Origin of the sequence: Blautia sp. 210820-DFI.6.14 (assembly GCF_020558815.1) — a bacterium.
GTDB classification, from domain to species: domain Bacteria; phylum Bacillota; class Clostridia; order Lachnospirales; family Lachnospiraceae; genus Blautia_A; species Blautia_A obeum.
On sequence record NZ_JAJCKS010000002.1, the window covers coordinates 230,686 to 275,678 of the forward strand.

Genomic DNA, 44,993 nt, shown 5'->3' on the forward strand with positions numbered 1-44,993 from the left:
AGAAAATGTATCCATAACAGGGCTGCGTATCCTACGCAGTCCTGTTTAAATTCTAAAAAAAAGGGAAATATAATATAAAGATATTCCCCTAAAGGAGCAGTGAAACAGATGCTGAAGTGGCACAAGAATTACTATAGAGGAACGAGTATAAAAAATATCAGCAAAATTCGGTTGAAACTCATTCAGGGGAAACCTGTACCTGGCATCTATCTGATCACATTATCAGAAAATCCTCATAACCAACTGGAAATCCTGCCGGCTCTAACACTTGTTCAGGAAACAGCAGCACATATCTGTCCTGAGATCGTAGGTATTGCCAAAGGCAAAGAAGAGGCTCTGGAACTTATTACAGATATGGTTCAGACTATCTATGAAGAAACCGGAGAACTTAATATAAAAGAATATTGGAAGAACAGGTGAACGCATGCTACATATTCTATGGATATTACTCAAGTTTATATTGATCCTTCTGGGAATCCTTTTAGGTCTCATACTAGTGGCAGTGCTACTCATTCTGTTCTGTCCGGTCCGTTACAGGGCTTCCGGCACTAAGGAAACAGATTCTTTCCGGGATATTTCTGCACGGGCACGTGTCAGCTGGCTTTTTGACGTTGTTTCTTTCCAGCTGCAATACCAAAACGGTACATCAGCTTTTGATTTTCGTTTATTCGGAATCCCAATCATGAAACTGATCCAGAAATTTCGAAACAGAAGCCATCCTGCCGAAAAAAAGCCTCAGAACGGTCATGCAGATTCTTTGCCAGCTAATACAGAAAAAAGTACAAATTCAACAGATTTTAAAGATGTCTCAACAGCAGATTCCTGTCGTTCCACAAATGAGGCTTCCGATCTCACTGAAGAAACCGTAGCTTCTGAAAGAGATACAGATCTTGAATATGCACGAACAAAGATTGGACATCTCTTTTATAGACTCGGCATATTTTTTCGGAATCTTTGGAACAGACTTAGCAGATTATGGCAGAAAATTTGCCGTATTCCTTCCTCTGTAGAAAATTTTACTTTAACAATCCAGAATATCTGTGCTAAAATAGAATCATATCAGAAATTTCTGGAACATCCCAGAACAAAAGCTGCGTTTTCTCTCATAAAGGACAGGTTTTTCCGGTTGCTTCGGCATGTATTTCCAACCAGAATACAGGGCACACTTACTTTTGGAAGCTCAGATCCATCTGTTACAGGAGCCGTACTTGCAATTCTGGGAATGACGATACCTCTTCACAAAAATTGCATTGCTGTAACACCTTTATTTGAAGACCGGAATGTTATACTGGGAAATATTCAGATAAAAGGCAGAATATACGGAGTCGTTTTATTAAAAACTGCTCTGGAATTATATTTTAACAAAAATATCAAGTACATCATCAGACGATGGAAGCATAAATAAGGAGGACTGATTATGTCAGGCGAAAACAATTTCAAAGACACTGTAAACTCTCTTTTCAAAGGGCTGGATGCCTTCATTTCCGCCAAAACAGTTGTAGGAGAAGCAATCCATGTAGGAGATACGATCATTCTTCCTCTAGTAGATGTATCCTTTGGTGTTGGTGCTGGTGCATTTGAAGGTGACAAAAAAAGTAACGGCGGTGGCGGTATGACCGGAAAACTCACCCCTAGCGCTGTCCTTGTTATTCAGAACGGAACTACCAAACTGGTAAATATCAAAAATCAGGATGGACTTACAAAGGTTCTTGATATGGTTCCGGATTTTGTAGATCGTTTTTCATCCGGTTTTGGGAAAAACACTTCTTCAGATGATGGAAACGATGAATAAAAATAGAAAAAGAACACTCACAAAAAGACTTTCGTGATTCTCCCGAAAGTCTTTTTTGCATATAATAATATAACCTCAAAAGACGGAGGTCGGATGTGGGAAGACTTTTGGGATTAATGTTGTTCTGCATTGGCATCGGAATGGTGATCGGCATGCTCGTTACAGAAAATGTGATCATTATTATCTCAGCCGGCCTTTGCCTGCTATGTGGATATCACATGTTCTGCAGATGATATTATTGACAACAAGCAGCAGAAGTGATTATAACACGAACAAAGGCACGGGATACATCCCGTGCCTCTTCTTATTCGTTCATTTTAATGAAATGATTATGCTCTTTCTACTTTTCCGGATCTCAGACAAGAAGTACATACATACATCTTCTGTGCACCGCCAGCAGCGGTTTTAACTCTAACGGATTTCACGTTAGATTTCCACATTTTATTAGATCTTCTATGTGAATGACTTACATTATTTCCGAAATAAGCACCTTTTTCACAAACTGCGCATTTAGCCATGATAGCACCTCCTTGACGCTTTTTTTCAACAGGTCTTATTTTAACAGATGAATTTGCCTTTTGCAAGTAAAAAAACAGAAATTCTAAAAATAATATTCCTTTTTCGTAAAAAAAAGGTTATAATACATGCATACTAAAAAATTGGAGGTACCTATATGAATGGACGTATAGATTCCGGATTAGGACAAATCGTCATTGATACAGACGTAATTGCTACCTATGCAGGAAGTGTTGCTGTAGAATGTTTCGGTATTGTTGGAATGGCAGCTGTCAGTATGAAGGACGGACTGGTAAAACTTCTTCGCAAAGACAGCCTGAAACACGGCATCAGCGTAACAATCACTGAAGACAACAGGATCCGCCTGAATTTTCATGTAATTGTTGCCTATGGAGTTAACATCAGTACAATTGCAGATAACCTTGTCAGCAATGTAAAATATAAAGTTGAAGATTTCACCGGTATGGAAATCGAAAAGATCAACATCTATGTGGAGGGCGTACGCGCCATCGATTAATAATCAGAGGAGGAACTTGTGGTGAACATAAAGACCATAGATGCCAAAGTACTTTCCAGAATGTTTCTGGCCGGCGCCAAGAACCTGGAAGCAAAAAAAGAATGGATCAATGAATTAAATGTATTTCCTGTTCCAGATGGAGATACAGGTACAAATATGACTATGACGATCATGTCTGCAGCTGCAGAAGTAAGTGCGCTGACAGAGCCGGATATGGAAACGCTGGCAAAAGCCATTTCTTCCGGTTCTCTTCGTGGTGCCCGTGGAAACTCTGGTGTAATTCTTTCCCAGTTACTTCGCGGATTCACCAGGGGAGTCAGAAAATCCAACGAACTGGATGCCATTACAATCGCTGCTGCCATGGAACGTGCAGTAGAAACAGCATACAAAGCTGTTATGAAACCAAAAGAAGGAACCATCCTTACTGTAGCAAAAGAAGCCGCTCTCAAAGCTGCAGAAATTGCTCCGGAAGCAGAAGAACTGGAACCTTTTTTCAAAGAAATATTTGAACATGCAGAATATACTCTTTCCCGCACACCGGAAATGCTTCCGGTATTAAAAGAAGCTGGTGTCGTTGATTCAGGTGGACAGGGACTCCTTGAAGTACTGCGTGGTGCAATTGACGGCTTTCTCGGCAAAGAAGTTGATTACTCTGAATTTGAGAAACCTGCAGGTGCTGCAGTAACTAAGATTTCTCCACAGGCAGAAGCAGATATCAAATTCGGATATTGTACAGAATTCATCATTCTTCTGAATAAGCCAATGCCAATTGAAGAAGAGCATTCTTTCAAGGAATTTCTTACTTCTATCGGTGATTCTATCGTTCTTGTTGCAGATGATGAAATTGTCAAAGTCCATGTACACACAAACCATCCGGGACAGGCAATCGAACGTGCTTTAACATATGGTTCTCTTTCTCGTATGAAAATTGATAACATGCGTGAAGAGCATCAGGAAAAACTGATTAAAGATGCAGAGAAACTTGCCAAACAGCAGGCAGAGGAAGAAAAACAGCAGACTCCTCCAAAAGAAACCGGTTTCATCGCTGTATCTGCCGGCGCCGGTCTTACAGATATTTTCAGAGAACTTGGAGTTGATTACCTGATTGAAGGCGGTCAGACAATGAACCCAAGTACAGAGGATATGTTAAATGCAATTGACAAAGTCAATGCAAAAACGATCTATATCCTTCCGAATAATAAAAATATCATTCTCGCTGCTAATCAGGCTCGCGATCTTACCGAAGATAAAGAGATCATCGTCATCCCTACCAAGACAATTCCACAGGGTGTGACCGCGCTGATCAGCTTTGTCCCAGAAAAAACAGCTGAAGAAAACACAGCTGAAATGATGGATGCCATTTCCCGCGTACACACTGGTCAGATCACCTATGCAGTGCGTGATACCCGCATAGAAGATAAGGAAATACACGAAGGTGACATTATGGGTATTGGTGACAAGGGTATTCTTGCAGTAGGCAGCGGCAAAGAAAATGTTGCTGTTGCAACCGTAAATGCCATGATGACTGATGATGCAGAAGTAATCAGTATTTATTATGGTTGTGATGCTTCTGAAGAAAAAGCAGAAGCTCTTGCTGCAGTATTGGAAGAAAAATATCCAGACTGTGAAGTAGAAGTAAATAACGGTGGTCAGCCGATTTACTACTATATTATATCTGTAGAATAAACCAATGGGTGACAGTTTACGAACATTAAAGGGTGTTGGAGATAAAACAGAAAAACTTTTTTTTAAACTTGGCATCTATGATACAGACGATCTCCTTCACTATTATCCAAGAAATTATGACGCATTTGAAGCGCCGGTAGATATCGCAGATTTGGAAGAGGGGACGGTAAAAGCCGTCTCCGCTGCGGTATGTTCCGGCGTTTACGTTACTTCTGCAAAAGGCAGGCAGATCATTACTGCATCCATAAATGATTCCTCTGGCAAACTTTCAGTCATATGGTTCAATATGCCATATCTTCGAACTGTGTTGAAGCGAGGCAGTCAGTTTGTCTTCCGTGGACGAATCGTACGAAAGCAGTCCCACCTTGAAATGGAACACCCGGAGGTTTTTACTCCTGCCGCTTATGGAGAAATACTGCACAGTTTACAACCTGTGTACGGGCTGACCGGTGGTCTGTCTAACAAAACTGTTACTAAAATGATTCACCAGCTCCTGAAAAATCTTCCAATGTACAGTGAATTTCTACCTGAAGAAATACGGGAACATTATCAGCTTGCAGACATCAACTATGCTTTGCGCACCATCCATTTTCCAGGAAATATGGAGGAGCTTCTTTTATCACGAAAACGTCTTGTTTTTGATGAATTTCTGCTGTTCATTCTTTCTGTCCAAATGTTGAAAGAGAAAAGTGAGGAAACACCTAATTATTTTCCAATCAATAAAACATGGACTACCGAACAGATCATAGAAAATCTTCCATATTCTCTGACAGGTGCTCAGCTAAACACCTGGCATGAAATCGAACGTGATATGTCCGGACAGGCTTTAATGTCCCGCCTGGTTCAGGGAGATGTAGGAAGTGGCAAAACAATCATCGCTTTTCTTGCCATGATATTGGCCTGTGAAAATGGTTATCAGGCAGCACTCATGGCACCGACAGAAGTACTTGCCAGACAACATTACGATGGCTTTCTCAGATTACAGGAGGAACAAGGACTGAATTTCCATATTGTATTGCTGACAGGTTCCAATACTGCCAGAGAAAAAAGAGAAATTTACCAGCAGATTGCTTCAGGAGAGGCTCAGATCATTATTGGTACCCATGCACTGATTCAGGAAAAAGTTGAATATCATGATCTTGCTTTGGTTGTAACCGATGAACAGCATCGTTTCGGTGTCAAACAAAGAGAAGCTCTCACAACCCGCGGAAATCCGCCAAACATTCTTGTTATGAGTGCCACACCAATTCCACGTACATTGGCGATCATCCTATACGGCGATCTGGATATTTCCATCATCGATGAATTACCAGCCAAAAGACTTCCTATCAAAAACTGTGTAGTCAATACTTCCTATCGCCCCAAAGCATATGCCTTTATCCAACGTCAGGTACGGGAAGGCAGACAGGCATATATCATTTGCCCAATGGTGGAAGAGAGCGAAGGACTGGATGCTGAAAATGTACTGGATTACACCAGAAAATTAAAAGGAATCTTTCCTTCGGATATCAATGTATCTTTCCTTCATGGAAAAATGAAACCAAAAGAAAAAAATGAGATCATGGAAAAGTTTGCCGCAAATGAAATTCAAGTTCTTGTGTCCACTACGGTAGTTGAAGTTGGTGTCAACGTTCCGAACGCAACTGTCATGATGGTTGAAAATGCCGAACGTTTTGGTCTGGCTCAGCTTCATCAGCTGCGTGGTCGTGTTGGAAGAGGAGAATATCAGTCCTACTGTATTTTTATACAGGGTTCTGATGAAGAAACCACCTCAAAACGACTGGATATTCTAAATAAATCAAATGACGGTTTCTATATCGCAGGAGAAGATCTGAAGCTGCGTGGACCTGGTGATCTCTTTGGCATTCGCCAGAGCGGCGATATGGAATTCAGAATCGGAGATATCTACAACGATTCTGCAATCCTGAAATCGGCAAGTGAAGCTGCTGCTGAGATTTTGTCTCTTGATCCTGATCTTTCACTCGAACAGCATCGGGCACTTAAACATTATCTTTTGAAGCGCCAGGAAAACGCCTCCGATGGTCTGGGACTTTGATTCTGGCTCCATGAGCATACCCAGAAAAGCCATTGCAAATTGTGAAAAAACGTAGTATCCTAGTACCGTATCAATTATATCTACCTTGTGAGGAGGCTATTATGGCTACAAGAACAACTACAAAAAAAGCAGAACTCAAGACATCTACTGCAAAACCGGCTACCGAAAAAGAGGCTCCTGCAAAAAAAACAGTTACAAAAAAAATAACAGAAAAAGCTGCAACAGTTAAAAAGACCGCTGTCAGAAAAACATCTTCCAGAAAAACTGTTTCTTTAAATACAGAAGTATATGTACAGTGGCTTGGAAAAGAAGTCTATGAAAGAGACATCATAGAAAACATCAAAAAAGTCTGGACGGAAGAAATGGGCAAAAAAGAATCCGAACTTGTTGATCTGAAAATATATATCAAACCAGAAGATAATGGTGCACATTATGTGATCAACGGTGACATTACAGGATTTATCGAATTATAATCTTATTTTGCAAACATATAAAAACAGATGATCCGAAACGATCATCTGTTTTTTTTCTTCAAATCAACCGTTTTGTATCATTTTCTGTACATTTTTTCAATTTCATGTTATTATAAGGAGAATCTGTCTGCTTTGGCACGACATTTGTTTTTGCAAAGCACCCAAAATAAATAGAGAGGAACAAAATGAATGTTATCTGTTATTGAAACAATCAACACTACAGTAAACAATTTTATCTGGGGTGTTCCGGCTATGATCTGTATTATCGGAGTCGGCCTTTATCTCAGCATCCGTACAGGATTTCTTCAGATCAGGAAATTCCCTTACGCTATGAAAACAACCCTTGGCCGCATGCTCCGAAAACGTGAGGCATCTGACGGAAGAATGACACCTTTTCAGGCTGTCTGTACTGCACTTGCAGCCACAGTCGGAACCGGAAATATTGCCGGAGTCGCAGGCGCCATTGCCATTGGAGGTCCTGGTGCTGTATTCTGGATGTGGATTTCTGCACTCCTTGGCATGTGTACCAAATTTTCCGAAGTAACTCTGGCCGTACACTTTCGTGAAACTAACGAAAACGGTGAACTTGTCGGTGGACCAATGTATTATATCAAAAATGGTCTGAAGAAACACTGGCACTGGCTTGCATACCTCTTTTCCGCTTTTGGTGTACTGACTGTATTTGGTACCGGAAATGCTACACAGGTTAATACGATCACAGCTGCTATTGATTCTGCACTTATAAATTACAATCTGATTTCCTCCGATAGCATCTCTACTGCCAATCTAATCATGGGAATTATCATTGCTTCACTTGTAGCACTTGTGCTCCTGGGTGGAATCAAAAGAATCGGTCAGGTAGCAGAAAAACTGGTTCCATTTATGGCTGTGTTTTATATCATTCTTGCTCTTGGCGTTGTTTTCCTTAATTTCAGCCGCATTCCATATGTATTTTCTTCTATTTTTAAAGGAGCGTTTACCCCGGCTTCTGTTACAGGCGGAGCAGTAGGAAGCTTCTTTATGAGCATGAAAAAAGGTGTATCCCGAGGTATCTTCTCTAATGAAGCAGGTCTTGGTACCGGTTCGATCGCACATGCTTGTGCAGATACACGTAAACCTGTCAAACAGGGATTTTTTGGGATCTTTGAAGTATTTACAGACACCATCGTCATCTGTACTCTTACCGCACTCGTAATCCTTTGCAGTGGAATTCCTGTTTCATATGGCGCAGCAGCAGGAGCAGAGCTTACTATTCTCGGATTTACTTCTACATACGGAAGCTGGGTTTCTGTCTTCACAGCTGTGGCAATGTGCTGTTTTGCATTTTCTACGATCATCGGATGGGGACTTTATGGTGCAAGATGCTGTGAATTCCTCTTCAGCAGTTCCAGGACAACCAAGCCATTCATGGTCCTGTATTCTCTGGTAGCAATTCTTGGCGCAACTGTAGATCTTGGACTTTTATGGAATATTGCCGAAACCTTCAACGGTCTGATGGCTATTCCAAACCTTATTGCTGTATTCCTTCTGTCCGGTGTAGTTGTAAAACTTGTAAAAGAGTATTTTACAACAGGCGATGGAAAAGATGCCTGACCTTCTATATAAAAATTTATTTTAGTTTCTTCCATTTCGTGCAGAATGTTCCAGTGTATTTCTTGCTTCATTCCATATACTAGCACTGTAACATCCAAATTAAACGAAAACCAAGGAGGAAATTATCATGACAAAAAACAGTTCTTCTAACAGAGCAGTTGTACCTGAAGCCAAAGGAGCCCTGGATCGTTTTAAATTCGAAGTTGCAAATGAACTGGGCGTTCCGCTTACCGATGGCTACAACGGAAACCTGACATCCAAACAGAACGGAAGTGTCGGCGGATATATGGTCAAAAAAATGATTGAACAGCAGGAAAGACAGATGTCCGGCAATTCTCAGAATGAACAGTACTGATTCATTTCCAAGAACTGATCTGAGCGAAATCTGATCCGACTCTGAACAGACAGTGTTGTTTTATAACTGTATGCAGCTATGAAACAACACTGTTTCTTTTTGCGTACAATGGTTTACTTTTTCTAAAAAATAGGGTAAACTTGTATAAAATATTAATTTTCTATGAATTTTGTATAAGTTTACAATAATTAATTGCCAATTTTTTGTTGACTTGTTATAATATATGAGAATAGCTGTATTATAACAAAAAAGCCAGTAATGTATTGGTGAAAATGGAGAGATGAACGATGAATTTAGGAATCATTGCACACAACAGCAAAAAAGTACTTATAGAAGATTTCTGTATCGCCTACAAGAATATACTCGCCAAACATGAGGTCTATGCCACAGGAACTACCGGTCGAAGAATAGAAGAAGCCACGAACCTTCATGTGCATAAATTTCTTGCAGGGAGCATTGGCGGAGACAAACAGTTCATGGAAATGGTAGAGCGTCAGGATCTTGATATGGTTATCCTTTTTTATAATCCGGTTATGATTGATCCGAAAGAACCGGATATCACAGCGATCGTTATGCGTTGTGATCAGTATAACATACCGGTTGCCACCAACATTGCAACAGCCGAACTTCTGATTCTCGGACTGGCACGTGGTGACCTGGATTGGAGATTAAATCTGAAATGAGAGTAATAGCAGGAAAAGCCAGGCGTCTTGCCCTCAAGACTGTACCAGGCATGGAAACCCGTCCTACTACGGACCGTATAAAAGAAACACTTTTTAATATTCTGCAGCCTGAAATACCGGACTGCCGCTTTCTTGATCTGTTCAGCGGCAGCGGTGGTATTGGAATCGAAGCTTTAAGCCGCGGTGCAGAATCTGCTGTTTTTGTAGAAAAGAATCCCAAAGCATGTGCCTGCATCAGGGAGAATCTTACATTTACAAAACTTGCCGAACATGGTAAACTGCTGAACATGGATGTTTTACAGGCTCTTCGCTCTCTCGAAGGTGAAGAGGCTTTTGACTGTATTTTTATGGATCCACCATATAATAAAGATCTGGAGCGTCAGGTTCTCGAATATCTGAAAGACAGTTCTCTGGCAAATACCGATACCCTGATTGTTACAGAAGCCGATTTTCATACGGATTTTTCTTATGTGGAAGAATTAGGATATGAATTATCCCGTTCCAAAGAATACAAAACAAACAAACATATATTTTTGCATAAAAGAAAGTGAGAATACCTATGGTAACAGCAGTCTATCCGGGAAGTTTTGATCCGGCAACCTATGGTCATCTGGATGTTATCCGACGTGCAAGCGTCTCCTTTGACAGAGTTGTAGTCGGTGTTTTGCAGAATTCTGCAAAAAGTCCGTTGTTTTCTGTAGAAGAACGTGTTAATATATTGGAAAAGGCAACAAAGGACATTCCTAATGTGGTAATCAGACCATTTGACGGACTTTCTGTGAATTTTGCCAGAGAGAATCATGCGCAGGTAATCGTACGCGGTCTTCGCGCAGTTACTGATTTTGAGTATGAGCTTCAGATGGCACAGACCAACCGTGTTCTGGCTCCGGATGTTGATACTGTATTCCTTACCACTACATTGGAGTACGCTTATGTCAGCTCCACCATCATGAAAGAAGTTGCCCGTTTCGGTGGTGATCTATCCAGTTTTGCACCGCCGGAAATCATACAGGCATTATGTAAAAAAATGCAGGAAGAGAAAGAAAAAAACAAGGAGAATATACTATGAGCAGCAGAATCGAACAGATTATTGACGAAATTGATGAATTTATAGAAAGCTGTAAATTTCAGCCATTGTCCGCAACCAAAATTATTGTAAATAAAGAAGAGATTGAAGAACTTTTAAGAGAACTTCGTCTTAAAACACCTGATGAAATCAAACGTTATCAGAAGATCATCAGTAATAAGGATGCAATCCTTGAAGACGCTCAGTCTAAAGCAGATGCTATTATCGCAGATGCTCAGGCCAAAGCACAGGAGCTCGTTACACAGCATGAGATCATGCAGAAAGCATATGCTCAGGCTAATGATACAATTAACGCAGCTAATAAACAGGCACAGGAAATCCTTGATTCCGCTACACAGGATGCAAACAGCATTCGTTTAAGTGCTATCACATACACTGATGACATGATGGCAAATATCGGTTCCGTCCTGAACCAGACTCTTGAAGACGCAGGTGGTAAATACAAAGGATTTATCGACGCTCTCCAGAGTTGTCTTGATGTTGTTAATCATAACCGTCAGGAACTTGCTCCTCAGACAGCACAGGCAGCAGCTATGACCGGATCTTATCATGAAGAACCGGCAGACGCACCGGAAGAAGACAGTCTGTTAGATGATCTTGGAGAAGAATAAGGCGAATAACACGGTTGTAATTCCATTCAGAAGTTTTGCTGTTATATAAGGAAGCATTGATAGTTTCCGTGTAACCAGGCTTCTTGTCTGAAATGTTATACAGATTCCGCCAAAAGCTGTCAGAAATAATGTCAACAGATATTTCCATTGCATATGAATATTGGCATTTTGAAGACGGCAAAGTCCTGTTGTCAGTTCCAATATACCGGATAATGTATATCCGATGAGATTTTTCATATTCCAAAAATGACTGATACAGGCAGACAGAATGGAAAACATAAGAATGTATCCGCCCAGGCGGGTAACTGTTTCAAACCCATTCATAATGGAGACATCCAGAAAAGCTCCTGATGAGCTTGAGACGGGTGTCTTTTTTTTCTTATCTGCTGATAAAAACTGGATTTTATTTCGATAAACTACAAATCGAAATAAAAGCATAATTGTAAGATCAGACAATGCAAATATTCCAAACACTGTTCGTGCAGGAATCTGATCTTTGAGACAGATATGACACAGATATGTACGTACAAACACAGGGCTTGCATGATTTGTAAATGTAAGAAGATATTTTGCCTCTGACTCACTGATCTGATGATTTTCATACAGATCGGATGTTATTTTGGCACCAACCGGATAGCCGCAGAGTGCTCCGACAATGACTGCATAAGCACCTGCTGCTGAGACACCCAGTACTTTATTCCAGATCACTTCCACAGGCTGCAGTAGTTTTCCTGCCATATTTGTATGAATCAATATTCCTGTCAATATCAGAAATGGCAGCAAAACAGGCAGAAGAACATTCAACCACAATTGCATCCCTTCTTTTGAAGCTGCAAGTGCCTCCTGTGGATACAACAACAAAAAACATATTTGTGAAATACTGAAAACGGTATAAAATATTTTTCTCATAAATACAGCTTTTTATATTTTTATTCTTTACTTTATGCTGCATATCAGACAGATATGTCGATAAAATAAATATACACGCAACAATTCATTAATGGAGGAAATCAATATGAGAGTATTAGAAAACTGCGAACCAAAGCAGGTATTTTATTATTTTGAGGAAATCTGCAAAATCCCACACGGTTCCAGAAACACCAAACAGATCAGCGATTATCTGGTAGCTTTTGCAAAAGAACATGGTTTTGACTACGTGCAGGATGAAATGAACAATGTAATCATTTATAAACCAGCAACACCCGGCTATGAGAATGCACCAACTGTTATTCTGCAAGGTCATATGGACATGGTTTGCGAGAAAAGGCCCGATGTACAGCATGACTTCGAAAAAGACGGACTGAATCTTTCTGTAAAAGATGGATATGTCACAGCCAACGGAACTACTCTTGGTGGTGATGACGGTATTGCAGTAGCGTATGCACTGGCACTTCTTGACAGTACAGATCTGCCACATCCGGCACTGGAAGTGCTGATCACTGTAGATGAAGAAATCGGTCTTCTTGGTGCTGTAGGGCTTGACTGCAGTGTACTCAAGGGTAAACGTATGATCAATATGGACTCAGAAGCAGAGGGCAGCCTCTGGATCAGTTGTGCCGGTGGACTTTCTGCTGTCAGCCATATCCCGGTTGCACGCGTAGACGCAGAAGGAGAAAAACTTCAGATAAAAGTATGCGGCCTGATGGGTGGTCATTCCGGTTCTGAGATTGACAAAAAACGAGCAAATGCCAATGTAGTCATGGGGCGTTTTCTGTATGGACTCAAAAGAGAAGCAGATTATGAGATTATTTCCATGACTGGTGGACAGAAAGATAATGCCATTACACGAGAAGCAGTCTGCGATATTCTTGTATCCAAAGAAGAAATGGATGCCGTCAAAGCATATGCCTCCAAGGTTGAAAAAGGTCTTCGCGAAGAATATGACGGAAGTGATAAGGGTATTTCTATCCAAATCACAGAAGCAGGCCATGAATCTGCAAAAGTCCTTCACCCGACAAGCCGTGAAAAAGTTCTGTTCTATCTGATGGAGGTTCCTTTCGGTATCCAGAAAATGAGTGCAAATATCGAAGGCCTTGTAGAAACCTCTACCAATATTGGTATTGTATCTCTCTCTGAAGATGAATTTTTTGCAAGTTCAGGTGTCAGAAGTTCCGTAGAAGCAGCACGCAATGCTCTTTCCGATAAGATTCAGTATCTGACAGAATTCCTTGGCGGAGAATATGAAATTCAGGGCGCTTACCCTGCATGGGAGTATCGCAAAGAATCTCCACTTCGCGACAAAATGGTTGAAGTATATGAAACCATGTACGGTCAGAAACCAGAAGTTGTAGCTATTCATGCCGGTCTTGAATGTGGTCTGTTTTATAAAAAAATCGATGGCCTTGACTGTGTATCTCTCGGACCGGATATGAAAGACATCCATACTTCCGAAGAAGTGCTTGACATTGCTTCTACAGAACGTGTATGGAAATATCTTGTAAAAGTTCTTGAAGAGTTAAAAGACTGAGCTTAAGCAGTCAAAATTCTATTATAAATTCAATTACTCAAAAAGGCTTCGCAGATATGCGGAGTCTTTTTTGCATATAATAATCTGAAAACCACTCAGAAAGTATGACATCTATGTCACGTTCTTCTTTTTTCTTTGTGTTTTTTATTCTGATACTGTCTAACAACATACTGTCCTTCATTTCATTCAGTCGAAGTACTGTCTCTGTTCTAAAAAAAGACTGTGCTGCCTCTGCTGATTTCCGACAGCAGGATCTGTCCCCGGAACTTTATCGTCAATTGACAGAATCTGGTTTTTATCCCTCAGACTGGTGTGATCTTCTTACCACAACCATGTTAAACAGTCATTTTCATCCTCAACATATTTTTCCTGATAATACCTTTTATCTGTTGTACAAAAAAAGCTGCTATCTGCAGCTAAAAAATTATTATGAAGCAATCTGGGGAAATCTGCAGTATTTTCCTGTTGCCTCTGATGACATCAGCTATGAAGACAGTTGGATGGACTCACGTACATACGGTGGAAATCGCCATCATGAAGGAACCGATCTCTTTGGTCCCGTCAGCCAATCCGGCTATTATCCCATCGTCAGTATCACAGACGGCATTGTTGAACAAAAAGGCTGGCTGCCTCTTGGCGGATACCGAATTGGTATCCGTTCTGACTCTGGCGGATATTTTTATTATGCGCATCTTTCCTCCTATGAGGAAGATTTTACTCCCGGCGATAGAGTGCAGGCCGGAGAAATTCTTGGTTTCATGGGAAATACCGGATATGGACAGGAGGGCACTTCCGGAAGGTTTCCGGTGCACCTTCACCTTGGCATCTATATCACCACCCCAGAAGGGCAGGAGATCAGCGTAAATCCATACCATATCTTACAATGTCTCAGAAAAAAAATCAGAAAGTGCACATATTACTAACAAAAATTGTACAAATTGTGTTATACTGTATGGGAAGTTTTGTCTTTTCGTATTTCAAGTCTTAACTTCAAAGCAACAATCCTGCAAGGAGCGATATTTATGGAAATACAGTTATGGAGAAGTATTTTATGTCCATATGAACTTGCTGTCAAAGAACTGATGGTAAAGTTTGAACATATTATAGATGAACACAAGCAAAATGACCTGTATTCTCCGATTGAACAGGTCAGTGGGCGTGTCAAGAGTCTTCCAAGTATCCTGGAAAAAATGCAGCGCAAACATATTCCCATGGAAAAGATGGAAGAAGAGATCGAAGACATTGCCGGTATCCGCATCATCTGTCAGTTTGAAGAAGATATTGATACCGTAGCCTCTATTATCCGTAGCCGCAGTGATATGACCATCAAAAGTGAAAAAAACTATCTGAAGCATATCAAGCAAAGCGGTTACCGGAGTTATCATCTGATCATTTATTATACTGTAGATACGATCAATGGGCCAAAACGCCTTCAGGCCGAAATTCAGATTCGTACAATGGCTATGAACTTCTGGGCTACGATCGAACATTCTCTGCAGTATAAGTACAAAGGCGAGATGCCTTTACATGTAGCCGAGCGACTGAGCAACGCAGCTGATGCAATCATTGCACTGGACCGTGAAATGTCATCTGTTCGTAATGAGATTATGGATGCGCAGAATTCTTCACAGACACAGTCCAATCTGGTAAAAGACATTTTGCTCAGCATTGAAAACCTGTACAAGATTTCCAATAAAAGAGAAGTTGAAAAAATCCAGGATGAATTTCTACGGGTATTCCGCACAAAAGATCTTCAGCAGCTTGCCCGTTTTCATCGTCAGCTCGACATTATTGCGGAGGGTTATAGAGCCCAGTCCGTTTCATTTTAGGAGTATATAATGCAAAACTTTTTACCCGTAACAAAGCAGGAAATGCAGCAGCGCGGATGGGATCAGGTCGATTTTGTATATATCACAGGAGATGCCTATGTAGATCATCCTTCTTTCGGTTCTGCCATTATCAGCCGTCTCCTTGAGAGTCGTGGATACCGTGTGGGAATCATCCCACAGCCGGACTGGCGTCATAAAGAAAGCATTCAGACTTTTGGTGAACCGCGCCTTGGTTTCCTTGTAACAGCCGGAAATATGGATTCCATGGTCAATCATTACACAGTCTCAAGGAAACATCGCCAGAAAGATTCTTATTCTCCGGGCGGCGAGATGGGACTTCGGCCGGATATGCCAACGGTCGTATACAGCAACCTGATTCGTCAGACATATAAACATACTCCAATTATCCTTGGCGGTATTGAGGCAAGCCTCCGACGTCTTGCTCATTACGATTACTGGGATAACCGCGTGCGTAGAAGTGTCCTTATGGATTCCGGTGCGGATCTGATTTCTTACGGAATGGGAGAGCATTCAATTCTTCAGATTGCCGAAGCACTACAGAGTGGACTGCCAGTTGAAGAGATCACTTACATTCCTGGTACTGTGTACAAGTGCAAAGATCTGTCCCGTGCATTCGAACCAATCGTTCTCCCTTCCTATGAGGAAGTTTCGTCTAACAAACACACTTATGCTGACAGTTTCGCAGTTCAATACCGTAATACAGATCCTTTTACCGCCAAACCACTTGCTGAGAGTTATGGAACCAGAGGCTATATTATTCAGAATCCTCCGGCACATCCGCTTTCACAGCAGGAAATGGATGATGTCTATGATCTGCCATATACTGACACCTGGCATCCGATGTATAATGCCAAAGGCGGTATTCCGGCACTGAATGAAATTAAATTCAGTCTCACCAGCAACCGTGGCTGTTTCGGTGGATGTAATTTCTGTGCACTGACATTTCATCAGGGCAGAATCCTTCAGACCCGAAGCCATGAATCGATTCTGAAAGAAGCCATCAAAATGACAAAGGATCCTGATTTTAAGGGTTATATTCATGATGTAGGCGGTCCGACCGCAGATTTCAGACAACCATCCTGTCAGAAACAGCTGACAAAAGGAGTCTGTCAGAATCGCCAGTGTCTTTTTCCGAAGCCATGTGGAAACCTTCAGGTAGATCACACAGACTATGTTTCCCTTCTTCGAAAACTGCGCAAAGTACCCGGTGTCAAAAAAGTCTTTATCCGTTCTGGTGTACGTTTTGATTATGTTGTCGCAGATAAAAGTCCTGTATTTATGCAGGAACTGGTCAAATATCATATCAGTGGACAGCTTCGTGTTGCACCGGAACATGTTTCAGACCAGGTACTTCACTATATGGGTAAACCATCTCATCAAATCTATCAGACGTTTCTCAGAGAATATGACAAAGCAAATGAAGCTACCGGCAAGAAACAGTATGCTGTTCCATACTTTATGTCTTCTCATCCAGGATGTACGATCAAAGATGCCGTAAAACTCGCTGAATATGTGCGTGATCTTGGCTTCACCCCGGAACAGGTGCAGGACTTTTATCCAACACCATCCACACTTTCTACCTGTATGTATTATACCGGTATCAATCCACTGGACGGAAAACCGGTTTATGTACCGAAAGATCCTCATGAAAAAGCGATACAACGTGCGTTGATGCAGTACAAGAATCCAGCCAACCGTAAGCTGGTTCTGGAAGGACTGCAGCGTGCCGGACGCATGGATCTGGTCGGTTTTGGTCCGAAATGCCTAATTCGTCCGGAAAAGAAAAACAGTTTTTCTTCAGGAAACAAAAACTCTGGTTCTTCACGCAGACCAGCTCACAGAACCACCATCCGCAATACACATAAGAAAAAAACGAAGAAATAAAACATTTAAAGGAGCATTACATGAGTAAAACAAAAAAACGTAATTCTTCCAGAAAGGGAGATTATGGATATCTTGCCTCCGAAAAGAAACGGCGGATTCTTATTACAGCTGTTTTATTTGCAGTACCTTTGCTGATTTTTTTCTCAGCAATGCTATATTTTCATACAAGACTGACTATCTGGACTGTGATAGCTGTTGTCGGCTGCCTTCCAGCCTGCAAATCTCTGGTCAGCCTGATCATGATCTTTCGCGCCAGACAAGTAGAAACATCTGTATACCGTAGGATTCATGAACATGCCGGCGAACTTACCATGTCTTATGAAATGTACATGACTTTCTATGAGAAAAGTGCAAACATTGACGCATTTGCAATTTGTGGAAACACTGTTGTCGGATATAGCAGTGATCCTAAAATTGACGTAGCTTTCATGGAGCGGGAATGTCAGAAGATTCTCAGAGGAAACAGTTTCAAAGCAACCGTCAAGATTTTTACCCGACTGGATCCGTTTCTGGAACGTCTTGATTCCATGAATGCACACAAAGAATCTCTGGAGGAGGGAATTAAATTCCGCCCGGACGAAAAATATCCGGAACTTTCCAGAAATGAACTGATCAAACACACTATTCTGGCAATCTGTCTGTAAAGGAGCTTTATGAAAGAATTCCAAATCACCGAAAACGAGGCCGGACAGCGCTTTGACAAATATCTTGCAAAACTACTCCGGAATGCACCCAAAAGCTTTTTTTATAAAATGCTTCGCAAAAAAAACATCACATTAAATGGCAGAAAAGCAACTGGAAACGAAAAGCTCAACACCGGAGACCAGATCAGACTGTTTCTCAGTGATGAAACTTTTTCAAAATTCAGTCAGCAGGAACAGACAGCAAGGGCCGTAACTGATCTGGATATCATCTATGAAGACACTGATATTCTTCTGATTAACAAACCGACAGGTATGCTTTCTCAGCCAGATGATACCAAAGAACCTTCCATGGTAGAATACCTGATTGGATATCTTCTTCAAAATGGTTCACTGACAGAAGAAAATCTGCGGACCTTTCATCCTTCCGTATGCAACCGTCTGGACAAAAATACAAGCGGTGTTATCGCAGCCGGAAAATCTCTTGCAGGACTGCAGGAACTGTCAACGTTATTTCATGATCGTACCGTTCATAAAGACTATTTATGCATCGTTAAGGGAAAGCTTACCCGCTCGCGGCATATCCGTGGATATCTGCATAAAGATGCAAACCTGAATAAAGTAAGTGTCTCACCGACAAAAGAAAAAGATGCCCAGCCAATCGAAACACAGTACACACCTATCTGCAATAATGAGCATGCAACTCTTTTGAAAGTACGACTGATCACGGGCCGTACACATCAGATTCGTGCGCATCTGGCATCTGAGGGACATCCTCTGGCCGGTGATGCAAAATACGGTAGCCAGGAATTCAATCGATATTTCCGTGATCATTATGGGCTGAAACATCAGCTTCTCCATGCTTATCGCCTGACTTTTCCTGAACTTGAAGGAAAATTGCATAACCTGTCCGAAAAACATTTTGAGGCAGTTTTACCAGTGCAATTTCAACATATATTAAAAGAAGAACATTTAGAGGAGTGTAGTTATGAAAATCTGGAATGAAATCTGGGATTATGTAAAAATGATCATCATTGTTGTAGTAGTAGTTCTTGTTGTAAATAATGTTGTTCTCATCAACGCCAAAATTCCGTCTGAATCCATGGAAAATACGATTATGACCGGTGACCGTATCTTCGGTTTCCGCATGGCATATGGTCTGAACTTCGATTTCTTCGGCAAACACATTTCCTACAAAACCAAAGATCCGGAACGCTTTGATATCATCATCTTCAAATTTCCGGATGATGAAAGCCAGCTGTTCATCAAACGTCTGATCGGACTTCCTGGTGAAACCGTTGAAATCCGTGACGGTAAAGTATACATAAATGGCTCTGATGAACCATTGGATGACAGCTTCGTACCGGAGGTTCCGACCGGAAATTATGGTCCCTATAAGGTACCGGAAAACAGTTACTTTATGCTCGGTGACAACCGCGAATATTCCAGAGACTCAAGATTCTGGAAAAACACATTTGTATCCTTTGATGAGATTGTTGGAAAAGCCATTGTACGCTATTATCCATCTATCAAACTTCTGAACTGAGAGGATTTTCCAATATGGCAACCTGGAACAGCAGAGGCCTCCGGGGTTCAACCCTGGAGGATCTCGTGAACCGAACCAATGAACAATATGCAGAAAAAAACCTTGCTCTGATTCAGAAAATTCCAACGCCGATCACACCAGTCCGCATGGACAAAGAAAACCGTCATATCACACTCGCATACTTTGAGCAACGCAGTACAGTCGATTATATCGGTGCTGTTCAGGGAATCCCGGTCTGCTTTGATGCTAAAGAATGCAGTGTTGATACTTTTCCGTTAAGCAATATCCACCCGCATCAGGTCGAATTCATGAACGCCTTTGAGCAGCAGGGCGGAATTGCTTTTTTTCTTATTTTTTTCAGTCATGCAGATCTGTTTTATTACCTTCCGCTCCGTGACCTGATGAAGTTCTGGAATCGCATGCAGTCCGGAGGGCGCAAAAGCTTTCGGCGCGAAGAATTGAATTCCATTTACTATTTACAGAAAAAAAATGGATTTCTTGTTCCCTATCTGGATGGAATCCAGACAGATCTGAAATTGCGGGATTGACATTTTCTATTTTTTCTACTATAATTTTCTTGTTTTTACATAGTAGCATGGTAGTACGTTAAAGTGCTTATCTGTAATGAGGAGGAAACGACTATGCAGCGAATTTTTCATACACCTGAAGGTGTTCGCGATATTTATAATGGAGAGTGCAGCCAGAAGCATCATCTTCAGACAGAAATCCGCAAAGTATTTGATTCCTATGGATATGAGGAGATTGAAACTCCTTCCTTTGAATATTTTGAAGTATTCAGCAGAGAAGTAGGTACAATTCCTTCCAAGGATCTGTATAAATTTTTTGACCGTGAAGGAAATACCCTGGTATTACGCCCGGACTTCACACCATCCGTATCAAGAGCCTGCGCTACTTATTTTAATCCGGAGCACCAGGTTATAACACTTTCTTATACAGGAAACACTTTTATCAATAATTCCAGCTATCAGGGCCGACTCAAAGAGACCACTCAGATGGGTGTAGAACGTATCGGTGATGATTCTGCCGAAGCAGATGCAGAACTTCTCGCCATGACAGTTGAATGCCTTTTAAAAGCCGGATTAAAAGAATTTCAGGTCAGTGTCGGACAGGTTGACTATTTCAAATCTCTTCTTCAGGATGCCAATCTGGATATCGAAGAAGAAGAAAATCTCCGTTCCCTGATCTCCCAGAAAAACTATTTTGGTGTAGAAGATCTTGTACGCAGCCAGAATATTCCGGAATCTCTGGAAAAAGCTTTTCTGGAACTTCCACACCTGTTCGGCTCTTCAGAAATTCTTCAGAAAGCACGCAGTCTGACAGACAATATCTGTGCAATCAAAGCGGTAGAACGGCTGGAAGAAATCTATGAAATTCTCAAAATTTACGGATATGAAAAGTATGTTAGCTTTGATTTCGGTATGCTCAGCAAATTTCAGTATTATACAGGAATCATTTTCCAGGCATATACTTATGGAACCGGTGAACCAGTCGTAAAAGGAGGACGTTACAACAATCTTCTGAAACATTTCGGCAAACCTGCTGCCTCCATTGGTTTTGGCATCACTGTCGATAATCTCCTTATGGCTCTGTCCAGACAGAAGCTCTCACTTCCTGAAAAAAAAGCACCGGTCATTCTTACCTATACAGAAGCTAATCGCCGCGAAGCCATTCTGGATGCGCAGAAATTGAGAAGCGAAGGAACGGCTGTAGCTCTTCGCCGTGAAAAGGAGGACTGCTGATATGAGATATCTTACCGTTGCCCTTACGAAGGGAAGACTTGCACAGAAAACGCTGGATATGTTTGAACAGATTGGAATCACCTGCGAAGAAATGCGTGACAAAGATACCCGCAAACTGATCTTTGTCAATGAAGATCTGAAATTGCGCTTTTTCCTCGCCAAAGGACCTGATGTACCAACTTACGTTGAATACGGTGCTGCCGATATCGGCGTCACTGGCAAGGATATCATTCTTGAAGAAGGACGTAAGCTTTATGAAGTAATGGACCTCGGATTCGGGAAATGTCGTATGTGTGTCTGTGGACCGGAAAGTGCCCGTGAACTGCTTCAGAACAACCAGTTGATCCGCGTTGCAACCAAATATCCAAACATTGCCAAAGACTATTTTTATAATAAGAAACATCAGACAGTAGAGATCATTAAGCTGAACGGTTCCATCGAACTGGCTCCGATCGTCGGACTTTCCGAAGTGATCGTAGATATTGTTGAAACCGGAAGCACCCTGCGTGAAAACGGTCTGAATGTTCTTGAAGAAGTCTGCCCGCTTTCTGCAAGAATGGTCGTAAACCAGGTCAGCATGAAAATGGAAGATGAACGAATCCGTAACCTGATCCGTGATCTCAGAAATGTGATCAGTAAATAATAACCAACAGAAGGGATGAACATAATGCGTACAGTAGCACTTACAAAAGAAAGTACAAAAGATATTCTGGAAAATCTCCTGAAACGAAGCCCAAACAACTATGGCAAATTTGAAGCAGCAGTTGACGAAATTCTGAACAAAGTAAAAACAGAAGGCGATGCCGCTCTTTTTGCCTATACAAAAGAGTTCGACAAAACAGAAATCAGTGCAGATACGATCAAAGTAACTGAAGAAGAAATAAAAGAAGCTTATGAGGCAGTCGATCCGGCTCTGATCGATGTTATCCGCAAAGCACTTGTTAATATCAGAAGCTATCACGAAAAACAGCGCCAGAACAGCTGGTTCACCAGTGAAACAAATGGTACCATGCTTGGACAGAAAGTAACTGCCCTTGAACGTGTTGGTGTTTATGTTCCGGGCGGAAAGGCTGTTTATCCTTCTTCCGTACTGATGAACATCGTTCCTGCCAAAGTAGCTGGAGTAGACCAGATCGTTATGACAACTCCTCCGGGAAAAGACGGTAAAGTCAATCCATCCACTCTGGTTGCAGCCAAAGAAGCCGGTGCAGATGAAATTTACAAAGTCGGCGGAGCACAGGCAATCGGTGCACTTGCTTACGGTACAGAAAGCATCCCAAAAGTTGACAAAATTGTAGGACCTGGAAACATCTTTGTAGCGCTTGCCAAAAAAGCGGTCTATGGCTATGTCAGCATTGACTCCATTGCCGGTCCAAGTGAGATTCTGGTTCTTGCCGATGAAACAGCCAATCCAAGATATGTAGCTGCCGACCTTCTTTCACAGGCAGAACATGACGAGCTTGCTTCTGCCATCCTGATCACGACAAGTAAGGAACTTGCAGCAAAAGTCAGCGAAGAAGTTGACGGTTTTGTCAAAGTCCTTTCCCGTAAAGAGATCATCCAGAAGTCCCTCGATAACTTTGGTTATATTTTAATTGCAGAAGACATGGATGAAGCAATCGAAGCTGCCAATGCTATCGCATCGGAACATATGGAGATTGTAACTGCCAATCCATTCGAAGTAATGATGAAAGTAAGAAATGCCGGAGCAATCTTTATCGGTGAAAACAGCTCTGAACCACTCGGCGATTATTTTGCCGGGCCAAACCATGTTCTTCCGACAAATGGAACAGCAAAATTCTTCTCCGCACTTTCTGTCGATGATTTTGTAAAAAAATCCAGTATCGTGTACTATTCAAGAGAAGCTCTGCGTAAAATTCATAAAGACATTGAACAGTTTGCAACTTCAGAACAGCTGACTGCACATGCCAACTCTATTGCTGTCCGTTTTGAAGACGAAGAACAGTAGGAGGAAACAGATATGGCAAGAGAAGCATCTGTAGAACGTAATACAAAAGAAACAGAGATCAAACTCAAACTGACTCTGGATGGAACTGGTTATTCTGATATTGAAACCGGCATCGGTTTCTTTAACCATATGCTTGACGGTTTTACAAGACATGGCCTTTTTGATCTCTGCGTTCGTGTCCATGGCGATCTGGAGGTAGATGACCATCATACAATTGAAGATACCGGTATTGTCCTTGGTACTGCGATCAAAGAAGCAATTGGAGACAAGAAAGGAATCCGCCGCTACGGAAGCTGTATCCTCCCAATGGATGAAGTTCTTGTACTCTGTGCAATCGACCTTTCCGGCCGGCCATATTTTTCATGGGATGCAGAGTTTACTTCCGAAAAGATCGGAGATATGTCCACTGAAATGGTAAAAGAGTTTTTCTATGCTATTTCTTATTCCTGTGGCATGAACCTGCATATCAAAGTACTTACCAGTGGCAACAGCCATCATGTTGCCGAAGCAATGTTCAAAAGCTTTTCCAAAGCATTGGATCAGGCTGTTTCCTATGATCCACGCATTACAGATGTACTCTCTACCAAGGGAAGTCTTGCATAAGGAGGAATACACATGGCAGATAAACTACTGATTCCATGCCTGTATCTGCAATCAGGAAAGGCAGTTACCGGATTTGGTCAACGAAATCTCTTTGGAGAAGGAAATATAGAAGATCTTGTGCGTTTTTACCGAGATAACGGAGCAGATGAACTGCTGGTTTTTGACTTTTCGTCTGGAGATAAAGAGCATGATCAGGCTATTGCAAATATCAAACAGATTTGTGCGATTGCTGAAATTCCTGTTATGGCAGCTGGAAATATCAATCGCATGGAAGATGTCAAAAAGCTTCTTTATGCCGGATGTGCCAAAGTTGTTCTGAATTTTTCCAAAGAAAGTAATATTTTACTTCTTGAGGAAGTATCCAAACGTTTCGGTAAAGAAAAAATGGTCATCAGTATTTCTTCTATGGAAGAATTTGCAGATAACCAAAAACTGATTGAAAAGTATGCAGATGAAATTCTTGCATTGGATACGATTCAGGACGAAATCGCTACGAGTTCTGATATGAAAGTTATTCTTCATACAGAAGAGAGTAAAACAGATGCCCTGAAAGATCTTCTCAAAAAAGAATCTGTACATGCTTTAAGCGGTGCTTATATCAGTTCTCTTGAGGTGAAACTTATTAATTTCAAAGAAGACTGCAAAGCTTCCGGAATTCCGGTCATTACTTTCGAAAGTGCTATCAGCTGGTCTGATTTCAAACTCAACAATGACGGATTGATTCCGGTGGTAGTTCAGGATTACAAAAACGACCAGGTACTTATGGTAGCATATATGAATGAAGAGGCCTTCCAAAATACTCTGAAAACTGGTAAAATGACTTACTGGAGCCGCAGTCGTCAGGAACTCTGGCTCAAGGGTCTTACTTCCGGTCACTTTCAGTATGTAAAATCACTTGCGCTGGACTGCGACAATGATACAATCCTCGCTAAAGTCGATCAGATCGGAGCAGCCTGTCATACCGGAAGTCGGAGTTGTTTCTTCAAACCTCTGATTCAGAAAGAGTATAACGACACAAATCCTCTTCATGTCTTTCAGGATGTCTACGATGTGATTGCTGACCGCAAGGTACATCCAAAAGATGGATCTTATACCAATTATCTTTTTGACAAGGGAATTGACAAGATTCTCAAGAAAGTAGGAGAGGAATGTGCAGAAATTATCATAGCAGCAAAAAATCCTGACAAAGAAGAAATCAAATATGAAATTTCGGATTTTCTGTATCATGCCATGGTTCTGATGGTAGAAAAGGGAGTTACCTGGGAAGAGATTACCAGTGAACTTGCCAGAAGGTAACCCATGTCTGCAGAATATCCCACAGGAGAATTATCTTGGAAACAAAGACAGATAGACTTTTTATAATCATACCGGCATATAACGAACGAGAAAATATCCGACAAGTACTTGATGACTGGTATCCTGTCATTCAGGCGCATTCCGGAAACGGTGAATCCCGCCTGGTTGTGATTGATGACGGAAGCAAGGATGATACATACATAATCATGCAGGAATATGCAAAAGAACACCCTTTGTTCAGCCCTATCACGAAAACAAACAGTGGACATGGTGCAACTGTTTTATATGGATATCATTATGCACTTGATCATGGTGCAGATTTTGTTTTTCAGACTGATTCCGATGGGCAGACGCTTCCCTCTGAATTTGAACAGTTTTGGGATCAGAGGGAAGCATGGGATATGGTCATTGGGTGGCGAAACAACCGTCAGGATGGCGGCAGTCGTATCTTTGTTACTCGTATTCTACGCCTTGTGATTCGTATCTGTTTCGGTGTTTCCGTCAAAGATGCCAACACGCCATTCCGTCTGATGAAGGCAGATACTCTACGCAGATATATTGACCTGATCCCTAATGATTTTAATCTGTCCAATGTGGTCTTGTCAGTAATCTATGCAAAAAAGGGATGCCGCGTCAAATATCTGCCAATCACTTTCCGTCCAAGACAGGGCGGTATCAACTCGATTAATATGAAAAAGATCTTCAAGATTGGTCGCCAGGCACTGAAGGATTTTCGCCAGATCAATCGTGTGCTGAACCGCGAAGTTTGAAAGGAGATTTGAATTATGACTTACAAAGAAAAAAAGCGTTCTATGTTTCTTGGTCTGCCATGGACCTTTACTACTTATACCGTAACTGATGAGTTCATATCAATCGATTCTGGTTTGCTCAACAAAGTGGAGAATGACTGTTACATGTACAAAGTAATTGATGTCCGTCTGGAAACCACTCTGATGGAACGAATCCTTGGTATCGGTACCATTCACTGCTTCACTGGAGATGTAACGGATCCTGATCTTAAATTACAGCACATAAAAAATGCCAAAGAAATTAAAGATTTTATCCTGAAACAATCCGAACAGGAAAGACTAAAAAGAAAGACCTTAAATATGCAGCATCTGGATGGTAATCCGGAAGTCAGCAGAATGGCCGCAACGGACAGCTGCAGATCATAAATAAAACTCACAGAGGTGATAGCCCACAACGGGAAATCACCTCTTTTTTATATCAATTTTCCTGATATTTTCATTTTTTTGAAATCACTAGCAGAAGTGTTAGTGATTATCCGAAATATGTCCGTATAATAATAATTACAGATAGTATTTGCAGAAAAATCTGACAACATTTTATTCCAAAGATGAAAGGAGAATCAAGTATGAGTAAAAAAATGAAAATCTTTACAGCGGGTGCATTAGGAATTATGATGACTGGTCTTGTGTGTACAAATGTTTATGCATTAGACAACAAAGATGTAGTTGGTACATGGTACGCAAACAGTCTTTCCATGGACGGCATGAATGAATTTCATCCAAATGCAATCATGATGGAAATGTCTATGGAAATCAATGAAGACGGCAAAGGTAAAGTAACAACATCTTCTGAATCAGAAGAAGCAGACGTTGATGATTTTGAATGGAAGATTGACGGAGATAACATTATCATAACCTCAGATGATGAAGTTATGGAAGGCACCTATGAAGATGGAAAAATCACAATCAGCATGGATGGAATGACCGTAACTCTTGGACAGGAAAAAGAAGAATATAAACCTTATGAACCTGGAAAAGCACTCACAGACACCAAACTTGAAGATTTTGATGGTGAATGGAGCAGTTCCATAATGTCTGCGTTTGGAATGCAGGTTCCAACCGGAACACTCTTTGATATGCAGTTTAATCTTACAATCGATGGCGGTAAAGCAACACTTGTAACAATTGAAAGCGGAACGGAAACCACCACTGAGCTTGAAGGCGATCTGGACACAAATGCCCTAGTATTAAAATCAACAGAAGAAAAAACCGAAGAAGACACCGAAGACTATTCATTATTCGATACAGATACCATGAGATTATATCTTCTTGACGATGGCAAATTATGTTTCACATCTGCTGACAGTATGGATGATCCAGAAGAAACAGAAGAAGCTGCAGACGGTGAAGACAGTGAAGATTCCATGGATTGGACTGTAAAAGTATTCTTTGACAAATTGGAGAAAAAATAACATAAATTCTCTTACTCTTTGAAGGAGGTTTAAATAATGGGATTATTTGATAAAAAGAACTGTGATATCTGCGGTGAAAAAATTGGACTTTTAGGAAACCGCAAACTGGACGATGGAAATCTGTGTAAGAACTGTGCCAGCAAGCTTTCTCCTTGGTTTGAAGAAAGACGCCACAGCACCGTAGAAGATATCAAAAGACAGCTGGAATACAGAGAAAAAAACAAAAATGCTGTTCGCAGTTTCAGTATCACTCGTGAATTTTCTGCAGACAGATATCATGTGTTTATCGACGATAACAAAGGATTGTTCGCCGTAGCATTTAATATGAGCGAACAGGATAATCCGGATATCGTACCTCTGTCTGCAATAACCTCCTGTCGTTTAGACATCGATGAACAGCGAGTAGAAGAAGAATACAAAGATCAGGATGGTGAATCCAGATCTTATGTGCCACCAAGATACAACTATTCTTATGATTACAAGATAAAACTTGGCGTTAACACACCTTGGTTTGATGATATGGACTTTAAGCTTAATACCTTCTCTGTAAAAGATCATGAACGAGCTAAAATGATGAATTATGAACAACTTGCAAATCAGATCATAACTGCACTTACCGGCGCACCGGCACCCGCACCGGTTTATAGCAATGGCATGATGAACCAGGGTTACCCGCAGCAGGGCAACATGATGAATCAGGGCTACCCGCAGCAGGGCGGCATGATGAATCAGGGCTACCCACAGCAGGGCAATATGATGAATCAAGGCTATCCACAGCAGAGCAATATGATGAATCAGGGTTATCCGCAGCAGGGCAATATGATGAATCAGGGCTACCAGCAGCAGGGCGGCATGATGAATCAGGGCTACCCACAGCAGGGCGGCATGATGAATCAGGGCTACCCACAGCAGGGCGGCATGATAAACCAGGGCTACCCACAGCAGGGCGGCATGATGAACCAGGGCTATCCGCAGCAGGGCGGCATGATGAACCAGAATACACCTCAGCAGGCTTCTGGTGATACATGGGTATGTGCATGCGGTGCTACAAACACAGGTGCTTTCTGTGAATACTGTGGATCACCAAAACCGTGATACTGAATTAATGCTACTGAATTAAAAGGGGGAATACGGAATATGTCTGATGTAACAGAATATAAGTGTCCATCCTGTAATGCCTCGATGGTATTTGATTCTAAATCTCAGCACATGAAATGTCCGTACTGCGATACGGAAATGACGGTCGAAGAGTTTCAGCGCACGCAGAAATCCGAAGATACACAGACGACCGGAAAATCAATTTCAAACGACAACTGGTACTCAATGAGCACCGGTCAGTGGCAGAATGATGAACTGAACGGCATGCGCGTCTACAGCTGCCAGTCCTGTGGAAGTGAGATCGTAGCTGAGGAAACAACAGGGGCAACGACCTGTCCGTTCTGCAATAATAAAATAACTATGAAAGGTCAGTTTTCAGGTGATCTGAAACCAGATTATATCATCCCATTTAAACTGGATAAAAAAGCTGCCAAAGAAAACTATTATAAGCATCTGAAAGGTAAAAAATATCTTCCCAAGGTATTCAAGAAAGAAAACCATGTGGACGAAATCAAAGGCGTATATATCCCATTTTGGCTGTTTGATGTAGATGCAGATGCTCAGATTACATATGAGGCAGAAAAAGTCCACTCGCATACATCTGGTGATACGGAATATACAACACGTGAAATCTATAGTGTCTATCGTGAAGGAGGCATAAGCTTCGATCATGTTCCCGCAGATGGTTCCAGAAAAATGGATGATACACTGATGGAAGCCATTGAACCATATAATTTCCAGGAAGCAGTACCGTTTCAGCAGGCTTATCTGGCAGGTTACCTGGCTGACCGTTATGATGTCAACGTAAATGAACGTATAGACAGAGCCCGTGACAGAATTCGTGTATGTACTGAGAGAGCTTTTCGTAAAACCGTCAGAGGTTATAACGGTGGTGCCTCAGTTAAAGACAGTAATGTACAGATTCATAATGCCAGTTACTGGTATGCCATGTATCCGGTATGGCTTTTAAACACCACCTGGCACGGTCAGAAATTCACATTTGCTATGAACGGTCAGACCGGAAAAATGGTTGGAGATCTTCCGATTGACAAATCAAAATTCTGGAAATCCGTTGGAATTCGCACCTTTCTGATCTGGGGAGTGCTGTACGGTCTGAAGTGTTTATTTTTAATGTAGCAGGAAGGAACAGATAATATGAAGATAAAAAAGAAAATATGGGGCTGCCTGCTTTCTCTTCTCTGTATATTTATGCTGGTACTTCCGGTAATGGCTTCTGAGAGCCAGGAAACAGATTCTGAGATTCCTGCAGTGACTTCCGAGGATCTTGCAGTACCTACTGAGATTCCTGCAATTCCGGAAGAACGTCAGAAACCGCTTCTTGTGGATGATGCCGGTCTTTTGACCGAGGAAGAGAGCAATGCACTATTAAATAAACTTGAAGATATCAGCCAGAAATATGAAAATGAGGTCGGCATCGTTACCGTCAACTCTCTGGAAGGTAAAACAGCCGAAGCATATGCTGATGACTACTATGATTACAATGGCTACGGATATGGAGAAAACGATGATGGTCTGCTTCTTCTGATCAGCATGGGCGAAAGAGAATGGGCAATCTCTACTTATGGATATAGTCATACTGTAGCTTTTACAGATGCTGGCCTTGAATTCATCAGCGGTCAATTCCAGAGCAAGCTTTCCAGCGGAAACTATGCAGATGCGTTCAATTGTTTTGCAGACCAGTGTGATGATTTTCTGAGACAGGCAGCAACCGGAGAACCATATGACGTTGACAATATGCCTTCAAAAGGGAAGGTTCATCCTTTCTGGCTCGTTGCCGATTTAGTTGTCGCTTTTCTGATTTCTTTTGGACTCGTTAAATCAAAATCAAAGAATCTTAAATCCGTAAAAAAACAGGAATCCGCAGAAGCTTATGAGCGTAAAGGTTCCATGTCGCTTCGAAGATCAACTGACAGTTTTGTCAACAGGATCGTCACTCAAAGAACTATCAGAAATGAAAAAGACAGCTCTTCCAGTTCCTCTGGCGGAAGCTCATCACATACAAGTTCTTCCGGCCGTTCCCACGGCGGAGCCAGTGGCAAATTCTGAGATAACAACAATTCCGAAATGACAAATAGAAAAACTTTGTCATTGCTCAATATTCAGGCATTATAGTATAATGTAGTTAACAGGTTACCGCTCAATATCCGACCGGTAACCTGCATACTTTAGATACTTTTTTCTGGAAAGGGATCGTAATGCCATATCATAAGAAAAGGTTTTTATCATATACAATTGTTATATTATGCTTTTTGACAGCGTATACATGCAGGCTAATTCACACCAATAATTCTTTAATACAAGCTTTAGTTGATCAGAGCCGTACCAGTATTTATCTTGGAATGTATTGTGCATGGGTCATTTATCTGAACAAACATGTTGTATATAAAAGAATGCGTCAGTGCCTGACGGTCATTGGCTGTTTAATGGTATTCTGGTTTTTTCTGCGCACTGTAAAATACCATATTTTTCAGGATCCTCTTAGCACACACATTTGTTGGTATCTGTATTATTTTCCAATGATCCTGATTCCCACTTTAGGTTTAAATGCTTCCTTTCTTTTGGAAGAAGAACATGACAAAGTAAAAAAGAGAAGTATCTTCTTACTATTCTCGGCTATGTTGCTGATCATATCCGTATTTACAAATGATCTGCATCAGCAGGTCTTTCATTTTTATCTGAATCCACCTTATTCAGACAAAAATTACAGCTATGGATTTCTCTTTTTTGTAATACAGGGATGGATTATATTTTGTCTCATTGCAATGGACATAATACTTATTCACAAAAGCAAAATCTCCGGCAAAAAACGTTTCTGGCTTCCGGTAATACCTGGTATTATACTTCTGGCATGGAACATTGCAAATATTCTCCGGGTGCCTATGATCAGCACCATTGCAGGCGATCTGACTGCAATCTGCTGTCTTTGTATAGCTGCTATCTTCCAAAGCTGCATCCTTTGTGGTCTGATTCCTACCAACAGCCGCTACTTTGAATTATTCCAGTCAAATGGCAGTCTGGATGCAGAGATTACAGATAACACTTTTCATCGATATTATTATTCCGGAAACTTTCCAAAACTTACCGAGGAATTGCGTGAATGTGTGATTGCCAATTCTTCAATACAAGAGAATGGAGTTTTGATCAAACATATTCCTGTTAAAGGCGGGCATTTATTCTGGACAGAAGATATTTCTGTACTTCTGGATCAGTACCAGGATATTGAAGAACAGCAGGAAGAATTAACCGAACGAAACCAGCTTTTACAGATGACTTATCAAAAAGAAGCTGCGAGAAAAAAACTAGAAGAACAGAACCGACTTTTAAATATGATTCAGGATCAGACATACAAACAGTATGAGCTGCTTTCCTCATATATGAAAAAGCTTGAACAAACTGAATCCAGAGAAGAATATGATATGCTCCTGAGTAAGATTGTAGTCGTAGGAACCTATTTGAAAAGAAGAAAAAATCTTGTACTTACCAGATACAGTTCACAAGGAGATTCTCTTACTATGGCCGATCTGAAGCAGAGTCTTGCAGAATCCTGCGAAAATCTGAAACTATGCAGGATCCGTGCAGCTTATTATGTACAGGATAAAGAAAAGCAGCTTCAAGCAGATGATATTCTGAACTGCTATGACTTTTTTGAATGGCTGATTGAACAGCTTTTTGATGTTATAAATTCAGTCTTTTTCCGTGTAACCCAGATTGACGAAAAACTACAGATTTCTGTCCATGTTATGAGTTCAACAGATATTCATAATTTTCTGAAAGAACGACCTGAACTTTTAATACAGCAGGAGGAGGAACAGGAATGGTTTATTCGATGTCCGCTCTCATAAATGATACCATAAAATTACAAAATGTTCTTATGATCCTTATGGAAATATGTCTGATTCTTGAATTTATCCTACTATTTTCAAGAATTATGCGTGCTGTTGAAAAATGGAAGATAACTGTTTCCGCATCATGGCTGATCATTTCTTTTCTTATTATGGCCGGACTTTTGAATGACCATCGGCACAGGCTGGATAAACCTCCGCATAAACCTATCTTTTATTCATTTCCGGCATATGCATTGGTGATCGTAATTGTTCTGCTGACTGTTTACCTTATTCTGGCAATTTGCAAAGAACTTAAGGAATACCATAATACATTGTCTCCCTGGTCTGTTTATGAAGCGGTAAACAATGTTCCCTGCGGTGTCTGCTTCTCAGATTCTCTCGGACGTATTATCTTAAGCAACTCCAAAATGCAGGAGTTGTGCAGAATGCTTACTGGAAACTATCTTCAGAATTTTGATTCTTTCCGTTATGCCATAAATTCCGAGCCAGTACAGGATAATGTGATCAAATTAAACTCTGATAACAATGTATTCTATTTTCAGGATGGTTCCGTCTGGATGTTTCAGGAATATCACCTTACAGAACCCTCACTGAAAGGCTATGTACAAACTGTCGCACTCGATGTTTCCGAAATATATTACAACAGTGAAGAGATTAAGAGGAACAATGAAAAACTGGCAAAACTAAATCAAAAGCTGGAAGAAATGTATGAACGAATCGGTGATGAAATACGCGAACAGGAAACTCTGTCCATGAAAATGCAGGTACATGATAACTTCGGAAGGAGCCTTCTCTCTATACGAAGAATCTTAGAAGACAAAGAATCACCAGAAAATATGAAGGAACAGTTGGAAACTTTAAAGCAGCAGGTTTATATCCTTACCAATACAACCGTCGCTAATAAAGAAAACCAATATGAGGATACCGAAAGACATGCAGAAGAACTTGGTATTTCCATTCAGATCCAGGGCAGCTATCCAGATACTCCCGCATACCGGTGCCTTACAGATCGCGCTATTCGTGAATGCGTAACAAACTGCGCCCGACATGCACATGGAAATACTGTTTTTGTTATTATGAAAAGGAAACGCAACGAATATCAGATTCAGATCACCAATGATGGTGAATTGCCGTCAAAGGATGCCAAAGAGGGTGGTGGACTGTCTGCTCTGCGAAAAGCAGTTGAAGCAGAGGGTGGCTCTATGAACACTTTTTTCGAACCTGCTTTTTATCTGTTGCTGAATTTACCTCTGTTTGATGAAGAATACTAATTCAATTTTGGAAGGAAATGATTCTATGGCACGCATACTCATTGTAGAAGATCAGAAGATCATGCAGAAATATTTCGAGTTTATTATTTTACAGGATCCGGATTTAAAGCTCGTAGATACTATTTCAGATGCCCGTGAAGCCGTAAAGATCTGCAATTATTCTGTCATCGATCTGGTTCTGATGGATGTGCAGACCTTCCATAACCATGACGGCCTGTCTGCCGGAAAGGCAATCAGAGAAGAGCATCCTGGAACCAAAGTACTCATTGTAACTTCTCTGATCGATCCTAAAGTTCTGGAAAGAGCTAAGACCGGATGCGCAGACAGTCTCTGGTACAAAGATCATGGTGAAGATGAAATACGTGATGTGATACACAGGACTCTTAATGGAGAACATGTTTTTCCGGATGTGACCCCGGACGTAGAACTGAACTGGATCACCAGCGGTGAGATCAGTCCACGACAGTTAGAAATGCTCCGGCTATATATCTGTGGTATGTCCTATTCCGAAATTGCAAAAGAAATGAACTGTACCACTTCCGGAGTACGCTGGAACTTTCAGGAAATGATTGCAAAAGCCGGATACAACTGTAAAGAGGATCTGATTGCTGCTGCATTAGAAAGTAAATTAATAGTTACCACGCTAAAATAAACCAAAGAGAGGAGATGACATCATGAAGAAAAAATTAATTGCAATATGCCTCAGTGCTTTTATGTTTACATCTGTTACCTCCATAAACTGTATGGCAGAAAATCCATACCCGGACGAAGAATCTTACAGTAATTCCAGTTTTGCTATTTTACAGGATATCCTTAGAGAAAATGACTGTCAGGCAGGCATCGCTTTTCTGGGTTATATCGGATATGATGCCTCGACCGAAGAAATTCTGGATTATACAAACCAGGAGGATTATGTTGCATCCTATCCATTTCTTAAAAATGGTACTGTTGTAGATGCGGGCGGATATGAAGTCTTTGCAATTATTCCGGCTTCGGACTGGTCGATCAGCGTATACTCCTCTGAAATGACCGAAGATGCCGTCTACAAAGATTATCTGGATTTCCCGTTATATGAGGGTTCACCTGATGAAGTGATCATTCTCCGATGCAACCTGAGTGAGATTTATTCAAACACAATGGTCACATCCAAAGAAGGCAATATGAGCGTTTCCTACCGTCCTTCAATTTCTTTGAAAGACGGCCACCTGGCAGAAGAACAGCGTTGCTACGATTTTTCAATCTACTATGATTTCAACTATGGACATAATGGTTCTGACAACTGTATGGAAAGCAATCTTCCTGAAGATTATTATGAGGATTATTACAGTGATACAGTACAAAACGCTTATGAACTTCTCTGTTCAACTGATGAGGTCAGCTACTATCTGGGGCTGGGATTCTTTGTATGGTATACCGGAAACAAAGATATGATCGATGACAAAGAATGCAGAGTATTCGTTCTCGGAAAAGACCTGGACGATCATATCGAAGTCAAAAATCATTATGCAGTCAGTGATAATCAGGTATATTACCTTGATGTGATTGAAAATACCTGGAATATTCTTGGATCCGGATAATGTGCAAGTGGAATGTAAACGAAAAAGAGCTTCTTGAGTTTATGCATTCTTGAGTTTGTACCCTTTTTGGCTTGAATTCCTTTTGTAAAGCATATATAATAGGAATATTGTGAAGAAATGTCGCTGCTATAAATTATGTTGCGAAATTTTCTTCATGTAACCAGTTATATAACAACCTTCGAAAGGAAAACTATGAGAAAATTAGCATTACGCGATGAAATACTTCTGCAGATTGACAAAGCTGCCCGTTACATCGGTGGTGAAGTCAATGCAGTCATGAAAAACAAAGAGGATGTCGATATCCGTTTTGCAATGGCATTCCCGGATGTCTATAGAACGCACTTGATATCTAGTACAGGAAACAATATATAGTACTGCCTGGTGATTCTGTGTACAATATTTTGGTGCTGCGGAGTGCTATTTGGTATCAAACAGCAGTAAATACTACGGTGACCAAACGCTGCTTTTGACCATTTTTTCATACGTTTTTTTAGAAGATATTAAGATGTTTTTAGCGTGTATTGCCCCCTTCATTATGATGTTTTTCTTTTTTTTGCGAGAGTATAACTTTTTCAATGTCAAAAAAGTGCAGTTAACAGATGCCTCACGAGAAATCTAGTGTAGTGTACCGATGATATATAGTTAAAATATTACTGTTTTTTACGCCGTTTTGATGTATACTTAAAAGAAAAGGCGGTAATTACAAAATGGCAAGACCAAAAACATATCATATCAACCTGACTGAAGATGAATTAAAGACCATCAAATCTACTTTCAGGAAAAAGCAGACTTCAAAAACAGTAAAGAGCAGATGTCAGATTCTTTTGGATCTTGATGAAGCTCACGGGAAAGTCCTTACCCATGAACAATCAGCAAAGTCCAATGCAGTGTGCCCTGCAACAATTACCAACACGGTAAAACTGTATTCAACAAAAGGAATTGACGGCATTGTTACTTTGCAACGAAACATTAATTCAGACAATGCTAAACGTAAGCTGGATGGTCGTGCGGAAGCACGTCTGATAGAAATTGCATGTAGTCCTGCACCGGAAGGACATTCTCGTTGGACATTGCGTCTTCTCGAAGAACAAGCAAAAGTTGTACTGGATACACCAGTTGGAAAAAATGCAATTGGTCGGGCTTTAAAAAAAACAAACTTCGACCTCACAAAAACGACTACTGGTGCATCCCCTCAAAAGAAGATGCAGAATTTGTAGCCTGTATGGAAGATGTCCTTGATGTATATGAACTTCCATATAATTCTAAACGGCCTGTTGTATGTATGGATGAAAAACCATATCAACTTTTGGGAGATGCAAGAAAATCATTACCAATGCGTCCTGGAGATAATGCCAAAATTGATTCCGAATACATACGCAATGGAACATGCAGTATATTTGTGTTTGTTGAACCACTTGGTGGGATGCATCATGTAAGCGTACATGAGCATCGAAAAGCTACTGACTGGGCAAAGGAAATAAAGTATTTATCAGATGTAATGTTTCCAGACGCAGAAAAAATCATTCTTGTCATGGATAACTTAAACACTCATAAACCCGCATCCTTGTATAAAACGTTTCCTCCAGCAGAAGCAAGACGGATTATCAAGAGGCTGGAAATACATTACACCCCGAAGCACGGCAGTTGGCTTGACATGGCAGAGATTGAATTAAACGTCATGACACGGCAATGCTTATCCAGACGTATTGAAACAATTGAACGGCTCCGTAAAGAATTAAGTTCATGGAAAGAAGAACGTAACAAATCAAAAGCGAAAATTAAATGACATTTTCAAACAGGTGATGCCAGAGAAAAACTGATATCATTGTATCCGAATCTTACTACCAATTAAAAATTGGTAGTAAGATTAAATATCATCGGTACAATGCACTAGATAAGAACCTGATTAATATTATTCTGGGAAATATGTAGTTTCCATTTTGTTTAATTCAGGCAATATGGTAACCAGCATGGTAATAAAGCACAGAGAACCACCGATCACATTGGATACCGGTTCTGTCATAAATACGCCATCTGTGCCCATGTGTAATCCATAGGGCAGAAAATAGGTCAGTGGAACCACGATAAATACTTTACGAAGCAGGGAGAAAAAATCGCCTGCTTTTTTTACCTTTTCAGGACGTCTGGCTCCGTAATTGTAGCTGAGAACAGGAGAGGTTCCCTCATTGATCGCATGGATAGGCATCTCCACCATCTGGCGAACACTGGATATAATAGTCATGACAGAGATATAAATATCACCGCCTGTTACTGAAAGAACATTATTGCAACAGATACTTACCAGACTGTTGGTCAGCTGCATGATAAATCCGGCAGACCCCAGGCTGATGATATCTCTGGCATGTCTGGTGCACTCAGAAATCTCATTTATATGAAGCCATCTTACCTTTAATTCCGATTTCCCATGAAGAAAATAAAATACAAGCAAGGCGGAGAGAATCTAAGAGATCACATAAATGTGTTATGATTTCTCGTGATTATTATTTTTAACAACAGTGTTGGTTCTTGAAGCAGATGTTGAATGGAGCGTCTCCTGGTTCTGGAAAATATCAGGCGAAGACGGTATCTGCTTCTCAACATGTTCAGAGTGAAGATGGATATTATCATTATTCAGCAGCTGATTAAAATTCTTGATAACGATGTTCAGGGGATCCTGCTGTTTTCGGAGTTTTTTCCATTCGTCCCGGGTGGTGGCCTATTCAGCTTCTAATTTTTCAATCTGTGTGTCCGGTTTTTCCGGCTTCGGCAGAGCTTTTACGCCGAACTCCTTCAGGGCCTCTTTGCTGGCAGTGTGAAGCTCATACTCTTTCTGATGTCGGCTGCGGTAGAATGCAGGATACTGGGTGCTTTTTTATTTCACGGGGAGTGCGGTAAGCGGAGCTGTACTTTTTGATCAGTTGCTTCGTCTGTATCAGCTGGCCGTTTTGTCTGTGATGCTAAGGGTGATATCCGCATAAGCCCGGATCTCCCGGGAGAGTTTCTTTCGGATTTTTAGTTATCTGGCTATGCTGGAAATTAAGCTGGGAATTCTTAAAAGTGGCTTATGTGGTCTGCATCGGTCTGCCGATAGCGGCGATGCCCGTGATTTTTGGCTTGGTGTTATGTTGTACGATTATCCTGATCCCGGTAGGTGCAGCAATGAGGCCTTTACATTTGCGAAGGAAAGGAAAATGACGAGATAAGTTCCCTGTATGGATCGGTATTCTTTATTTTTCCAGATATCCGTTTTTTCGAACAAATCCTTGCGGCCAGCGTATTGAACAGAGAAGAATTATGCCAATTGCAGTTGTTTTCAATTAAATCCCATCTTTCTGAGACAGGTTAAGGTTCCGTTTCTATATTCTTATCTTAATAGACGGATTAGGCAGTGGCAACAGATTTTTGAAATATTAGATGGTCTGTCAGGGCTGTATGAGATTTCCTAAGCACAGCTTGAAAACAGGTTCCGGAATAAATTGAGAGACATTGACATTCTGTTAAAGGACATTTTGTGTTTGATGAAGAATTCCGATTATAATGATGTAAACCGCAGAGACAAAAAAAGAGCACAGGGCGGTTTCAAAATGATAAGAACAGGAGACGTAAGAATGAATGATGAAGGAATGAAGGATTTATATGTGATGATGCTGTCGCTGCAAAGCCTGCAGAATCGGGGGATTACAATCAAAGAAACATTTCACAGAAGTGTAAGGACGCTTCTGCTCTGGTACCAGCAGTCCGAAAACATGGAATATTTGGATCTGGCATTGCTTCATGTGCAGGCGTATGCTAATATGGGATTTGCCCTTGATGACAGGGAGGATACAGTCAGGGTAATCCTGGAGAAAACAGGGAAGAAAAAAGAGGATTTTATCCCCAGAGGATATCTGATAGGAAAGAAGATTCGCCTGAATAAAACGCAAGTCCGCAGTATGATTGGCAGGTGGAAGCCGAGCAGAGAAAATCCGATGACGATCAATGAAGTGATTGAAGAGATTATAGACCGTGTGAAAAATCATGCAGAAGGCAGATATATCTATCAATATTCCCGCGCCTCTGGAAGCACACAAGAGGAACCGGAGGTCTATGAGTTGGTGATTAATGAAGAGGAAAGTTATTTTTACGATGTAAAGAATTTCAGGTTTTATACTTTTATGGAGGAATAACAGAGATGATCAATGTGGCGATTCTGGATGATGAAGCTGTTTATCTGGATAAAGAAAAAGAAATCACCGAAGCGTATTTCAGAGAAAAGCAGGAAGACTGCAGAGTTGATACCTTCCAAAGCATAGAATGGTTCGTCAGCGGTTTGAAGGAAACCTGCTATGATCTTTATATCCTGGATGTAGAAATGCCTGGAAAGAATGGATTGGAAGTATCCAGAGAAATCCGGAAGCTTTATCCTGAACCGGTGATTATATTTATCACAAATTACGCAGATTATGCAATTGAGGCCTATGAGGTCAATACTTTCCGCTACATTCCCAAGAGTCGTCTGGAGAGGAAGCTGTCCGAGGCCTACGATGCGCTTTTTCCAATGCTTATGGAAAAAAACGAAAAATATTATGTGATAGAAAAGAAGGGGACTCTGGAAAAGCTTGCGTATTCAGAGATTTTTTACTTGAGGAAAGAGGGGAAAAATGTGGTCTTTGTCCATAGAAGCGGTGAAACAGGGATACGTGCCAGTCTCTCTTCCCTGGAGGAACAATTGGCTTCGGATGGATTTATCATGGCAGACAGAGGATATCTTGTCAATATCCGGCACGTCATGAGGATGAAAAACCATGACCTGTATATGCGCAATGGGAATATCGTCACAGTAAGCAGGGAACGCTTTAAAAGTGTCAAACAGGCAATCGTGGATTTCTGGGAGAGGTGAGTTCAAATGGTATTTGATTATTGGAGGACATGAAACTGCATTTAGAGGACACTTCACTTCTGCCGATTTATTTGTGCTATAATCTGAATCGTCCGCTGAGGGAAGGGGATGAGAAGCAGAGAAAACGACATAAGTTAATTATATATGTGTGTGGGGAATACAAATGGCTAAATTTGCTTTATATGGACTGGCAGCTTTAATGGAGACAGGAATAGGATTCTGTATATTTGGGAAAATATTTCCCAAAAGAATACAGTATGATAAGAAGTTTAATATGGTTTGTGGGTGCCTGATATTTCTGCTTATGACAGGAATGTATAAGATGACAAAATGTATGCTTGGGGACAGGGTGAATAACTGGAACAGTGTAGGACGTTTTTGGGTCTGTTGTAGTGTGCTTTTACTTATCATTACAGTTCATGGGATGAAAAACAAAAAAGAAAAAATGTTGTTTTTTTTGCAAATTGTTTTTTTTATAATCATTGCTCTTGATTTGACTGAACAATATTGGATGTCATATCAATCCATAGCAATGATGATTATGGGGAATATATTTCCACCGCTGTATCTATATCTTTTTTTTCAATGTACCTTTGCTCAAGCATATTTGTGGGAGGTCGTTTATGTAGTTAATATCGGTTTTGTAAAGGAAGTGTATATTGCATATACAGGAGTCTTCCAAAACCGGAGGTTTGAAGATTTCTTTTACTATCCAAGAATACATTCACAAGATGAAATTATCTTTTTCCTCATAATTTGTTTTGGACTTTTGCTTATCAGCAGAGTGGATTCATTGGTAAGCTTATTGAAAAAACTGCTTATGGAGCATAAAAAAAAGTTGTTCATATTGATATGGATAGAAATATTTCTGCTCATGGGAGTGGCCAATCTGGGAGAAGGTGAGATTGATAGAAAAAAGCTGGCATTAACATTGGCTGCCTTGACTGGAATTATGATGTGTATTTTCATAGCATATATTAGGCTCCAACAGAGGATTAACGAAGCGGAGAATAACATTTTAAATGTAAGATATGATGTAATTAAAGCACAGTATGAAGAACTGAAGAGTGCATATGAAGGATACCGATGTCTGGTACATGATGAGAAACATTTAATTTCTTATGTGGCAGAGTGCTTGGATAATGGAAATGTGGAGGAGGTTCAGAAATTTTTGAATAATTATCAAGCAACCTCTTTATCGAGAAATAGAATCACATGGACAGGAATATCAACTCTTGATTTTATGCTGAGTATCAAAAACAGAAAAATGAAAAGAACAGGGATTTCATTTAAACTGGATGCTCAGGTGGAAAATATCCCCATGGAAGATTCGGATTGTATAATGCTTATGGGAAATTTGCTTGACAACGCTATAGAAGCTGCGGATAAATGTGAAGATGGAAGAAAAAATATTTATTGCGTAGTTCGCAATGTAAATGATATGCTGATTATTAAAGTGAAGAACAGCAGTATAAGTGCACCGATAGTGAGGAAAGGGAGATTTTTAACTAATAAAAAGGAAAAAGAAAAACATGGCTGGGGAATTGAAAGTGTAAAAAGAATTGTTGAAAAATACGATGGAGAAATTGATTTTCAATATGGCTCTACATATTTTGAAACTGTTGTGATAATTGGAAATGAAGAATAAGGAGGAAACAGGACATGGAGACAACTATGCTCGATGCCGCTCTGTCGCAGGGGATATGGGCAGTGGTGGCGGTATTTCTGCTCATCTACGTAGTGAAATCGAATGAGCAGAGGGACAAGAAACAGGAAGAACGTGAAAATAATTATCAGTCTGTAATAGAAAAGCTTACAGAAAAATATCAGATTCTTTATACCGTTCAGAATGATCTGAACGAAATAAAGAACCATCTTCTGGCGAAGCAGGATTCACGTTCGGAATGAGATGAAAAAAAGAATTGATGTCCTTAAATGATGAAAAAAGTCCGTGGCCTGTATCCTTGTATGATAGGCCACGGACTTTTTGGAATGATAAAACAGCTATTATTTCTATTGGAAGACTTTTAGGTGTTATTAGTGCCAGAAATAGGTAATGGGAAGTTATTTAGAGTAAAATAAAAATTGTAAAAAGTAAAAAAGAAAGGATAAAAAAATGAGAAAAAAGATTCTGAAAGTGTTTTTTGTGATATTGACAGGTATCACGGTGACCCTGACAGGATGTGAATTGTCAGGAAGCAACGAATCCGCGCAAACGGAAAGCGAAAGTGGTAAGGATGCTGTAAAGTTTATTCCAAACATTACTACGGCTGTTACCAGGAAGCCAACGCCCACAGCTGTGGCAACAAATCCAGGAGACAGTGTGCAGAATCAACAGTCTGGAAATAACGCAGAAGCGGAAATTTACCAAAGCCAGGGAGACCCCGCAGATCAGGAATCTGCACAGGAAGAAACTTATGATATCCAATATATCACTGGTAATATTCTGTATTCCGATGAAAATACGATAACAGTAGAAGTGGGCGAATCAGGAAATTATTATAATATGGTTTTTAATATAGAAAACGCCGTCCTGAATATAGCTAATGGGAGTGCTGTACGATCCGGACTGAATGTTGACCTGGAGTATTATAGTCAGAATAACGTTAATATAGTAATCAAGCTTACGAGTGATGGGGAGGAATATTTACCTTCCAGTACATTAGAGGAAGCGCAGAAAAAGGCCGATGAATATGTACCTGATGTGAGTGAATCGGAAAACGAAGATTTTGAAGATACCGCTCCCAGTGAATATTAGATTTTCTCGCATTTTCTCGGAAAAGGCACTGCATATGCAGTGCCTTTTTCTCAGGTGCGCTCGTCAGACGCATGTTCAAAAATCGTTAAACACCTGCAAGCTTTGCAAAAGTATCTCTTCCCGCAATTCCATCCGCAGTTAATCCCTTAGAAGTCTGGAATTTTTTCACACCCTGCTTTGTGGCGGCCCCAAAGGCATTATAGTTGTTGTTTCGCCAGAGTTATTAATGGAATTATAAGAATTACCACTAACAGCAATAACAAGTCCAGTATGATTAAATACCGACCCATTATGATACATTACGATGTCTCCAGCTTTCGGCGTAGAATAATTGGTAAATTTGGTTGAAATGTTTGGAACACTTATATACGGCCAATGCTTTAATAATTCCGAAGCCTTCGGCAGGATCCATGTTCGGCAAGTGATGAAGAGCAAATTTGATGGCTGAAAACGAAAAAAGCCCTTGGGCTGTACCGTATGCTACTGCGCAATGACTTTTGAGAATGAAAATGAGACAGTTGTTACTGTTGGAAGACTTTTAGGTGTTGTTAGTGACAGAGATATATTATGGGGTGTTATATGAGGTAAAATAAAGAAGTAAAGTAAGCGTCAAATAAAACAGTGTATAGAAAAATAACCGTCAGCCTTTTATACTAAAAGGTCAACGGTTATCGACAGAATTCTTTTACAAGAGGATTCCAAGGCAGATAATCATCCAGATATTCAGGATGTTCAAGAAAAGCACTCCCCGGCATGTCGGACAGGATATATTTTATATATTTCATCGGGGCAAGCCCATTCGCTTTCGCTGTCTCTACCAGTGTATAGATTCCTGCACTGGCTTCCGCCCCTTTCGGACTGCCGGAGAACAGCCAGTTCTTTCTGCCGATCACAAAGGGACGGATACAGTTTTCCGCAAGCGAATTACTGATGGAACAATTCCCGTCTTCCAGATAATTCCAAAAACCTTCACGGTTATTTAAGGCGTAATGAAAAGCTTTTGAAAGTTTGGATTTCGGCAGCTCTCCGATGGCACTTTTTTCTGCCCATGACCAAAAAGCCTCGAGAAGCGGTTTCTCGCGGATAAGACGTTCTTTTTTCTTCTGATCAGGAGGGAGCGCCTCCAACTCTGACTCTATGTTAAAGAGTTGATTCAGACGGAGGATTGCTTCCGCAGGTTTTGATGCTTCCGAATTATGGATGTCTTTTGGGAGCGCATCCACGAAAGCCCGGCGCAGATGCGTATAGCAAAGACATCTTTTTACTCCTGAAACTGCATTGTATCCGGAGTAAGCGTCTGTATGGATATAACCTTCATATTCCCTCAGAAACGCTTCCGGATATTTCCCGCTTCGTCCCGGCTGGTACTCGAAGTAGCGGATGGGATTTACAGCATCTCTGATGCTGCAGTAAACCCACATATAGGAATCGGACGTATTTTTCCGTCCCGGTTCTTTCAGCACCTGTACATGTGTTTCATCGATATGAAGGTATCTCTGTTTCAGAAGTTCCAGCTTCAGACGGTGGACGATGTGTACAAGCCAGTCCCGATAGACAACCAGAAGCCAGTTTGACATAGTCGCTCTGCTTAAACGTAATCCCAAAGCCTCCCATTCTTTTTCCTGTCTGTACAGCGGGATGCTTAATTCAAACTTCTGGTGGATGAGCCAGGTGATGGTAGATGCAGATGCCAGAGAATGCAGGACGGGAGGATATGGCACCGGAGCCTTCTCCATATAAGGAGTTCCGTTTTTCCGGCACGACCTGCATTCATACGTTTCCCGGTAATGGTCAATCACCTTGAGTTTTGCAGGGATAAACTGTACTTCCGTGCGGACGAATTCTTCCCCTACTTTCACCATCGTACTCCCGCAGTTATCGCATATCTGTTCCCTTTCATCTATGGTATGGAGTACTTTGCTGTGAGGGAGATTTTTT

The 44,993-nt window shown here is 40.9% G+C and carries 48 protein-coding genes and 2 pseudogenes; 45 read left to right on the forward strand and 5 right to left on the reverse strand.

Going from position 1 to position 44,993, the window contains the following annotated elements:
* Positions 1 to 108: 108 nt before the first annotated feature.
* The 4 genes from LI112_RS03640 (at position 109) to LI112_RS03655 (ending at position 2,025) form a co-directional block, all read left to right on the forward strand.
* Positions 109 to 420, forward strand: coding sequence for a hypothetical protein (locus LI112_RS03640; protein ID WP_227190243.1), 312 nt, complete (start codon positions 109 to 111; stop codon positions 418 to 420).
* Positions 421 to 496: 76 nt separating this feature from the next.
* Positions 497 to 1,405: a DUF2953 domain-containing protein gene (locus LI112_RS03645; RefSeq protein WP_227190244.1), complete on the forward strand. Its 909-nt coding sequence runs from the start codon at positions 497 to 499 to the stop codon at positions 1,403 to 1,405.
* A gap of 12 nt (positions 1,406 to 1,417) precedes the next feature.
* Complete coding sequence (locus LI112_RS03650; RefSeq protein WP_022389304.1) at positions 1,418 to 1,792, forward strand: GerW family sporulation protein; 375 nt, start codon at positions 1,418 to 1,420, stop codon at positions 1,790 to 1,792.
* Between the two features lie 95 nt (positions 1,793 to 1,887).
* Positions 1,888 to 2,025, forward strand: coding sequence for a hypothetical protein (locus LI112_RS03655; RefSeq protein WP_154648331.1), 138 nt, complete (start codon positions 1,888 to 1,890; stop codon positions 2,023 to 2,025).
* Between the two features lie 96 nt (positions 2,026 to 2,121).
* Here LI112_RS03655 and rpmB read toward each other — a convergent pair whose 3' ends face one another.
* Entirely contained in the window at positions 2,122 to 2,310 is a 189-nt protein-coding gene (gene rpmB / locus LI112_RS03660) for a 50S ribosomal protein L28 (RefSeq protein ID WP_015542684.1), read from the reverse strand.
* Between the two features lie 155 nt (positions 2,311 to 2,465).
* Between rpmB and LI112_RS03665 the strand changes: the two genes are divergently transcribed.
* The 10 genes from LI112_RS03665 to LI112_RS03710 all read left to right on the forward strand — a co-directional run bounded on the left by LI112_RS03665 (position 2,466) and on the right by LI112_RS03710 (position 11,369).
* Complete coding sequence (locus LI112_RS03665) at positions 2,466 to 2,825, forward strand: Asp23/Gls24 family envelope stress response protein (RefSeq protein WP_005424603.1); 360 nt, start codon at positions 2,466 to 2,468, stop codon at positions 2,823 to 2,825.
* A gap of 21 nt (positions 2,826 to 2,846) precedes the next feature.
* A complete protein-coding gene (locus LI112_RS03670) occupies positions 2,847 to 4,511 on the forward strand; it encodes a DAK2 domain-containing protein (RefSeq protein WP_055066193.1) in 1,665 nt (554 codons plus the stop codon).
* Positions 4,512 to 4,515: 4 nt separating this feature from the next.
* Entirely contained in the window at positions 4,516 to 6,567 is a 2,052-nt protein-coding gene (recG, locus tag LI112_RS03675) for an ATP-dependent DNA helicase RecG (RefSeq protein WP_227190245.1), read from the forward strand.
* Between the two features lie 101 nt (positions 6,568 to 6,668).
* Positions 6,669 to 7,040 (forward strand): DUF6465 family protein, encoded by a 372-nt coding sequence (locus LI112_RS03680; protein WP_022389307.1) that lies wholly within the window; start codon positions 6,669 to 6,671, stop codon positions 7,038 to 7,040.
* Between the two features lie 189 nt (positions 7,041 to 7,229).
* A complete protein-coding gene (locus LI112_RS03685) occupies positions 7,230 to 8,633 on the forward strand; it encodes a sodium:alanine symporter family protein (protein WP_022389308.1) in 1,404 nt (467 codons plus the stop codon).
* A gap of 127 nt (positions 8,634 to 8,760) precedes the next feature.
* Positions 8,761 to 8,988, forward strand: coding sequence for an alpha/beta-type small acid-soluble spore protein (locus LI112_RS03690; RefSeq protein ID WP_005424616.1), 228 nt, complete (start codon positions 8,761 to 8,763; stop codon positions 8,986 to 8,988).
* Positions 8,989 to 9,275: 287 nt separating this feature from the next.
* Positions 9,276 to 9,671, forward strand: coding sequence for a methylglyoxal synthase (locus LI112_RS03695; protein WP_022389309.1), 396 nt, complete (start codon positions 9,276 to 9,278; stop codon positions 9,669 to 9,671).
* Positions 9,668 to 10,222, forward strand: coding sequence for a 16S rRNA (guanine(966)-N(2))-methyltransferase RsmD (gene rsmD / locus LI112_RS03700; protein WP_227190246.1), 555 nt, complete (start codon positions 9,668 to 9,670; stop codon positions 10,220 to 10,222). Before LI112_RS03695 ends, rsmD begins: the two co-directional genes overlap by 4 nt.
* A gap of 8 nt (positions 10,223 to 10,230) precedes the next feature.
* On the forward strand, positions 10,231 to 10,740 hold the full coding sequence (coaD, locus tag LI112_RS03705; protein WP_005424620.1) for a pantetheine-phosphate adenylyltransferase: 510 nt from the start codon (positions 10,231 to 10,233) through the stop codon (positions 10,738 to 10,740).
* Complete coding sequence (locus tag LI112_RS03710; protein WP_005424621.1) at positions 10,737 to 11,369, forward strand: hypothetical protein; 633 nt, start codon at positions 10,737 to 10,739, stop codon at positions 11,367 to 11,369. The genes coaD and LI112_RS03710 overlap by 4 nt, the downstream gene beginning before the upstream one ends.
* Here the strand turns inward: LI112_RS03710 and LI112_RS03715 are convergent.
* Entirely contained in the window at positions 11,346 to 12,179 is an 834-nt protein-coding gene (locus tag LI112_RS03715) for a hypothetical protein (RefSeq protein ID WP_138344171.1), read from the reverse strand. The genes LI112_RS03710 and LI112_RS03715 overlap by 24 nt on opposite strands.
* 205 nt (positions 12,180 to 12,384) lie before the next feature.
* Between LI112_RS03715 and LI112_RS03720 the strand changes: the two genes are divergently transcribed.
* From LI112_RS03720 to LI112_RS03845, 26 genes are all read left to right on the forward strand, one after another.
* On the forward strand, positions 12,385 to 13,836 hold the full coding sequence (locus LI112_RS03720; RefSeq protein WP_044925560.1) for an aminoacyl-histidine dipeptidase: 1,452 nt from the start codon (positions 12,385 to 12,387) through the stop codon (positions 13,834 to 13,836).
* Between the two features lie 500 nt (positions 13,837 to 14,336).
* On the forward strand, positions 14,337 to 14,759 hold the full coding sequence (locus tag LI112_RS03725) for a M23 family metallopeptidase (RefSeq protein ID WP_227190247.1): 423 nt from the start codon (positions 14,337 to 14,339) through the stop codon (positions 14,757 to 14,759).
* A 99-nt stretch (positions 14,760 to 14,858) separates the two neighbouring features.
* Positions 14,859 to 15,665, forward strand: a complete 807-nt coding sequence (locus LI112_RS03730) for a GTP pyrophosphokinase family protein (protein ID WP_055066198.1) — start codon at positions 14,859 to 14,861, stop codon at positions 15,663 to 15,665.
* 9 nt (positions 15,666 to 15,674) lie between these two features.
* Positions 15,675 to 17,570 carry a YgiQ family radical SAM protein gene (locus tag LI112_RS03735; protein WP_195967975.1) on the forward strand — a complete coding sequence of 632 codons (1,896 nt, stop codon included), beginning with the start codon at positions 15,675 to 15,677 and terminating at the stop codon, positions 17,568 to 17,570.
* 20 nt (positions 17,571 to 17,590) lie between these two features.
* Positions 17,591 to 18,214, forward strand: a complete 624-nt coding sequence (locus LI112_RS03740) for a hypothetical protein (RefSeq protein ID WP_005424629.1) — start codon at positions 17,591 to 17,593, stop codon at positions 18,212 to 18,214.
* Between the two features lie 9 nt (positions 18,215 to 18,223).
* The gene (locus tag LI112_RS03745; protein WP_227190248.1) at positions 18,224 to 19,216 is read left to right on the forward strand and encodes an RluA family pseudouridine synthase; all 993 of its coding nucleotides are present in this window, start codon (positions 18,224 to 18,226) and stop codon (positions 19,214 to 19,216) included.
* A complete protein-coding gene (gene lepB / locus LI112_RS03750; protein ID WP_005424631.1) occupies positions 19,200 to 19,757 on the forward strand; it encodes a signal peptidase I in 558 nt (185 codons plus the stop codon). Before LI112_RS03745 ends, lepB begins: the two co-directional genes overlap by 17 nt.
* 14 nt (positions 19,758 to 19,771) lie before the next feature.
* A complete protein-coding gene (locus LI112_RS03755; protein ID WP_022389315.1) occupies positions 19,772 to 20,305 on the forward strand; it encodes a Holliday junction resolvase RecU in 534 nt (177 codons plus the stop codon).
* A 93-nt stretch (positions 20,306 to 20,398) separates the two neighbouring features.
* Positions 20,399 to 21,517 (forward strand): ATP phosphoribosyltransferase regulatory subunit, encoded by a 1,119-nt coding sequence (gene hisZ, locus LI112_RS03760; RefSeq protein WP_227190249.1) that lies wholly within the window; start codon positions 20,399 to 20,401, stop codon positions 21,515 to 21,517.
* Position 21,518: 1 nt separating this feature from the next.
* Entirely contained in the window at positions 21,519 to 22,160 is a 642-nt protein-coding gene (gene hisG, locus LI112_RS03765; RefSeq protein WP_005424635.1) for an ATP phosphoribosyltransferase, read from the forward strand.
* 24 nt (positions 22,161 to 22,184) lie between these two features.
* Positions 22,185 to 23,486 carry a histidinol dehydrogenase gene (gene hisD, locus LI112_RS03770; protein ID WP_044925566.1) on the forward strand — a complete coding sequence of 434 codons (1,302 nt, stop codon included), beginning with the start codon at positions 22,185 to 22,187 and terminating at the stop codon, positions 23,484 to 23,486.
* Positions 23,487 to 23,498: 12 nt separating this feature from the next.
* Entirely contained in the window at positions 23,499 to 24,089 is a 591-nt protein-coding gene (gene hisB, locus LI112_RS03775; protein ID WP_227190250.1) for an imidazoleglycerol-phosphate dehydratase HisB, read from the forward strand.
* A gap of 12 nt (positions 24,090 to 24,101) precedes the next feature.
* A complete protein-coding gene (gene hisIE, locus LI112_RS03780; protein WP_227190251.1) occupies positions 24,102 to 25,385 on the forward strand; it encodes a bifunctional phosphoribosyl-AMP cyclohydrolase/phosphoribosyl-ATP diphosphatase HisIE in 1,284 nt (427 codons plus the stop codon).
* 35 nt (positions 25,386 to 25,420) lie between these two features.
* Positions 25,421 to 26,155: a glycosyltransferase family 2 protein gene (locus tag LI112_RS03785; RefSeq protein ID WP_173898217.1), complete on the forward strand. Its 735-nt coding sequence runs from the start codon at positions 25,421 to 25,423 to the stop codon at positions 26,153 to 26,155.
* A 15-nt stretch (positions 26,156 to 26,170) separates the two neighbouring features.
* Positions 26,171 to 26,560 (forward strand): PH domain-containing protein, encoded by a 390-nt coding sequence (locus LI112_RS03790; protein ID WP_005424641.1) that lies wholly within the window; start codon positions 26,171 to 26,173, stop codon positions 26,558 to 26,560.
* A gap of 200 nt (positions 26,561 to 26,760) precedes the next feature.
* Positions 26,761 to 27,606: a hypothetical protein gene (locus tag LI112_RS03795; protein ID WP_227190252.1), complete on the forward strand. Its 846-nt coding sequence runs from the start codon at positions 26,761 to 26,763 to the stop codon at positions 27,604 to 27,606.
* A 36-nt stretch (positions 27,607 to 27,642) separates the two neighbouring features.
* Positions 27,643 to 28,701, forward strand: a complete 1,059-nt coding sequence (locus LI112_RS03800) for a DUF4428 domain-containing protein (RefSeq protein ID WP_227190253.1) — start codon at positions 27,643 to 27,645, stop codon at positions 28,699 to 28,701.
* Positions 28,702 to 28,743: 42 nt separating this feature from the next.
* A complete protein-coding gene (locus LI112_RS03805; protein WP_227190254.1) occupies positions 28,744 to 29,841 on the forward strand; it encodes a hypothetical protein in 1,098 nt (365 codons plus the stop codon).
* Positions 29,842 to 29,859: 18 nt separating this feature from the next.
* Positions 29,860 to 30,771, forward strand: a complete 912-nt coding sequence (locus tag LI112_RS03810) for a TPM domain-containing protein (RefSeq protein ID WP_227190255.1) — start codon at positions 29,860 to 29,862, stop codon at positions 30,769 to 30,771.
* A 293-nt stretch (positions 30,772 to 31,064) separates the two neighbouring features.
* Entirely contained in the window at positions 31,065 to 32,567 is a 1,503-nt protein-coding gene (locus LI112_RS03815) for a histidine kinase N-terminal 7TM domain-containing protein (protein ID WP_227190256.1), read from the forward strand.
* On the forward strand, positions 32,540 to 33,841 hold the full coding sequence (locus LI112_RS03820) for an ATP-binding protein (protein ID WP_227190257.1): 1,302 nt from the start codon (positions 32,540 to 32,542) through the stop codon (positions 33,839 to 33,841). Before LI112_RS03815 ends, LI112_RS03820 begins: the two co-directional genes overlap by 28 nt.
* 25 nt (positions 33,842 to 33,866) lie before the next feature.
* Complete coding sequence (locus LI112_RS03825) at positions 33,867 to 34,493, forward strand: response regulator transcription factor (protein ID WP_022389326.1); 627 nt, start codon at positions 33,867 to 33,869, stop codon at positions 34,491 to 34,493.
* Between the two features lie 22 nt (positions 34,494 to 34,515).
* A complete protein-coding gene (locus LI112_RS03830) occupies positions 34,516 to 35,418 on the forward strand; it encodes a hypothetical protein (RefSeq protein WP_118034504.1) in 903 nt (300 codons plus the stop codon).
* Between the two features lie 192 nt (positions 35,419 to 35,610).
* A complete protein-coding gene (locus tag LI112_RS03835; RefSeq protein ID WP_227190270.1) occupies positions 35,611 to 35,790 on the forward strand; it encodes a hypothetical protein in 180 nt (59 codons plus the stop codon).
* Between the two features lie 335 nt (positions 35,791 to 36,125).
* Positions 36,126 to 36,635, forward strand: coding sequence for a helix-turn-helix domain-containing protein (locus LI112_RS03840; RefSeq protein WP_227190258.1), 510 nt, complete (start codon positions 36,126 to 36,128; stop codon positions 36,633 to 36,635).
* The gene (locus LI112_RS03845; RefSeq protein WP_227190267.1) at positions 36,605 to 37,204 is read left to right on the forward strand and encodes an IS630 family transposase; all 600 of its coding nucleotides are present in this window, start codon (positions 36,605 to 36,607) and stop codon (positions 37,202 to 37,204) included. The genes LI112_RS03840 and LI112_RS03845 overlap by 31 nt, the downstream gene beginning before the upstream one ends.
* A 126-nt stretch (positions 37,205 to 37,330) precedes the next feature.
* On the opposite strand, the pseudogene LI112_RS03850 reads toward LI112_RS03845, so the two are convergent.
* A pseudogene (locus LI112_RS03850) lies at positions 37,331 to 37,891 on the reverse strand (MATE family efflux transporter); the annotation flags it as partial.
* A 1,042-nt stretch (positions 37,892 to 38,933) separates the two neighbouring features.
* On the opposite strand from LI112_RS03850, the gene LI112_RS03860 reads away from it, so the two are divergent.
* The 5 genes from LI112_RS03860 to LI112_RS03880 all read left to right on the forward strand — a co-directional run bounded on the left by LI112_RS03860 (position 38,934) and on the right by LI112_RS03880 (position 43,055).
* Positions 38,934 to 39,584, forward strand: a complete 651-nt coding sequence (locus LI112_RS03860) for a hypothetical protein (RefSeq protein WP_227190259.1) — start codon at positions 38,934 to 38,936, stop codon at positions 39,582 to 39,584.
* A 5-nt stretch (positions 39,585 to 39,589) separates the two neighbouring features.
* The gene (locus LI112_RS03865; protein ID WP_227190260.1) at positions 39,590 to 40,297 is read left to right on the forward strand and encodes a LytTR family DNA-binding domain-containing protein; all 708 of its coding nucleotides are present in this window, start codon (positions 39,590 to 39,592) and stop codon (positions 40,295 to 40,297) included.
* A 163-nt stretch (positions 40,298 to 40,460) separates the two neighbouring features.
* Positions 40,461 to 41,945: a sensor histidine kinase gene (locus LI112_RS03870; RefSeq protein WP_227190261.1), complete on the forward strand. Its 1,485-nt coding sequence runs from the start codon at positions 40,461 to 40,463 to the stop codon at positions 41,943 to 41,945.
* Positions 41,946 to 41,959: 14 nt separating this feature from the next.
* Entirely contained in the window at positions 41,960 to 42,205 is a 246-nt protein-coding gene (locus tag LI112_RS03875) for a BhlA/UviB family holin-like peptide (RefSeq protein ID WP_055060269.1), read from the forward strand.
* A gap of 208 nt (positions 42,206 to 42,413) precedes the next feature.
* Entirely contained in the window at positions 42,414 to 43,055 is a 642-nt protein-coding gene (locus LI112_RS03880; RefSeq protein WP_227190262.1) for a hypothetical protein, read from the forward strand.
* An 85-nt stretch (positions 43,056 to 43,140) separates the two neighbouring features.
* On the opposite strand, the pseudogene LI112_RS18665 reads toward LI112_RS03880, so the two are convergent.
* Together LI112_RS18665 and LI112_RS03890 are read right to left on the reverse strand one after the other, a co-directional pair.
* Positions 43,141 to 43,239 (reverse strand): annotated as a pseudogene (locus LI112_RS18665) (peptidoglycan-binding protein); the annotation flags it as partial.
* 484 nt (positions 43,240 to 43,723) lie between these two features.
* A partial coding sequence (locus LI112_RS03890) for an IS66-like element ISRob1 family transposase (RefSeq protein ID WP_227190263.1) occupies positions 43,724 to 44,993 on the reverse strand: 1,270 nt, incomplete at its 5' end.

Excerpts from the sequence above, each read along its gene's own strand:
- LI112_RS03865 (WP_227190260.1), top strand. The coding sequence starts at position 39,590 with ATGATCAATGTGGCGATTCTGGATGATGAAGCTGTTTATCTGGATAAA.
- LI112_RS03805 (WP_227190254.1), top strand. The coding sequence starts at position 28,744 with ATGTCTGATGTAACAGAATATAAGTGTCCATCCTGTAATGCCTCGATG.
- LI112_RS03880 (WP_227190262.1), top strand. The coding sequence starts at position 42,414 with ATGAGAAAAAAGATTCTGAAAGTGTTTTTTGTGATATTGACAGGTATC.
- LI112_RS03710 (WP_005424621.1), top strand. The coding sequence starts at position 10,737 with ATGAGCAGCAGAATCGAACAGATTATTGACGAAATTGATGAATTTATA.
- LI112_RS03875 (WP_055060269.1), top strand. The coding sequence starts at position 41,960 with ATGGAGACAACTATGCTCGATGCCGCTCTGTCGCAGGGGATATGGGCA.
- rpmB (WP_015542684.1), bottom strand. The coding sequence starts at position 2,310 with ATGGCTAAATGCGCAGTTTGTGAAAAAGGTGCTTATTTCGGAAATAAT.
- LI112_RS03800 (WP_227190253.1), top strand. The coding sequence starts at position 27,643 with ATGGGATTATTTGATAAAAAGAACTGTGATATCTGCGGTGAAAAAATT.
- LI112_RS03680 (WP_022389307.1), top strand. The coding sequence starts at position 6,669 with ATGGCTACAAGAACAACTACAAAAAAAGCAGAACTCAAGACATCTACT.
- LI112_RS03825 (WP_022389326.1), top strand. The coding sequence starts at position 33,867 with ATGGCACGCATACTCATTGTAGAAGATCAGAAGATCATGCAGAAATAT.
- coaD (WP_005424620.1), top strand. The coding sequence starts at position 10,231 with ATGGTAACAGCAGTCTATCCGGGAAGTTTTGATCCGGCAACCTATGGT.
- recG (WP_227190245.1), top strand. The coding sequence starts at position 4,516 with ATGGGTGACAGTTTACGAACATTAAAGGGTGTTGGAGATAAAACAGAA.
- hisZ (WP_227190249.1), top strand. The coding sequence starts at position 20,399 with ATGCAGCGAATTTTTCATACACCTGAAGGTGTTCGCGATATTTATAAT.
- LI112_RS03685 (WP_022389308.1), top strand. The coding sequence starts at position 7,230 with ATGTTATCTGTTATTGAAACAATCAACACTACAGTAAACAATTTTATC.
- hisIE (WP_227190251.1), top strand. The coding sequence starts at position 24,102 with ATGGCAGATAAACTACTGATTCCATGCCTGTATCTGCAATCAGGAAAG.
- LI112_RS03730 (WP_055066198.1), top strand. The coding sequence starts at position 14,859 with ATGGAAATACAGTTATGGAGAAGTATTTTATGTCCATATGAACTTGCT.
- LI112_RS03795 (WP_227190252.1), top strand. The coding sequence starts at position 26,761 with ATGAGTAAAAAAATGAAAATCTTTACAGCGGGTGCATTAGGAATTATG.
- LI112_RS03690 (WP_005424616.1), top strand. The coding sequence starts at position 8,761 with ATGACAAAAAACAGTTCTTCTAACAGAGCAGTTGTACCTGAAGCCAAA.
- LI112_RS03740 (WP_005424629.1), top strand. The coding sequence starts at position 17,591 with ATGAGTAAAACAAAAAAACGTAATTCTTCCAGAAAGGGAGATTATGGA.
- LI112_RS03640 (WP_227190243.1), top strand. The coding sequence starts at position 109 with ATGCTGAAGTGGCACAAGAATTACTATAGAGGAACGAGTATAAAAAAT.
- LI112_RS03810 (WP_227190255.1), top strand. The coding sequence starts at position 29,860 with ATGAAGATAAAAAAGAAAATATGGGGCTGCCTGCTTTCTCTTCTCTGT.
- LI112_RS03695 (WP_022389309.1), top strand. The coding sequence starts at position 9,276 with ATGAATTTAGGAATCATTGCACACAACAGCAAAAAAGTACTTATAGAA.
- LI112_RS03835 (WP_227190270.1), top strand. The coding sequence starts at position 35,611 with ATGAGAAAATTAGCATTACGCGATGAAATACTTCTGCAGATTGACAAA.
- LI112_RS03830 (WP_118034504.1), top strand. The coding sequence starts at position 34,516 with ATGAAGAAAAAATTAATTGCAATATGCCTCAGTGCTTTTATGTTTACA.
- hisG (WP_005424635.1), top strand. The coding sequence starts at position 21,519 with ATGAGATATCTTACCGTTGCCCTTACGAAGGGAAGACTTGCACAGAAA.
- rsmD (WP_227190246.1), top strand. The coding sequence starts at position 9,668 with ATGAGAGTAATAGCAGGAAAAGCCAGGCGTCTTGCCCTCAAGACTGTA.
- lepB (WP_005424631.1), top strand. The coding sequence starts at position 19,200 with ATGAAAATCTGGAATGAAATCTGGGATTATGTAAAAATGATCATCATT.
- LI112_RS03735 (WP_195967975.1), top strand. The coding sequence starts at position 15,675 with ATGCAAAACTTTTTACCCGTAACAAAGCAGGAAATGCAGCAGCGCGGA.
- LI112_RS03720 (WP_044925560.1), top strand. The coding sequence starts at position 12,385 with ATGAGAGTATTAGAAAACTGCGAACCAAAGCAGGTATTTTATTATTTT.
- LI112_RS03840 (WP_227190258.1), top strand. The coding sequence starts at position 36,126 with ATGGCAAGACCAAAAACATATCATATCAACCTGACTGAAGATGAATTA.
- LI112_RS03665 (WP_005424603.1), top strand. The coding sequence starts at position 2,466 with ATGAATGGACGTATAGATTCCGGATTAGGACAAATCGTCATTGATACA.
- LI112_RS03755 (WP_022389315.1), top strand. The coding sequence starts at position 19,772 with ATGGCAACCTGGAACAGCAGAGGCCTCCGGGGTTCAACCCTGGAGGAT.
- LI112_RS03650 (WP_022389304.1), top strand. The coding sequence starts at position 1,418 with ATGTCAGGCGAAAACAATTTCAAAGACACTGTAAACTCTCTTTTCAAA.
- hisD (WP_044925566.1), top strand. The coding sequence starts at position 22,185 with ATGCGTACAGTAGCACTTACAAAAGAAAGTACAAAAGATATTCTGGAA.
- LI112_RS03870 (WP_227190261.1), top strand. The coding sequence starts at position 40,461 with ATGGCTAAATTTGCTTTATATGGACTGGCAGCTTTAATGGAGACAGGA.
- LI112_RS03745 (WP_227190248.1), top strand. The coding sequence starts at position 18,224 with ATGAAAGAATTCCAAATCACCGAAAACGAGGCCGGACAGCGCTTTGAC.
- hisB (WP_227190250.1), top strand. The coding sequence starts at position 23,499 with ATGGCAAGAGAAGCATCTGTAGAACGTAATACAAAAGAAACAGAGATC.
- LI112_RS03725 (WP_227190247.1), top strand. The coding sequence starts at position 14,337 with ATGGACTCACGTACATACGGTGGAAATCGCCATCATGAAGGAACCGAT.
- LI112_RS03790 (WP_005424641.1), top strand. The coding sequence starts at position 26,171 with ATGACTTACAAAGAAAAAAAGCGTTCTATGTTTCTTGGTCTGCCATGG.
- LI112_RS03815 (WP_227190256.1), top strand. The coding sequence starts at position 31,065 with ATGTATTGTGCATGGGTCATTTATCTGAACAAACATGTTGTATATAAA.
- LI112_RS03820 (WP_227190257.1), top strand. The coding sequence starts at position 32,540 with ATGGTTTATTCGATGTCCGCTCTCATAAATGATACCATAAAATTACAA.